The following is a 57,671-nucleotide window of genomic DNA, read 5'->3' on the forward strand; positions in this document are numbered from 1 at the left end:
CTGCATTTCCTTCCACCTTCAATCAGGCAAAAGAAACCCGCCCGCCAAAACGACGCCTCTGACTCTTGACAGTGATTCGTGGAAATGCGATTCTCTAGCTGCTAAACATCGAGAAGGGCTTCCACGACGCAAGTCGCTTGGGGGCCTTTTTCTTTTGCTGCTTCAGTTCTCCTGTTCAGTCTTCTCCGACTTCCGGAACGCCTCGTAGAGGCTGTCCAGATTGCTGGAAATCCATTGGCCAAACGGCCTCGCCTCTTTCTCCGTGAGATCGAGTGAAAAACCTTTTGCGCTGGGCCTTGCCGTGACGGAAACCGATTTGTCGCGTGGCGCCCAAGGCTTTGCGACCGTGTTACGTGCGACAGCTTTCTTCCTTGTCCGGTCGCCTTCCAGGCGACTGGTCAGGAGAGAGAGCCTTTCATCGCTGTCTGCATTCCGGAATTCGGCGGAAGACGTCACTTCGGCCGCTTTGGCGGCGGATACATTGTCACGGCACTTGATGGCCAGTCTGTACCAGCGATCCCGTCCGCTGTTCCTGGCTGGCCCCACTGCCTCGATGATACCTGCCGGAATATCGCTGGTGACCGAGATCATCTTGGAGACCACGCTCTTGTCGACGGCGAGCGCCTGCATGATGACGTCGCGGTCGTAACCGTTCCGTTCCAGACTGCTTGCAAAGACCGCCTTTTCGATAAAGGAGAGATCGGCACGCGCAGAATTTTCCTGCCCCTGCGCAATCACATGCTCCTGATCCGCCAGGTCCTTGACGACTGCCCTGACCTTCCGGCCCAGCGCCCTGGCGACCCGATGACGCCTGTGGCCGAAAACGATCATATAGCGCCCTTCAGCGCCTGGATGGGGCCGCACCAGTATCGGTGAATCCTGTCCTTGCTCACGAATGGCTTCCAGAAGTTCGTTGAAAGCCGCCTCGTCATCGCCCATCCGGTCCGCGACGAACGAGGCTTCAACCAGTTCCGGATCGAGCTCTATGATCGACGCGCCCTCGAGCAGCCGCGCTTCCATGGCCTTGGCGGCCTCCGCCTTCTCCGCAAGCTCGTCGATTGATCTTGTGATGGCGCCAAAAGCGCCCCGATTGCGGTTTCGCTCCAGAGCGGAAGTTGGCGAAACCGTATCGGTCGAACTCGGGTTGACTGCGGTCAACTTCCGCTCGGTCAGGGAAGCCAGGAGATTTTTTCTGGACATCAGCGACGCCTCCAGGCCTTGTGGATGAGCTCAGTGATTTCTCCGTTCACCCGGTGCAACGCCTCCATTGCCCTGTCATAGGTCGCCCGCGTGAACTGGGATCGCTCAACTTCATAGATTGTCTGCTTGGTGATGCCCGCGTCCGAGATCGCCGTCGATTTCAGCATCTCGCTGACAAGGACATGCTGCTTGAAGATGGCGCGCATGAAGGCGACCATCTGGCTCTGCGGGCCATCGATGGGTTCGTAACGCGTCACCAGATAGCGCAGCCAGTCGAGCCGCATATTGGCCCCTGCCCGCTTCAGCGTCCCCATCACCTCGCCCATCATGATAAGGAACTGACACATCGACATGACATCCAGCATCTGCGGATGCACGGTGATCAATATCCCCGTGGACGACGAGAGCGCCGTCAGGGTGAGGTAACCGAGTTGCGGTGGGCAATCAATGACGACGACGTCGTAATTATCGGCCACGTCCACGAGCGCCTCGTCCAGACGGCCAAAGAATATCCGCCCCATCGAGCCATCGTTGCGGGATAGCGCGAGCGGCGTATCGTACTCATATTCCTGCAGCTCGAGGTTGGCCGGAACGACGTCCAGTCCCGGAAAGTTCGTTTTCCTGACCAGTGCGGACAGCGGCTTGCGCTGATCGTCATAGCGCAACGCTTCGTAAAGCGACTCATTATGATCGATCTCTGGCTGGAAACCGTGAAGCGCGGACAGCGAGGCCTGAGGATCAAGATCGATCGCAAGGACACGATGTCCGGTCAATGCCAGATGTTGCGCCAGATGAGCGGCGCTGGTCGTCTTGGCGGACCCGCCCTTGAAATTGACTACCGCCACGACCTGCAGATGTTCATTGCCGCTTCGATGCGGAACATATCTGGCGGTGCGGCTATGCTTGTTCAGGAAGTGACGCATCTCCAGCATTTGCTCGGCCGTATAGGACCGGCGACCGGACGGGGTGACCATCGGCTGCGGCCCCTTCCCTTCAAGGGACAGATTTTTCAGATAGCCGCTGGTCACCCCGAGATACTGCGCCACTTCGGCAAGCTGGAAAGGACGCAACGTTTTTCGGGCATCGGGCGGAAACATCTCGAGCCGATGTTCATGGAGCATGGCGGACAGATCGTTGGCCTGCTGCGTCACCAGCAGGTCAACTTCCTCAACTTCGTCAGGAATGTCAGCTTTCAGATTCATCGAAATTTTCCGCACATGCGCTTCAAACGCCCCTACGGCATCAAAACCGCATTTATGCCCGATTCTCTCGATGCGGCAAGAAGTTTAATATTAACGAATGGTTAATGCCGCCCAATCAGTGAAAGTTGACCGCAGTCAACTTTTCGAAACTCGCCCTCCGGCACATTCTATTCCGATTCGCAAATGACCGCTTGGCCCTGTGGGGCAGCATGCGCCCGACATTACAGCAAGGTATTTTCGGGTGGCTACCCGACAGTCCAAACAAGACCTGCATCCGGAAACTCAGGGGGCATGTTCTGGCAGAAAGGCAGGAAGTTACGACGCTCGGCCACTTTCCTTGCGCCAGCAGCGCCAAAACCCGTGCCGGCTTCCCGTGCCCTGCGCCCCTCAGATCATGCAACTATCCGGAGCCATCGCCGAGTACCGGAGGCGTGAAATGGACGATCACAGCCCACTCCCGAAGGCGCACTTGAGCGGCCGCACCGGGCGTACCGGATTACAGTGCACTGCTACACCAGCCCATTCGACGAAAGGTGCTCACCGCATGAGGCGCGGATTCGCACGCGATGACCAATCAACCTGAAGCCTTCGGCCCTTCCGATGGTATCGCAGGATTCACGATTTGCGCCACACCTGCTTTTCTGCGCCATGTCGGTTGGATGGCAGCTTGTGTTCGCTCCCGCGCGGGCAGGCGCTCAGCCGCTCCCGTCTCGGGGGATCCGCTGAGCTTCGGCTTTGCTCTGGGAAATGGGGCATGGGCGAGCGAGGGTCCATTCAGTCCGTCATGCTGACGCTCCTCACCTTCCTCGCCCCTCATCACGGACCAGCCATGGACACCAACGCGCCGGCGGCAGCGCTTCTGGTAATGGGGGAGGGGAGGGGTTCGCTTTGACCAATGAACAGCGCGTCGGAGCACTTTATCCGGTTAGCGACAGCAGCTTCCCGCGAACCAGCCGTACACATGGACCTTCGCTACGGCAAGGATGCAGCCAGCGATCCATCCGAAGTCGTCTGCCCGGGCCAAAAACCAAGGTCAGCCTGCTTGCCGGCAAAGCCGGCGATGGCGCGGCATCAAAAAAAGGGCTCCCGAGGGAGCCCTTGTCGCGTGACTTAAACGGACAGGAAGCGTTCCGCCAGCCGCGCCCACATGGCGGCCCCGGTGGTCAGGCTGTCGTCGTTGAAGTCATATTTGGAGCTGTGCAGGATCGCCGAGTTCTCACCATTCCCAAGACGCAGGAAGCAGCCGGGCTTGTGTTCGAGAAAATAGGCGAAATCCTCGCTGCCGGGGATCATCGGGCAGACACCGACCTTTTCCTCGCCCACCAGTTCCCTGACCACGGCGGTGGCAAAAGCGGTCTCCTCCTCCGAGTTGATGACGACCGGATAACCGCGCTCATAATCGATGGAAACGCTGGCTCCATGCGCAGCGGCAATGGATGTCGCGATATCGCGAATACGGCTTTCGAGCAGACCGCGAACCTCGGTGGAAAAGGAACGGATGCTGACCGCGATCTCGGCGCTTTCGGGGATGACGTTCGACGCCGTGCCGCCATGGATGGTTCCCACCGTCACCACAGCCGTTTCCGTTGGGTTCACATTGCGGGCCACCACGGTCTGAAGCGTCATGACCAGATTGGCCGCGACCACGATCGGATCGACCGTGAGATGGGGGCGCGAGGCGTGGCCGCCACGGCCGGCAATGGTGATCACGGCGGTGTCGGCGGCCGCCATCAGCGGCCCAGCGCGCATCAGGAACGTCCCCGCCGGCGCGCCCGGATGGTTGTGCAGGCCGAAGATCGCATCGCAGGGAAAGCGTTCGAAAAGCCCGTCGGCGATCATCGCCTGTGCGCCGCTGACCTTGCCTGCTTCCTCGGCCGGCTGGAAGACGAGATTCACGACGCCGTTGAAGTGGCGGGTGCGCGCCAGATATTCGGCCGCGCCGAGCAGCATCGTCGTATGTCCGTCATGACCGCAGGCGTGCATCTTGCCATCGGTCGTGCTCGCATAGGGCAGGCCGGTCGCCTCCTGAATGGGCAGGGCGTCCATGTCTGCGCGGATCGCGATGCTGCGCCCGCCATCGCCCTGCTTCAGGCGGCCCACCACGCCGAGCCCGCCGACGTTGCGCGTCACCTCGTAGCCCCAGCGCTCCAGACGCTCCGCGACATAGGCGGCCGTCTCATGCTCTTCGAAAGACAGCTCCGGATGCGCGTGCAGATGCCTGCGCATGTCGATGAGCTCGGCTGCCCGGTCGTCGAAATCCTGAATACCGGCGAACTGGTTTGAAGCTTGGGACATTGCGGAATTCTTCCTTGGTCAGGCGGGGTCGCTCAGATGAAGCGGCTGAGGAAACTTCTGGTGCGCGGATGCTTCGGATCGGTCAGCACTTCGGAAGGCGGTCCCTGTTCGACCACCACGCCGCCGTCCATGAAGACGACGCGATCGGCGGCTTCCTTGGCAAAGCCGATCTCATGCGTGACGACGATCATGGTGAGGCCCTCGTTCGCAAGATCGCGCATGGTCGCCAGAACCTCGCCCACCAGTTCAGGATCGAGCGCGGAGGTGGGCTCGTCGAACAGCATCAGCCGCGGGCGAATGGCCAGCGCGCGGGCGATCGCCACGCGCTGCTGCTGGCCGCCGGACAGTTGCCTCGGATAAGCATCGACCTTCTCGGCCAGCCCCACCCGCGCAAGAAGCTCACGGGCATAGCGGACGGCTTCGCCCCTGTTTTGCCTGTGAACGCCAATCGGAGCCTCGATGACGTTCTGAAGCGCCGTCATATGGGGATAGAGGTTGAACTGCTGAAACACCATGCCGATCCTGGAGCGCTGCGTGGCTATCTCGCGGTTCGTCATCCTGTTCAGGCGGCCCTTCCTGAGATGGTAGCCGATCTGCTCGCCGGCCACCTCGATGAAGCCCTGATCGACGCTCTCAAGATGGTTGATGCAACGCAGGAAGGTCGATTTGCCCGAACCCGAAGGCCCGAGGATCACCACCACCTCGCCGGCGGCGACGTCGAGGTCGATGCCCTTGAGAACCTCGATATCCCCAAACGCCTTGTGGACGTTGCGGGCCCGCACCAGAATGTTGTCAGACGTGCTCATCGGCTGCTCCCGCTGCAGTCGTGGAATTTGCCTTTGCGCGATCCGGGGCTCCCCGGTCGCCGCGGTTGTAGTGGCGCTCTATGGCGCCCTGTCCGACATTCAGGATCGAGGTGATGAGCAGGTACCACAGCACCGCAACCATAAGCATCGGGATGATCTCGAACGTGCGATTGTAGATCGACTGGACGGAATAGAGCAGGTCGGCCATGGCGATGACGCTGACCAGCGACGTAGCCTTGATCATGCTGATCAGCTGATTGCCGGTCGGCGGAACGATGGACTTCATCGCCTGCGGAATGATGATGCGCCGCAGGGCGCGCGCCTTGGTCATGCCGAAGGCCTGCGCGGTCTCGGCCTGGCCCTTGTCCACCGACAGGAGGCCACCGCGAATGATCTCCGCCATATAGGCGGCCTCGTTCAGGGCGAGACCGATGATGGCGGCGGTCAGCGGGGTGATCAGGTCGTTCGTGTTCCAGCTCGTGATCCCGATTGAAATGCGCGGGAACAAGGTGGACATGTTGTACCAGAAGATGAGCTGGACCAACAGCGGCGTGCCACGGAAGAACCAGATGAAGAGACCGGCCAGCGAAGACGCCAGCCGGTCGTTGGACATACGAGCAATGGCCAGGATGAGGCCCAGCGCCACGCCGATGATCATTGCGACGACCGTCAGGCCCAGTGTGACCCACAGGCCCTGCATAACCGTCGGATCGAAGAAATACTCGGCGACGACCGGCCAGCCGAAGTTCGGATTGATCGCCACGATATAGGCGAATCCGAACGCAACGGCCAATGTGAAGGCCCAAAGGGCCAGCCGGGTGACAGGGAAGGGGACATGCGCGCGCTTCACATCGCGCAGCGCATCGTCGGAACGGATCGAAACGGTGCTGGACATTGAGCTTTACTGTCCCTGATTGATGCCCGGGGCGTCGGTCATGTTGTTTTCAAGACCCCATTTCTTCATGATCTCGCCATATGTGCCGTTGTCGATCAGGATTTTGAAGGAATCGAGCAGCACGCCGCCAAGCGGCGAGTCCTTTTTCACAACGGCGCCCTGATAAATATCCTTGAAGCCGTTGGCCTGCCCTATGCCTGAAAGCTCGAGGTCGCCTTTCGCCTGCTGGACGAAATAGGTGAGGGGGGCCTGAGAGGAGAAGAATGCATCCGAGCGTTTGGAGCGAACGGCCAGAATGGAACTCGGCTGGTCAGTGTAGGACTGGACTTCCACGGCTGGCTTGCCGTCCGCCGTGCACTTTTCCGACTGCTCCTTGATGACCTTTTCCGCCGAGCCGCCGGCCATCACGGCGATGCGCTTGCCACAGCTCGTGTCGAGCGAGGTGATACCCGAGGGATTGCCCTTCTCGACGGCGAAAACGACATATTCACGCGCCCAGTCGATGAAGTCGTTTGCCTTCTGGCGGTCGGGATAGTCGCCAACCGGCCCCATGGAAAACTGGTAGCGCCCGGAATTGATGCCGCTCAGCAAGGCCGGCAGGCCAGCAACCGAGGCGTGATCGATGGTGACGCCGAGGATTTCGCCAATGGCGTCCGAGATATCTTTGGTCGCTCCGCTCAGCTCCGTGCCGGTGACGATCTCATAGGGAGGGAACGAGCCGTTGTTGACGGCCACCATCTTGCCAGCGTCCAGAATTTCCTGCGGCAGCCGGGCGCGCAGTTCGTCGTTCAGGGTCTGTTTCTGAATGTCCTGCGACCAGGCGGCGCCCGCAGCGAGCGTCATCGTCAGCGAGGCAAGAATGCAAACTGATTTTCTCATGGTACTCTCCTCCTTGATCTGGATGAGTTGGTTCAGGCGTTGATCGAAAGTTCCGCCTCAAACGGAAAGAGCGATTGAGGCGTAAGATTGGACTGCATGATTCCCTGTTCGCGCAGTTCCGTGACAAAATCCGCGATCATTTTCGCATTGGCGACCAGACCGCTGGCATTCCAGTTCGCGGGCAGATCGCGCGCCGAACGCAGCAGCTCATCGAAGATCCATGGCGTTGTTTCCGCATATTTGCGGCGTCGGGATGTCCAGATCTGCTGGCTCGCGTCCACCAGCCGCGTCAGCTCTGACGGCAACCAGGGATGCTGCTCGGCAACTTCTGCCTTCAACGCCACTATATGCATGCCCGGCACATAGCCGACATCGTCTAAATAGGCTTTTTCCGCTTTTACGAAGTCCGGCAGCAACTGGCGAAAACCAGAGCCGTTCTCAAAATAGCCGTCCGGCATGAAGGGGGTGAAGACGGCGTCGAGCCCGCCTTCGGCAAGCAGTTCCATCATGGGTCGCTCGCCCGGTGCAGCCTCGATGCGACCCGGACGTCCAAAGCCATCCAGCCGGTCGACAATCGGGTGATTTGCGGTCAGGCGACCGGCAAACCAGTAGGCGTCCTCCACACCGACGCCCTCACGCCGCAGCGCGGCGCGCGTCCAAGTGTTGCCCGAGTCCCGCCAGCCGGTAACGCCGATGCGTTTTCCCGCGAGATCCGACAAGCGGGTCATGGGGCTTGCTTCGGTCGTGATGACGCATCTGTGGCGGAAGCCGCGCATGATAAAGCAGGGAATGCCGACAACGGCGTCGTCGCCTGCCGCCATCGCGGAAGTGTAGCGGCTGAACGACACTTCAGCGGCATCGTAGATGTCGCTGGTGGCGAGATCGGGAATCAGCGTTCCCACCCTGTCCACCTGAAGATCCAACCGGTCGGAGCTGACCTCGCCGAGGACCAGCGGCGTCAGATAATCCCAATCCCGAGTGGCGATTCTGATCGGAACCCGCATGCGCTTCCTCTTTACCCAAGTGGTTTGACGAAGGCTCCGTAAATGTTTAAGTCAGTTCTATCAAATGTTATTATGACATTAAACATTTAAAGTTGTCGGCGATGGCGAATACCTACGATGCTCAATGGTTTGCGGATCGCCTTGGCGATCGGACATCGCGCGGCATAGCGCTTGAAACGGGGGCGCTGATCCGCTCCGGTGTCCTGCCGGTGGGAACCAAGCTGCCTCCAGTCCGCGATCTCGCCTTTGCGCTGGGGATAAGCCCGGCGACTGTCTCCATAGCCTGGTCCGATCTTCGCCGGCACAAGATCATCGGGGGTCGAGGAAGAAACGGGGCCTGGGTCATGGGCAACCGTTTTGCGCCGCGGCCCACCCGGCTGGTAAGCGTCGGGAATTTCGGACAAGGGGTTCTCAATCTGGCCATCGCCTCTCCCGATCTTGCATTCCTGCCCGCCCTCGAAGGGGCGCTGGCGCATGGGGCGAAAGCCGCGCAACTGAACAGTTACGAGCGCGAGCGCATCCTGCCCGAGCTCGAAGCGGTGGTTAGGTCCACATGGCCTTACGATCCCGGTGCCTTTCTGGTCACGAACGGCGGATACAATGCCGTTTACACGCTGCTGCACGCGCTTGTGCCACCGGGAGCGCCGGTTGCGATCGAAGACCCGACCGCCCTTCGCCTTCTGGACATTCTGGAGGACCTCAACGTCCCGATCATACCTGTCGCGCGCGACAGGTCAGGCCCCATTCCGGAATCGCTGGCGGAGGCGATGAAATCGAAGCCTGTGGCGTTCCTGTTCCAGCCCCGGGTCCACTCGGTCGATGGCGGTTCGGTAACGGCTGAAAGGCTGGAGGCTCTGGGCGACGTATTTGAGGGCGCCGGCACGCTGATCATCGAGGATGATGGCATCGGAGACATTTCCGAAGCAAAACGGCATTCGCTGGGCAGGCGCTTTCCGGACCGTGTCATCCACATCCTTTCTTATTCCAAGACGCTCGGACCAGATCTGAGAATGGCGGTGCTGTCCAGTTCGGCCAGCCTTGTCGAACAGATCCAGTCCTACCGAAGCTTCAGCGCAGGCTGGACGAGCAGAGTTCTTCAGGGAGCGGTGTCGTGGCTGCTTCAGGACCCGGAAACGGATGGGATTGTCCGCCACGCGAGAGCCACCTATCGCGAACGCAGGCACGCGCTGGCCGCATCCCTGCAAAAGCGCGGGATAGAATTTGACACCGGCGATGGCCTGAGCGTGCTCATCCCCGTGATATCGGAAAGCTACGCACTGGTCACGCTGGCGGCGCATGGGATCGCCGTGCATCCTGGCTCGAAATTTTCGCTGAAACCCGCAAACACCATACGTGTGGCGACGAGCGTCATGCCGCTGGAAGAAACAGAGCGGGTCGCTGACGCTATACAGGCGGGTTGCGCCGTGCCCAGATAGCGCCCCGACCGAAAGCCCAGGCGTTCGGTTTCCGATCGGTGGACGCCGCATCCGTCGCGCGCGCCATGCGGAGGGAAAGCGCCCCGGCGGCAAGGCCGCACAGTGTCGGCGCGTGCAAAAACGTGAGGCTTCACGCCTTGTCCGCTGGGGAAAAATGGGAACGGATGATGGATAGCGCCGCTTTGGCCGCCAGGCTCATGGGAGCTCCGGAGGCATAGGCCGCCACCAGCCTCTGGCAAGGCGTCCGGTCACGGATGGGCAGGCAGGTCACCGGCTTTCCATCGTGGCTCATATCGTGACGCGGCCGCGTGAACAGCATCGATACGCCGAGCCCGTTCGCCGCCATGCTGCGCACCATTTCGACGGAGGCGGTTCTCAGCACCACATTGGGAGACAGACCCTGCTGCCAGAACGGAACCATGAGGAATTCCCGGCTCAGTGGCAGATCGACCAGTATGAACGGATATTGCGCAAGCTCGGCAAGCGACACGTCCGGCTGGCGTGCAAGCGGATGCTCTGTCGCCATCACGGCATGCGGCTGATATTCGGCAAGCACCTCGCGCGAGACGCTGGCGGGCAAGCCGACATCGTAGGTGAGCGCAAGGTCGACGATGCCCCTCTCAAGCGATCTGGACAAGGCGTCCAGATCGCACTCGCGCAAATCCACCTGCAAGCCGGGCATGTCGCGCAGAAGCTTCGCCAGCACCTGCGGAAGACAGGAAGGGCCGATCGTCGCGAAATAGGCAAGGCTGAGCCGGGGCGCCGGCTCAGCGCCGGAAGCCGAAGCGAAATGCTCGAGCCGGCCCACAACTGCGCGCGCTTCCGCCAGCTTTTCAACACCGAACTTCGTCAGTTCCAGACCGAGCGCCTGCCGCCGTTCGAACAGCGGCTGTCCGAATTGCCCTTCCAGTTCGCGTATCGCCGTGGAGACGGATGGCTGGGATACATTGAGGCGCTCCGCGGCGCGGGTGGCCGAACCCGCCTGCGCCGCCGCTATGAAATAATGAAGCTGCCGAAATGAAATCATTATAAGATTTTCCTATAACATCTAATCGAAATCAATTCTTTTTCTTCTGGCTTGACGCTCTACGCTGAAGCGGATCACTTCGGAGGTCCGTATGGCCAAGCCCTTCCTCGACGATATTCGAATCCTTGATTTCACGCGTGTTCTGGCCGGTCCGTTTTGCACGGCCCTGCTGGGGGACCTCGGCGCGGAGGTGATCAAGATCGAATCGTCCGATGGCGACGACTATCGACATGTTCCACCCATCGCCGACGGCACGGGCGGTCTTTTCCTGCTGCTCAACCGGGGCAAGAAAAGCCTGTCTGTCGACCTGCGATCCGATGAGGGACGCCATATCGTGCGTGAACTCGTGAAGCAGTGCGACGTGGTGGTCGAGAATTTCCGTCCCGGCGTCATGGAACGGATGGGGCTGGGCTATTCGGACCTTTCGGCCCTCAATCCCCGTCTCGTCCATGTTTCCATCTCGGGGTTCGGTCAGATGAGCCCGATGCGCGATCTGCCCGCTTATGACCTCATCATTCAGGCGATGACCGGCTTTCTGGATCTCAACGGGGAGCCCGGCGGCCCACCCATGATGACCAGCGAGTCAGTTGCGGACCTGACGACGGGCCTGTTCGCATCTTGGTCGGTGCTTGCAGCGCTGCTGGCCCGGGAACGCGGCGGGCAGGGGCAGTTTGTCGATGTCGCCATGTATGATTGCCTGTCCAGCTTTCTTCCGGCTGCGCTGGCGCAGCATGTTTATGGCGACACCTCGCCGACCCGCGTCGGGAACCGTCATCCTTTGGGCGCTCCTTTCGGAGTCTTTCGCGCCCGTGACGGGCATTACACCATCGCCATCCTCAATCCAAAACAGTTCGCGCGGCTCGCGGAGGCTATGGATCGACCGGATCTTCCACATGATGCGCGCTTCTCCGACAACAGCCGCCGCAATGAAAACCATGAACAGCTCAAGCAGCATATCGAGGCATGGAGCGGCACGCGCAGCGTCGAGGATGTTGTGACCACCCTGCAGCAGTTCGACGTTCCATGTTCGCCGATCCTGACGGCCAGCCAGGCCCTCGCGAGTCCTCAGGCATGTGAACGCGGGGTGCTTCACACCATCGACACGCCGGAGGGAAAGGGCGTTACGATCATGACCCAGCCGGTCAAATTCTCCGGCATGGCGATGCCCTGCTCGTCGCCGCCGCCAGGGCTCGGCGCGGATGGGCGCGACGTGCTGGCCAAGGTGCTTGGCATGGGCGCCGAACAGATAGACGCACTGGTGCGCCAGGGCGTGCTTTTGAGCGAACAATAGGGGAGGGCGCTATGCACGATTGCCTGCTGAACGACGACCAGCGAATGATCCGCGACAGCGCGCGCGCCTTTGCACGCGACATTCTTGCGGACGGAGCAGCCGAACGGGACAGGAACAAGGCGTTTCCGCGCGCCGAGATGGCCGCGCTTGGCGAACTCGGGTTCCTCGGCATGCTCGTTCCGGATGAATGGGGCGGGGTGGGCGCCGATCATGTCAGCTATGTGCTGGCGGTCGAGGAAATAACCGTGGCGGACGGCAGCATCGGCGCGATGATGGCGCTGCACAACGGTCTCGTCAGCGCGCCCATTCGCACGCATGGCACGCAGGATCAGAAGGAGCGCTTCCTGCGTCCGCTCGCACGCGGCGCGATGAACGGTGCGTTTGGCCTTACTGAACCGGAAGCCGGCTCGAACGCTTTCGCGATCCGTACCAGAGCGGTGAAATGTCCCGGCGGCTACCGTATTTCAGGCGCCAAGCAGTTCATGTCGAACGGCAAGTCCGCGGATGTGGCGATCGTGTTCGCCGCCACGGAAAGCGACGACCCGCGCCGCCGCATCACCGCCTTTCTGGTGTCGACGGCCGCGGAGGGATACCGCGCCACGCGTGTCGAGGAGAAGCTTGGCCTTTCCGCCTCGGAAACATGTCAGGTCCAGTTCGACGAGGTGTTCGTTGCCGACGAGGATGTTCTGGGCCAGCCCGGAGGTGGTTACGCACTGGCCATGAGCACGCTGGAACTGGGCAGGCTGGGCATCGCCGCGCAATCAGTGGGTTTGGCGCGGGCGGCGTTCGAGCAAGCCCATGCCTATGCGAAAGACCGGCAGACTTTCGGCAAGCCGATAATCCAGCATCAGGCAGTCGGCTTCCGGCTGGCCGATATGTGCATGCAGGTGGAGGTGGCGCGCAGCTTTCTCCATCAGGTCGCCCGGCTGCGCGACGCGGGAGCGTCCTGCAAGAGCGAGGCCGCCATGGCGAAGCTCTTCGCGTCGGAACTTGCGGAGAAGGCAGCCTCCGAAGCCATCCAGATTCATGGCGGCTACGGCTATCTCAAGGATTTTCCGGTCGAGCGCATTTATCGGGATGCACGCATCTGCCGGATTTATGAAGGCACGAGCGATATCCAGCGGATGATCATCGCCGCTGACCTGTCCAGATGACGTTGATCCGGCAGTCCCTTCCCGTCGGCTGAAGGGAAGGGGAGGGCGCAGTCCGACATCGCGACCTTGGCGTCCCGACCCCGGCACCTTGGCGTCGGGCCGGAAACGGACCGGGTTTCAGTTCACTGCCGCAAGCGCGGCGTCCACGGCCTCGCCGAGGCGCGAGACGATCTCTTCGATGTCCGCCGAAGTGACGATGTAGGGCGGGGCAAGCAGGATGTGGTCGCCGGCGCGGCCGTCGACGCAGCCCGCGCCCGGATAGATCATCAGGCCCCGCGAAAAGGCCTCGGCCTTGATGCGCTGATTTAGCTTTAGAGCCGGTTCGAAAGGCGACTTCCCGTCGCGGTCCCGAACCAGTTCGATCGCCTGAATGAGACCGCGCCCGCGAATGTCCCCGACATGGCGATGGTCATCGAAGCGGGAACGGAGCGCGCGGGCGAGGTCGTCGCCCCGCGCCCTCACATTGGCGAGCAGATTGTCGCGGGCGATCACCTCCTGCACGGCGAGCGAGGCCGCACAGGCGACCGGATGAGCGGAATAGGTCAGGCCGTGCTGGAAGACGCCGGAGCCGTTGTAGAAGCCTTCATAGATCTTGTCGGAACACACGACGGCGGCGATCGCCTGATAGCCGCCGCCCAGTCCCTTGGCGAGCGTGACGATATCGGCGCTGACGCCCTCGGCATGGGCGGCGAGGAAGGTCCCGGTGCGCCCCGCGCCGCACATCACCTCATCGAGAATGAGAAGCACGCCGTAGCGATCGCAGATTTCGCGAATGCGCTTCAGGTAACCGGGCGCCGGCGCGACCGCACCGATGGTCGCCCCCACCACCGTTTCGGCGACGAAGGCCATGACGGTTTCGGGGCCAAGCTCAAGAATCTGCTTTTCAAGCGCCGCAGCGGCGCGCTCGCCATAGGCCTTAGGCGTTTCGCCGGCCGTCGCATGCCGGTAGAAGAAACATGGCTCGATGAAGGAAACATCGACCAGCAGCGGCGAATAGGGCTCGCGCCGCCAGCGGTTGCCGCTCACCGAAAGCGCGCCCAGCGTATTGCCATGATAGCTGAAATGGCGGGAGATGACTTTTGCGCGCTGCGGCTGGCCGCGTTCCAGCCAGTATTGGCGGGCCATCTTGAGCGCGGTTTCCGTGGCCTCGGAACCGCTGTCGACGAAATAGACATGGTTGAGGTCGCCGCCGCAATTATCGGCCACGCACGCCGCGAGCTTCTCGGCCGCTTCCGAGGTGAAGAAACTGGTGTGGATATAGGCGGCCTGCCTGGCCTGCGCGGCCATGGCTTCCAGAACCTCCGGATGACCGTGGCCAAGGCAAGACACCGCAGCGCCGCCGCAGGCGTCGATATAGCTGCGCCCCTCCGCGTCCCGAAGCGTGACGCCGTCACCGCCCGCCACATAGGGCAGGGCGGACTTCAGGGCGCGGTGAAAGACATGCGTGGTCATGACTTGTTTCCAGTGATGGGAGGACCTGATTTCGGAGCGGAGCCGCGGGTGCGGGCATTGGCCGCCACATAGGTGTCGGCGGCGTAGAGGCTTTCCTCCACGCGCGTCAGATGCTCCGTCGCCCCGACGCCGAGGTGACGCATCATGCCTGCCGTCAGCGCTTCGACCAGCGCTGTGGCCGCGACGATGGTGGGGAAGAACGAGGGACTTGCCGTCTCGAACAACAGAACGTGCTCGGCCACATCGCTCAGAGGCGTTACACGGCTGTCGGCCAGCGAAATCAGCCCCGCGCCCGAGCGCTTCACCGCGCCTGCGACCAGCAGGGAGTTGCGGGAATAGGGGCTGAAATTGATCGACAGCACCACATCCTTTTCGTTGAGCGTGGCAAGCTCCGTGACCAGCGAGGAGCCCGACGCCTCGCTCAGATGCACCTCGTCGCGAAACAGGCGAGAGATATAGGTGAAGGTCAGCCCCGGCGCACGGCAGGACAGGAAGGCGGCCACGTAGATGCGTGGCGCTTCCGCCAGCCGGCGCACCGCCGCATCGAAGGTCGCCGCGTCATTGACAAGACCGAGACGCGTCATGTCCGCCGCCAGCGTGTTGGCTATCCGGGCGATCAGGCTTTCATCGCCATCACCCTCCACAAGCGCAGACGCGCCGCGCGCATAAAGCCCCGGCGTGCCGCGATAGGATGCGACGCAGATCTCGCGCAGCGACGACCAGTCCGGAAAACCGAGCGCCCGCGCCAGCCGAACCAGCGTCGCCGGGGCGACGCCGATCGACATGGCGATGTCGCGCATCGAGGACGTCACCACCAGGTCGGGATGATCGACGATGAAGCGGGCCCCGGCGGCAAGCTGCGCCGGCATGGCCGGTATCCGCTCGTGAATGGTCGCGGTCAGTTCGTCCATAGGCATGGCCGCTGACCGGTCGCGATCGTTATTGTCCCTTGCCATTTGCTGCTTGCTCCCGCGCTTCGGCATGTGGAGCCACGCCTCGATTTCAGGCGTTCGCCGGCTGGCCCAACACGGTCAGGCTCTGCTCACGCATGAACTGCGGCAGATACCAGCTTCCGAGCCCGCCCTTGCCGGTCGTGCCCGAGCCCTTCCAGCCGCAGAAGGTCTGGATGCCCGGCCATGCGCCGGTGGTGGCTCCTGTCGCGCGGTTGGCGTACAGCACGCCAGCCTGAATGGTGTCGAGGAAGGCGTCCAGCGTCGCCCTGCTTTGAGTGTAGATGCCGGAGGTCAGGCCATAGACGTCGCAATTGGCGTCGGCTATCGCCGCGTCGAGAGATTCGAACACCTGCAGGGACAGGAACGGCAGGAACAGTTCTTCGCGGTTGATCGCATGATCGGGGTCGAGACCCGCCACCAACGTCGGCTCTACAAACAGGCCGCGCGCCATGAAGCCTTCCGTCAGGCGCTTGCCGCCAGCCAGAACCTGCCCGTCGCGCGCTGCGTCAGTCACAGCCTTCTCAAATCGCGCCACCGCCTTCTCGTTGATGACCGGCCCCATATAGACATCCGCCCGGCGCGGATCGCCGATGACGATCGTCGACATCTGCTGGAGCAGCTTTTCCACGAAGGCGTCGCGCACCGAACTGGCGACATAAACCTTGGACAGCGCACTGCACTTCTGGCCCTGCAGGCCGAAGGCCGAACGCATGACGCCTGCGGCTGCGACGTCGAGATCGGCGTCGGCGGCGACGAAGGTCGAGTTCTTGCCTCCCATCTCCGCGAGAACAGGTTTGGCCGCGCGGCCCGACGTGTAACGGCGCAGCAGTTCCATGCCGACGGCGTTGGAACCGGTGAAGGCGATACCGTCCACACCCTCATGTTCAGCCAGCGCCCGACCGACTTCCGCCCCGCCATAGACGAGATTGAAAGCGCCCGCCGGCAGACCGGCCGCGAGGAAGCACTCGGCCAGCAGGCGACCCGTCAGCGCGCTCATTTCATTGGGCTTGAAGACCACGGCATTGCCGCCGAGCAGCGCCGCCGTCGACATGCCGATCGAGAGCGCCACCGGGAAATTGAACGGCGCGATGACGGCGAAGACGCCGTAGGGCCGCAGACGCGACCAGCTGCGCTCCTGCGGCAGGGCCTTGTCGCCCTCCGCCTCGTAACCGCCATTGCGCTCAAGTTCGCCACTGTAATAGCGGATCAGGTCGATGGCCTCCTCGACCTCGCCCACCGCTTCCATGCGCGACTTGCCAACCTCGACAAGGCAGGCGGCGGAGATTGGATATTTGCGTTCTTCCAGAATGTCGGCGACGCGGCGCAGCTTTGCGACACGCGCCGACCACGGCAGCCCCGCCCACTGCGTTACGCCCGCCCGCGCCGCCGCCACCGCGCGCTCGACGGTCATGGCGTCGCAAGAGGCGAAATTGCCCAGCACAATGTCGCTGTCGATTGGCGAAGATATCGGGAAGGTCGATGAGCCCGCCTCGTCCCTGCCGCCGATGGAAGCGGGATGAGCAAGGCCAAGCGTCCCGGCGGCGAGCTTTTCGAGTTCTGCGTCGAGGCGCGCATGCACGCCAGAGAAATCCTCGCCCAGATTGGTGTAGGTAACGCGCGGTAGCGACATCAGCGCCATTCTCCCTGCAGCTTCTTCCGGCAGCCGGCCAACTCCAGCAATATGGAACAATTGTTTTCTGAATAGCATTAACAAAACAGTTGTTCAATACCTGTTTTGTTCTGGATCACCCACAGAGATGAAAAGGGAGGAGAGGTCGCACATATGGCAGGCCCAGGCGCACCCTTGGCCTGACGAACACATCGGAGAAGCTGGTCCCGATCAGGCGCTGCGCCGGAAGCCCTCGCTGGCGACGAGCAGGCTGCGCGTATAGTCCTGGCTGACATTGCGGCTGGCGAGATCGGCGGCGGTCAGAAGCTCGACCTCGCTGCCGCTCTGCATCACCATCAGCCGGTCGCACATATGGGTGACGACGGCGAGGTCATGGCTGACCATGACGAAGGTGAGCTTGCGGGCGGCGCGCACCTCCTCCAGAAGGTTCAGCACCTCGGCCTGCACCGAAGCATCAAGGGCCGACGTCGGCTCGTCGAGCAGCAGGATCGACGGTTCGAGGATGAGCGCGCGCGCAATCGCCACGCGCTGGCGCTGACCGCCGGAGAGCTGGTGCGAATAGCGGAAGCGGAAGCCGGACCCCAGCCCCACTTCCTCCAGCGCCCGCACGATACGCTTTTCGGCATCGTCGAAGCCATGTATCGCCAGCGGTTCAAGCAACAGCCTGTCGACCGTCTGGCGCGGATGCAGCGACCCGTAGGGGTCCTGGAACACCATCTGCACCTGACGGTAGAATTCCTTGCTGCGCTTGCCGTCAAGCTGCCTGCCGTTGACCTTGATGGTTCCCCCGCTGACCGGCGCAAGACCGGCGACCGCGCGCAGAAGTGTGGACTTGCCGGAACCGGATTCGCCAACCAGGCCAAAGGATTCGCCGGGGGCGACCGTTAGGCTCACATCGTTCAGCGCCACGAAGTCGTCGAAGAGAACACCAAGCCTGTCGATATCGAGGGCGGGGGTCATAGCGCCCACTCCGGCTGGCGATCGAGAACAGGAAGCGGATGGCGATCGTTATCGATCCGGGGCATGCAGTTGAGCAGTCCCTGCGTGTAGGGATGTTTTGCATGCGCCAGTTCGCCCGCTTGCAGCTCTTCCACGATGCGGCCCGCATACATGACGATGACGCGGTCGCAGAAGGAGGACACCAGCCTCAGGTCATGCGAGATGAAGATGAGCCCCATGCCACGCTGCTCGACCAGCCGGTTGAGAATGCCCAGCACTTCGAGCTGCACGGTCACGTCAAGCGCCGAGGTCGGCTCATCCGCGATCAGAAGTTCGGGACCGGCCACCAGCATCATGGCGATCATGGCGCGCTGGCCCATACCGCCGGACACCTCATGCGGATAGAGGCCAAAGACGCGCTCCGGATCGCGGATCTGCACGGCGGCCAGCATGTCGAGCGCGCGCTTGCGCGCATCGGCGCCGGACACTTTTTCATGCGTTCGCAGCGTCTCCACGATCTGGCGGCCGATGGTCATCACCGGGTTGAGCGAATATTTCGGATCCTGCAGAATCATGGCGATACGGTTGCCGCGCAGCGCCCGCCGTTCCGCCTTCGAGGTCTTGAGCAGGTCGACGCCGCTGAATTCCAGCTTCTTCGCCGTGATCCGCCCATGCTCAGGCGTCAACCCCATGATAGCGCGCCCGGTCTGCGACTTTCCGGAGCCGGATTCGCCCACGATCCCCAATCGTTCGCGCCCCAGCGCGAAGGAGACGCCGCGCACCGCCTCCACCACGCCGGAACGGGTGGGGAAGGAAACGCGCAGGTCCTCGACTTCGAGAAGCGCGCTCATTGGCCGCTGCCCCGCGGATCGAGCGCATCGCGCAGACCATCGCCCAGGAGATTGAAGCCGAGGCTGACGATGAGGATGGCGAAACCCGGCATGGCGGCCACCCACCACTGGTCGAGGATGAAGCGGCGGCCGGATGCGATCATCGCGCCCCATTCCGGCAATGGCGGCTGTGCGCCGAGGCCGAGGAAGCCGAGACCGGCAGCGGTCAGGATAATCCCGGCCATATCCAGCGTCACGCGCACGATGAGCGAGGAAATGCAAAGCGGCATGATGTGGCGCAGCACGATGCGCCATGGCGAGGCCCCCATCAGCCGCACCGCCGAGATGTAGTCGGAATTGCGCACCGTCAGCGTCTCCGCCCGCGCGATGCGCGCATAGGGCGGCCATGAGGTGATGGCGATGGCGATGATGGCGTTGCCGATGCCGGGTCCGAGCGCCGCCACGAACGCCAGCGCCAGCACCAGTTTCGGAAAAGCGAGAAATATGTCGGTGATGCGCATCAGCACCGCATCCACCCAGCCGCCCGCATAGCCGGCGACCGTGCCGACCAGCAGTCCTATGGGCGCCGCGATGATCGCCACCAGCAGCACAACCTGCAAGGTCAGCCGCGAGCCGTAGATCAGGCGCGAGAGAATGTCGCGACCCTGATCGTCCGTGCCCAGCCAGTGCCCCGCTCCCGGCGACAGCAGGCGCTTGCCGGCCAGATCGCCCGTATAGGGTGAATAGGGCGCAAGAACCGGCGCGAAGATCGCCACCAAAACCAGCGCCAGTATGATGAACATGCCGACGACGGCGAGCCGGTTGGCGGCGAAGCGCCGCCAGGTGACATAGGCGCGACCGAGCCTTGCCTGGAGGCGCGATTGCGGCCTGTCCGTCAAAAGCCATTCGCGGCGGGTCATTGCGGTGTCGCTCATCCTCGTCAGTTCCTCGTGCGGGGATCGAGCATGCGATAGAGCACGTCGGATAACAGGTTGATGGCGATGAACACGGAGCCGATGACGATGGTGCCCCCAAGCACCGCGTTCATGTCGGCGTTCTGCAACGAGTTGGTGATGTAGAGCCCGAGCCCCGGCCACGCGAAGACCGTTTCGGTCAGCACCGAACCTTCAAGCAGGCCGGCATAGGAAAGCGCGATCACCGTCACCAGCGGCACCGCCGCATTGCGCAAAGCGTGACCCCAGATGATGCGCGTTTCCGAAAGGCCTTTGGCGCGCGCCGCGACGATATATTCCTGGCTCAGCTCGTTGAGCATAAAGGAGCGTGTCATGCGGCTGATATAGGCCAGCGAAAAATAACCCAGCAGCGAGGCCGGCAGGATGATGTGCGAGAAGATGTCCCGGAATGCGGCCCAGTCGCGATTGATGACGGCGTCGATCAGATAGAAACCGGTGACGGGCGTGAACGTGTATTCGAACACCACGTCCATGCGGCCCGGCCCGGAGGTCCAGCCGAGTTTGGCGTAAAACACCAGCAGCGCCAGCAGGCCGAGCCAGAAGATCGGCACGGAATAGCCGATCAGGCCGATGATGCGCACGATCTGGTCGGCGAGGCTGCCGCGCCTGACGGCCGCCAGAACGCCCAGCGGGATGCCGAAGGCCGCGCCGATGATCGTGCCGACGGTGGCCAGTTCCATGGTCGCCGGAAAGACGCGGCGGATGTCGGTCATCACCGGGTTTGTGGTCAGCACCGAGGTGCCGAAATCCCCCTGCAGCACGCCTTTCACGTACAGGATGAACTGCTGGTAGTAAGGCAGGTTGAGACCCATCTCCTGCCGCACGCGTTCCACCACATGAGCGGGCGCGCGGTCGCCGACGATGGCCAGCACCGGATCGATCGGCACGACGCGGCCTATGAAGAAGGTGACGGCCAGCAGACCGAGATAGGTGGTGAAGACGATCACCACGAAGCCGGCGACCGATTTGAAGAGAGCCCAGGCGCGCCGGTTGGCGCGCCTTGCCCGCATTGGCGTATCAGCTGTGCTCACCGGATTGACCCTGCCGGATCATTCCTTGGTGACGGGTGCGAGCGGGTTGGAATCGAAGCTCGGCCCGAGCCTGTAGCCCTTGACGTTGCCACGCACGCCCGCAACCTCGATCTGTTGGTAGATCATCACGAAGGGGCTCGAATCCAGCGCTTCCTGCTGCAGCTTCTGATAAAGCCCGGCGCGCTTGTCGTTGTCACGCTCCAGAAGCGCGGCCTTGACCTGCTCCGTCAGTTCCGGAATGTCCCAGGCGTTGCGCCATGCCAGCGACTTCACCGCCGCATCGTCGCCGTTGTCCGGGTTTGAGGTGAAGGCGTCGGCATTGGTGTTCGGGTCCCAATAGTCCATGCCCCACTGACCGATATACAGGTCGTGGTTGCGCGCACGGTACTTGGTCAGCGTCTGCTTGCCGTCGCCGGGGATGATCTCGATCTTCAGGCCGGCCTGCGCCGCCGTCTGCTGGAAGGATTCGGCGATGCCGGTCACGGGCTGGGTGTTGCGCACATCGAAAGTGACGGAGAAGCCGTCCTTCAGGCCAGCTTTTTCCAGCAGTTCCTTAGCCTTGGCGACGTCGAAGCTGTAGGGGTTGGAATCAAGCGCGCCGAGCACGCCCTTCACCTGATAGGTCTGGTGAATTTCGCCGATGCCCTTGATCAGCGTGGCGCCGATGGCATCGTAATCGACCAGATATTTGAACGCTTCGCGAACCTCGGGCTTCGCAAGGTTCTCGTTCTTCTGGTTGAGGCTGATGTAGTAGACCGTGCCCTTTGGCGCGCTGGTCGTCGTCAGGTCGGCATTCTTCTGGACGGCGTCGTAGTCGCCGGGCTCCAGATTGCGGGCGACATCCACGTCGCCGGCTTCCAGCATCAGGCGCTGCGTGGCGCTTTCCTTCACATGGCGATAGATGATGCGGGCCAGAGCCGGCTTCTCGCCGTAATAGTTGTCGTTGCGCTCAAGCACCAGAATCTCGTTGGCGCGCCAGTCGCGGATACTGAACGGACCGGAACCGGCATAGTTGGTCTTCATCCAGGCGTAGCCGAAGTCGGTGTCGTATTTGTAGTCGTCGCTCGGCGTCTTCGCCTCGGCGTGCTCCATGACCAGCTTCTGGTCGAGTATCGCGCCGACGGTGGCGGTCAGACAGTTGAGCACGAAGCTCGGCGCATAGGGCTGGTCGACTGTGAAGACGAAGGTGGTGTCGTCCACGGCCTTGGCCTTTTCGGTGACGTTGTCGCCGGTGAGGCCAAACTGGGTGAGAATGAAGGCCGGGCTCTTGTCGAGCTTGACGGCGCGCTCGAACGACCAGGCGACGTCCGCGGCGGTCAGCGGGTTGCCGGAGGCGAACTTGATGCCCGGCTTCAGCTTGAAGGTGTAGGTAAGGCCGTCATCGGAAATTTCCCAGCTTTCGGCTGCGCCGGGCTTGACCTTGGTGGTGTCGTCGATGTCGAGGCGCACCAGCATGTCATAGGCGTTGCCGATGAATTCGGCCGGGCTCAGCTCGAAGGATTCGGCCGGATCGAGCGTGATGGTGTCATCGAATGCCCACGCCTGGACCAATGTGTCGGCCGGTGTCGCCGCGAAGGCAGGGGCCGTTCCACCTGCCGCGAGCAGCAGCGACATCGCCGCTCCTGCGAGAAGCGGGCGGAAACGCATGTTGATTTTCCCCATTGTCATGTTCAACTCCCCGTTTGTTGATGCCGCGATCCGACGAAAGAAGGCGTCTGCCAACTGTATCGATCGCCATTGGGGAAATACAATCCGTTCTTGCACATAAAGACAATCCCCCTCCTGTCCAATCCTTCTGGCTTGCCGGCCGCTCCTTCGCCGCCGGACTATACCGCGGCTGGTTTGAGAGCGCTCAGGATGAAGCGGCGGTAGACGCGGGTGCGCAGACGGTTGCGCAAACAGGCGGTTTTGCGCTGCGCCCTGGCGATGCCGTCATGCGGAATATGGCGGATTGCCTCAAAACCTGTTTCCGCCAGCAAGGGGCCAAGCCGCTCGCAGGTGAGCCCCTCGCCGAAGGGCAGCGCGCGCATGATCATCTCGTGCTTCTCGCTCATGGCCCCGTCATAGTAGGGGTCGGCCCCCTGAATGCGGTCGATCAGCGAAACCAGATATGCGAACAGGCGACCCGTCGGGCTCGGCTTCGTCCAGTCGCCGTCATAAACGAGCAGTCGGCCGCCGGGCTTCAGCAGACGCAGCCATTCGCGAAACGTCGCTTGCGGAGCGGTCAGCGTCCACACCAGATGGCGGCAGACGATGGCGTCATAGGCAGCGTCCGGCTCCATCGGGTTTTCGGCATCGGCAAGGATGAAACGCAGCCTCTCCTTGCCCTCGTGCTTGGCGCGCGCCACCCCCAGCATCGCCTCGGAGAAGTCGAGCGCGGTGACGTCGTGGCCGAGATCGTGGATCAGCCGCGTGACCTCCCCCGTGCCGCAGGCGAGTTCCAGAACCTTGAGCGGACGGTCGCCCAACGTTTCCCGCATTGGCTGCTGCCATGCACGCGCTTCCGGCCCCGGCGCAATGAAGTGGCCAAAGGCCAGATCGAAGGTCTGCGAACGCTTCGACCAGTAGGAGCGAATTTCTTCCTTCAGGTCGAAATTGCCGCGGGGAGACGGACGCGCATTCATTTCCCGTATCCGTTGCGTTCCAGGATTTCGTCAAAGCGCTTCTTCGCCCGCTCAGGTACGTCGGAAGCCGGGAACGATGCCGGCAGGTCCGCGTCACCGACGCGGATGATCATCACCATGCCCATGCCGTAGTGCGGCGAGCATTTGACGCCGTAGAAACCTTGCCTGTCGAGCGTGACCTCGATCTCCTCGTTGATCTTGCCGAGAAAGCCTTCATATCCTTCCGGGGCCATGCCCTCGACCGTCGCCGCATTGTGGCCGCTGGTCGTCCCGAGGAATTTCACCGTGTCGCCGGGAGCTATTTCGAGGAAATCCGGCTCATAGACCATCGGGCCGGTTTCATTGCGGTTCAGCATCTTCACCTCATGCGTCTCGGCGAACACCGGCGCGGAAACGACAAGCGAGGCGAACATGATAGCGGACGTGGCGATGCGCATGGCGTTCCTTTCATTCTATGTGGTCGAGACGGAAAAACCGGGCGCCGTCGGCAGGATCGGTGACGATGCTGGCGCGCACGCCGAACACCTCGGCGATACGCTCCACGTTCAGCACCTGTTCAGGCGCGCCGAGCGCCACAAGCCGTCCGCCCGCCATCACGCCGACGCGGTCGCAGGCCAGCGCCTGATTGAGATCGTGAAGCGCGACGATGGAGGTGACCGGCAGGGCGGCCACCAGCTTCAGAATGGAAAGCTGGTGGCGCACGTCCAGATGGTTGGTGGGCTCGTCGAGCAGGAGGATGCGGGGGCGCTGCGCCAGCGCGCGGGCGAGATGCACACGCTGCTTCTCGCCGCCGGAAAGCGTGGCCCAGTAACGTGTTCCGAAACCGTGCAGATCGGCGCCGGCCATTGCTTCGGCGACGATGCGGTCATCCTTGGCCGACCATGGTTGCAGTGGCGTCAGCCACGGCGTGCGTCCAAGCTCCACCGCATCACGCACGGTGATCGCCTCGCCGGTGTCCGCCTGCTGTTCGAGATAGGCGATCTTCTGCGCCGCCAACCGGCGCGGCAGATGGCCAAGCGGCTGGCCTTCCACGAGGACATCGCCGGTGGTCGGCTTGAGGATACCGGAAAGCAGCCGCAGAAGCGTGGACTTGCCCGAACCATTGGGCCCGACCAGCCCCAGCGTCTCCCCCTCGCGCACGGCGAGACTCACGTCGCGGACGATCTGCGTGCGCCGCACGCTCCAGCCAAGATCATGCGCTTCAAGGATCATGCTCTGCGCCGACCCCTGAGCAGAATAAGAGCGAAGGCAGGCGCACCGACCAGCGCGGTGATGACGCCGATGGGCAGCACCTGTCCGGGGATCATGGTGCGCGACAGCACGTCGGCGGCGATGAGGAAGGCTGCGCCTGTCAGCGCGGTAGCCGGCACCAGCCTGCCATGTCGCACACCAACCACGAAACGCGCCGCATGCGGAATGACGAGGCCGACGAAACCGATGGAGCCGACGATGGAAACCATGACGGCGGTGACGAGCGCGGTGAGCCCGATTAGCACGATCTGTACCCTGCGCACCGGAATGCCCAGGGAAGCAGCGGATTCCGCCCCGAAGGCGAATGCATCGAGGGCGCGCGCATACCACACGCAGGCGATGAGCCCGGCCGCAGCCACAGGCACGGCCAGCGTCACATCCGGCCAGCGCACGCCGCTCAGATTGCCGAGCAGCCAGAACATGATGCCCCGCGCCTGTTCGGCATTGGCCGATTTGGTGATGATGAAGGAGGTGAGCGCGTTGAAAAGCTGCGAACCGGCGATGCCGGCCAGGATGATCTGCCCCGCGCCGCGCGCCGATACGCCGCCGCCGGCCGCCCGCGCCAGCAGTGCGACGAGCAGGAAGGCCGTGACTGCGCCCGCGAACGCACCGAGCGACATCGACACCGCCCCGCCGCCGAGGCCGGCGATCGTCACGGTCACCGCTCCGGTCGACGCCCCCGCCGATATGCCAAGCAGATAGGGATCGGCCAGAGCGTTGCGCAGCAGCGATTGCAGCACGAGACCGGACAGCGCCAGCCCCGCGCCGCAGGAAGCGGCCACCAGCGCGCGCGGCAGGCGATAATTCCAGACGATGCCCATGTCGATCGGATCGAGCGGATAGGCAGCGCCCAGAACCTTGTTGGCCAGCGTCTGCACCACGATGGAGAGCGGAATGGGCGTCTCGCCGATACAGGTTCCGGCAAAGACCGCCGCCGCCAGGGCGACGAGGCTTGCCGGCCAGCGCCACCACAGCCGCGCCATGGAATGCTGGCCCGCAGAAACTATCGTCACCTGGCGACGCCCAGATCCACCAGCGCGTCGGCCAGCACCTCGATGCCGGCCACTGTGCGCATGGTGGCGTCCATGGCATGGCCGTCCATCACCACAATGCGGTTGTTCTTCACAGCCTCCATCTGGCTGGCGACCGGATCAGTCTTGAGGAATTCGAGCTTCTTTTCATGGTCGTCGGCGGGAAAGCGGCGGCGATCCATCCTGGCGATGATGATGATCGTCGGATTGGCCTTGGCGATGGTCTCCCAGCCAACCACCGGCCATTCCTCATCGGATTCCACGATGTTTCGAATGCCGAGCTTGTTCAGCATGTAGGCCGGCCCGCCCTTGCGGCCGGCGACATAGGGGTCGATGTTCATGTCGGCGCTGGAGAACCAGAACACGGCCGACACGTCCTCGATGTCGAGAGCCTTCGCGCGCTCGACGGCGTCATCCTCGCGCTTCACCAGATCTGCGACGACTTCCTCCCCCTTGTCCTGCACGTCGAAGATTTCAGCAAGCTCGCGCACGCCCTGATGAATGGTCTCAGTCGAGAAGGCGGCGGTGCGGGTGCCGTCGACGCCGACGCTGTTGTCCTTGGCCACGCAATCGGCGGGCATCACATAGGTCGGGACGCCGACCTCGTGGAACTGCTCGCGGGTCGCGACAATGCCCTCCGGCCCGACGTGCCAGATGAACTGCACCGCGACGAGATCGGGTTTCCTGGCCACCACGCTCTCGAAGCTGGGATCGTTGTCGGCCAGCCGCTCGACATTGTCGTTGATGGACTTGTGCTCGGGCAGCACATCGGTGAACCAGACGGAGGTGCCGGTCACCTTGTCGCCGAGACCCAGCGCATAGAGCGCCTCGGTGGAGGCCTGGCCGACGGTGACGGCGGTGGCCGGCGCCTTGTCGAAGGTGATCGTCTCGCCGCAGTTTTCCAGCGTGAGCGGATATTCCGTAGGCTCGGCGGCCGCATGGACCGTGAGCAGCGCAAGGCTAGCGGCGGCAAGTGCCAGACGCGGGAAGGTCATGACGCGAAGTTCTCCGATTGGTTTGCAGCGGGGACCGGAGGCTTCGGACGGGGAACGCAATGAAAAGCCACGCATCCGCAGGCATACGGCAGACGGCCTGATCAGGCAGGGAAGGCTTCATCGACAACCTCTCCCGGGCGCCCCGCCCGGCACGTTCAGTTCCAGTTGTCGGCAGGTCTCCTGACTGACGGATCGACGCCCTTCCCCGCCTTCCCGGGCCGAAGCCCAGTGGCATTTCCGGGGAGCGGACTCACCGCCTACAGTTGCGGGGGCAGTTTCGTTTCGCAGGTCTTTGGCCAACCTGCGGCGAATTCCCTCTTCGTTCCTTTCGGAAACCGACACCATGCTCGTATCGCATGTGCGGTGACCTTTTCAAGTCGGACAAACCGTCGTCCCCAGCAGCCTGCCGGCCCGAGCGGCCAATCGGGAACCGCTGAACCCCCGGGGCATTGCTTCGGGGCCTGCGTTCTTCAGCCTGCCAGCGCCTGCTCCAGATCCGCGGTCAGGTCCGCGCCATCCTCGATGCCCGCCGACAGGCGCACCAGCGAATCCGATATGCCGATGGCGGCGCGTTGCGCTGCGGGAATGGAGCCGTGCGTCATCGTCGCCGGATGCTCGATCAGGCTTTCCACGCCGCCAAGGCTTTCGGCCAGCGTGAACAGACGGGTCCGCTCCAGAAAGCGCTTCGTGCCCGCCAGATCGCGGTCGAGCTCCACGGAGAGCATGCCGCCGAAGGCCTGCATCTGACGTGCGGCGACAGCATGCTGGGGGTGACTTTCGAGGCCCGGATAGATCACCCTGCGCACGTCCGCGCGAGCTTCCAGCCAGCGGGCTATGGTGAGGCCGTTCTGCGAATGCCGCTCCATCCTGAGCGCCAGCGTCTTGATTCCGCGCAGGGCGAGGAAGCTGTCGAAGGGGCCGGAAATGGCGCCGACGGCGTTCTGCAGGAACCTCAGCCGGTCGCGCAATTCACCTTCCTCGCGCACCACGGCGACGCCTCCGATCATGTCCGAATGACCATTGAGGTATTTGGTGGTGGAGTGAACGACGATATCGATGCCGAGTTCCAGAGGCCGCTGGATGTAGGGGCTGCAAAACGTGTTGTCGACGATCGTCACCAGCCCCTTGCGGCCGGCGAGAGCCACCATCGCCTCCAGATCGACGATCTTCAGGAGCGGGTTTGTCGGCGTCTCGATCCATAAAAGCTTCGTCTCCGGCCGGATCGCGGCCTCGACCGCAGCAAGATCGGTGAAGTCGGCGAAATCCACGGCCAGCGAAGCCGTGCGCCGCCGCACCTTGTCGATGAGCCGGAACGTGCCGCCATAGATGTCGTCCGTCGCCAGGACATGCGTGCCGGCGTCGAACAGTTCCAGCACCGTCGCGATCGCCGCCAGTCCCGAAGCGAAGGCGAAGGCGGCAGCGCCGCTTTCGAGATCGGCCACGGCGCGTTCGAAGGCGAAGCGCGTCGGGTTCTGGCTGCGGGCATATTCGAAACCCTTGTGCACGCCCGGGCTTTCCTGCGCATAGGTCGAGGTGGCGTAGATCGGCACCATGACCGCGCCGGTCGTCGGGTCATGGCTCTGGCCGCCATGAATGGTGCGCGTCGAGAAAGCGAGCCGGTTCTTGCGGTCTGTGGTCATTTGCTGGTCCGCCTCAGATGGTTGATCAGGTCGATGCGGGTGATGAGCCCGATGAATTCGTCGCCGTCGAAGATGATGGCTACCTCGTTGCGGTCGAACACCGGCAGCAGCGCATCGAGCGTCTGGCTGGCCTGCAGCGTGTGCAGGTCGCGCGTCATGGCCGTGCGTACGTCCCCGTTGAAGCGCTCCCAGCGGCTGTCGTAGGGTCCCTCGACCCTGGCCAGGATATCGCTTTCGTCGATGATGCCGACCAGCCTGCCCTCTTCCAGCACCGGAAGCTGGGATACGTCTGCGCGCCGCATGCGGCCATAGGCGTTGAGCAGGCTTTCCTCCGGCCCCACCCAGACTGTGCCGCCCTCGCGGTGCGTGCGGGCGACAAGGTCGCGCAGATCGCCATGCTGTTCGCGCTCCGACAGGCCTTGCTCGGCCAGCCAGAAATCGTCGAACACCTTGGACAGATATTTGTTGCCGGAATCGCAGACCAGCGTCACCACCCGCTTGGGCGTCCGTTGCTCGCGGCAGTAGCGAAGCGCCGCCGCCAGCAGCGTGCCCGACGACGAGCCGGCGAGAATGCCTTCTTTCGACAGGAGTTCGCGCGCCGCCGCCATGCTCTGGCGGTCCGGAACCGAATAGGCCTTCGCCACAAGCGACAGATCGGCATTGGGCGGAATGAAGTCCTCGCCGATGCCTTCCACAGTCCAGCTTCCGGCCTCGCCCAGCTCGCCCGTCTTGATATAGGGTGCGAGCACGGACCCAGCCGGATCGGCCAGGATGATCTCGGTCTTCGGCGACACCTTCGCAAAGAAGCGGCCGAGACCGGTGAGCGTGCCCCCGGAGCCGACGCCCACCACCACCGCATCGACGTCGCCGTCGAGCTGCCGCCAGATTTCCGGCCCGGTCGTGGTTTCATGCGCCAGCGGATTCGCCGGATTGGCGAACTGGTTGGCGTAGAAGGCGCCAGGCGTCCCGGCGGCAATGCGCTCGGCCATGTCCTGATAATATTCGGGATGCCCCTTGAGCACGTCCGAACGGGTCAGCCGCACTTCCGCACCGAGCGCGCGCAAATGCTGCACCTTCTCGCGCGACATCTTGTCGGGCACCACCAGTATGATGCGATAACCCTTGGGAATGCCGACCTGCGCCAACCCGAGACCGGTGTTGCCGGCAGTCGCTTCCACGATCGTGCCGCCCGGCGCGAGCACGCCGCGCCGCTCGGCGTCGGCGACCATGGACAGCGCGATGCGATCCTTGATCGAACCGCCGGGGTTCTGGCTCTCCAGCTTGACGAACAGGCGGCACGGGCCGGTGTCGAACTTTTTCAGTTCCACCACCGGTGTCTGGCCGACGAGGTCGAGAACCGAACCATAAGGGGATTGCAGGCGTGAAGCCTGCAATGGAGCCGTATCGGGCGGGCGGGTGGCCATGGGAGCGCCTCTCCATGCTGTCTGACAACCAGAGCAGAAACAGGATTGCGTCTTAACGATATTGATCGACCAATAAAGGCAGATGCAAGTCATTAATTCCGGATTTTTAGAATTAAATTCTCACACGACTGTTTCACCATGGCTGCAAACTCAGCCAGACAGGTTGCATGGGACCTCCCGGCCGAACCCCTCATGCCCGAGGCCAGGTTCAGGCGCGGCTGTCAAATCGCTGCGGGAGCCGGACGATATCTCGCCCGGCTCCCGCAATCTGTTTGGATGGCTCAGAACTTGTAGCTGACGCCGAACCTCAGATCGTGCGAGCTGTCGATCCTGACATTGCGGCCCAGCCCGGCAGAAGAGAAGTCGGCGCTGCCATAGTCTGAATACCGGTATTCGGCCCTGACAATCGCCTTGTCGGTGATGGCATGCTCGATGCCGGTTCCAATGGTGAAGCCGGCATGGGTTTTCGAACCGGACACCGGATCCTGACTGGCGGTCAGCGAGCCACTGGCGAAGGAGGCCTCATGATCGTAGTTGGCGAAAGCGACACCGGCCGCGACATAGGGCAGATATCGCCCATAGGCATAGCCGACACGGCCCCTGACCGCGCCGGACCAGTTCTGCTTCGACTTGAGCCTCGCTTCGAGATAGTCGGAGGAGCTCAGGCGATAAATTGTGAAAGCGTCCGTTCCGCCCTGGCTGTCGGCGATATTGAGGTCGGCGTCGACGCCGGCCACAAAACCGTTGCCGAAGGCATGATTGTAGCCGGCATAGACGCCACCGAGGAACCCTTCGAGGCGCTGCCTGTAGGAGGAGGCGTAGGAGAGGCCGGCCGCATCCACCCCATATTCATTGTCGGTGCGCGACCAGTCGTGCCCGGCGCTGACACCGGCATAGAAGCCGTTCCAGTCATAGGCAGCCGGCCCCGCCATCCCGCCCTTCTGGGCGGCGATCGCCGCCATCACGCCGGCATTCGGGTCGGCCGGCTGCGACGACATGCCGGGAACGCCGATCTTGGTGCTGAAGCCGGCGATGAAGGTGCGACCCTTGCCGGCAAGCTGCACGCCGTCGCCGCTCAGGGGAACGGCGTAGACCTTGTTGCCGACGTTCTCGACCGAGAAGAACAGCCGGCTCGCCTCGTTGAAGTCGTAGGAGCCATAGATGTCGAAGAGGGTGTGGGAGGGAACATCCGTGAAGGTCGCTTCCGGACCGCTGAAGTTGATGGTGGCATAGGTGCCTTTGCCGACATAACGGGCCTTGCCGCCGACGGCGAGCTTCTCATCGAAGAAGCGCAGCCCCACGTCGATCATGCCGTAGTCTTCCGGCAGGATGTCGATGTCGGCATTGCCGCCGGCCCCGACCATGCCGCCGACGGGAGTTCTTGTCTTCGCGTTGGTGTAGGAGAAGTTGGCGTAGGCGAAGCCGGCGTCATAGCCGCCTTCGATTTCCACGCCGCGCATGCGGGTTTTGCCCGGCACGTTGATCCACATGGCCGTGTCATACCAGCACTCGGCGGTGCCCGCGCAGCGCTCCATGCTGATGGTGCCGTTGGTGATGTAGTTCTTGATGCGATTGTCGAAGTAGCCGACCTTCAGCCGCGCGGCGTCCTTGGCGAAGAACAGGTCGTTCCTGGCGATGTTGAAGCCCAGATCCCAGCCTTTGCTGGTTTCCGGCTCGAGATCCATATTGTTGTAGATGCCGCTGCCGACCTGTGCGCCGATGCCGACCAGCCCCCAGAAGGATTCCTGGGCGGTGGGCGGACGATAGGTGTGCGAATAGGTTGTATAGAGCTGCAGCCAGTTGGTCGGGTTGGCGGCCAGCGTGACCTTCGGATTGACCTTGCCGCCATTGCGCGAAACATGCTCGGCCGGACAGTTTTCCGGGCCTACCGGGCATTCCGCGGAGCCACCGGCACCCGTGCCCTGCGTTCTGGCCTGCCTGATGCCGGAAAGGCGCCAGTGGTCGTAGCGCAGGCCCGTGGTGAAATCGAACATGCCGTAGGACAGGGTAGCGTCTGTGAAGGCGCTTGCCTTGGCCAGCTTTCCCGGCTGGTTCACGCCCCGCCTTTCGGAAACCTGATAGTCGTCCATGTGATAGGACGCGCCATAATCGAGCTTCAGGCCGAGACCGTTCGACAGGTCGAAGGTGCTGGTGTTGGTGATGTCGCCACCGAAGGAGACAGCATCCGTTTCGCGACCCGCATAGCTGCCGCCACCGGCGCCCGGATCGTACAGCATGTTCGCCTTGTTGTAGTAGAGGTTGACCTTGGCGTCGAAGAGGTTGCTGTCGGGCGTGAAGGCGTAGTTCAGCGAATAGGTGTTGTTCCTGACGCCCCACATATAGCCGGAATTGCGGAAATCATTGTCGTAATGGACCCAGCCCAACTTCAGCGCATGGGTGTCGTTCGGCTTGATCTCGATCTTGCCGAGGCCGCCGAGCGGCCGGCTCCGCTCGTAGAAGGCCGTGCCGTCGCCGTTGCGGTAATCCTTGCTCTGGCTGTCGGCCCAGGCGCCCATGACGCTCATCTCGCCCTGCCCGCCATTGATGGCGGTGCGCATGCCGGCCGCCGTCATTCCGCTCCAGTCATAACCGTTGGAGCCAGCCTTCCACTTGGTCATCACGCCGGCGTTGGAGCCGGGAAGCAGGATGTCGTCGATACCGATGGAGCGGAAGTTGGCGGCGCCCGACAGCGTACCCGATCCGGCTGCGCCCGACACCGCGCCGCGCGTGATGTCGACGCCGGCGATAAAGTCCGGCTGGAGGTAAAGATAGGTGCCGCCATAAGCGCCGTGGCCAGCGCCGTTACGGAAGGTCTGTGGCACCCCGTCGATCATGGAATTGACGCGGCCATAACCGCTCATGCCGCGAATGTTGACGGAAAGGCCCGGCTGGTTGGAGCCCGGACGCGAGAAGGTTCCCGGCGTGTTGCGCAACGCCTGATTGACATCGCCGCCATAGCGACCCTGCAAATTGTCGCTGCTGGTCGTGCTGACCGGCGCGGCGGTGCGGAACGGCGTATCGCCAGCCCCCTGCGCTGTGACGTCGATCGTATCGAGAACCACGGAGTCCCCGGCATTGGCCGCGCCGGAAGCCGGTACGGCCGAGATCGCCACCGTTTTGGCGGCGGTGAAGGAATAGGTCAGCCCCGTGCCGGACAGAAGCCGCGAAAGCGCCCCCTCGGGCGTCGCCGATCCGCTGAAGCCGCCAGTGCTCTTGCCGGCGGCCACGGAGGCCAGATAAGTCACCTGCAAGCCGGCCTGCCGGCCATATGCGGTAAGCGCCCGGCCTAGCGGACCGGAAGGAATGTTGAAACTGAGCTGTGCGGATTGCGCCCCTGCAGGGCGTGTGGTGCATGGGATGACGACAGCTACCGCCGTGGCGCCAAGCAATGCAGCCAGCACCGCCTGCCGCCCAGTCCTGAACACAGCGCAATTGCTGAATGAATTTCCCATTTGCAGACAGCTCCGATTGAATACGAACGAAACGGAGGCGTCTGCCTGGATGCTGGGTAATACGGTCTCCTGATGCTGTTACAATCGGCGACCGAAAATATTCGGCTCCCTGTCGAAATTTTTTCAAAAGTATCAGATCGGGGAAATGACGGTCAGCCCGGACGGCAGCCGGCGCACCCGCGCACCCGTGGGATGCACCACGGCCTGGAGCGCCGCGAAAGGATCCTGCAGATCGAAAAGGCCGCTGACCCGTTGTGCGCCGATCGCCGGGTTCGCCGTGACCACTTTCCCCGGCAGCCAGCGGCTTATACGAGCGACCAGCGTGGAAACCTGTTCCCTGTCGGCGACGATCGCCAGATCCCGCCAGGACGCGACCTGCCCGTCGCGGCGCACACCCCGGCTGAGGCTGCCGCTGGAGATGTCGCAGGCCGCCCACTCGCTTGCCTCCAGACGCAAGGCGGCGACGCCGCTCCGCCCCGGAACGGCAAGGCCGACAGCGCCATCGGCAACCGTCATGGTGACGACGCCAGCGTCGCTCGACATGTCGAACGACGCGCCGAACGCCGTGGCGGAAACGCCTTCACAAGCGACGGTGAGGACACGGTTCTGGTCACGCGTCACATCGAAAAAGCACATGCCCGTGAGCAGATCGATGCGATGCTCGTCCCGGCTCATCGTCAGCGCAAGGGCCGACCGGGGACCCAGCGTCGCGACGCTGCCGTCGGGCAGGTCTATGCGTCTGATCTCGCCCACGCCTGTCGTATGATCAGCATGCGCCCGCATCAGTGCGCCCGGCACGAATATCGAGCCCGCGACGGCAACGCCTCCCGCGGCCATCATAGCGCCCAGAACATTGCGCCGGGTCACGCGTTTTCGCGCTGTGCGCCGCTGCGCAAGAAGCTGGCCGGAAGCGCCATGGATCCGGGACACCCTGAGCCAGATTTCCTCATGGCGACCGCTCCGGGCCCGCCAGGCGCGCGCCATCTCAAACGGCACCGGATTGGCGGGATCGTTCTGCATGCGCATGACGATATCGATCGCTTCCGACACCAGCCGGTCAGGTTCTCCGGGATTCTCGTCCATCAAAGGCCTTCAAGTCAGGTCGGAACGGCCCGCCGCCAGCCGGGCGCCTGCCAGGGAATACAAACCGGAGCGAAGAATATTCGCTCCCGACGCCGGAAAAATTGAAGTCTGCTCCTGTGTCAGTCCACGCGCATCAGCAAATGCTTGTACGCACGATGAACCAATTCCCAGGCGCGTGTGCTCGACAGCCCCAATTTCCTCCCGACCTCGGCGACAGTCATGCCATCGATACGATGCAGGATGAAGGCCTCGCGTGTGTTTTGCGGCAATTCGTCAAGCGCTTCCGCTACCTGTTTCAGCATCTGCCTTGAGTAGACCGCAGTTTCCACCGAAGGTGACGGATCAGCGATCCTGAGCATGGTGTCGCCGTCGACATCAATTGTCGGATCTTTGACCTGCCGACGGTAATGATTGATGCTGAGATTGCGGGAAACCTCAAACAAATAGGCTCGCGGATTGTGGTTCTGCACGGTGTCGGCCGGTGGGTTGGCCAGCACCCGCAAGAAAGTATCCTGCGTCAGGTCCGCCGCAACATCCTCGGACAATCCCCGGCGACGCAAGGCCCTGGCGATTTCACATGCATGCCGGCGGAACAGCTCCTGAACATTCCAGGTCATGTTCACAACCTTCCACGTCAACGAATGGCAGCGGCCTAGCTGAAACAAAAAAACCACGCAACGGCAACAGTTTAGAGAGTTTCCAAGCTGTCTGTTCCCACCTCTGTCCCGACCCGCGTAAACTTGTGTCATTTTATCATGTTTTATGTTGTTTCGATGCTGCCCGGCAAATTTTTCAAGCCGGCCGGCGCCGTCCTTCACCGCTCAGCTGAGCCAGTACTTTTTCTCAACTGGACCAATCCGGGGACGCCTTTCGTTTCTGCACTCCGGACGAAAAACGGCCCGGGATTGTTCCCGGGCCGTTTGGCTTTGTGTTTTGTCAGTGGTTCATGGGTCGATGCCGGCATGGCCGGGGCCGGCCCAGCGGCTCCACGGTCATCTTAATGTCAGGCCGACAAGCCGCTTCACTGTCGGAAGACCGCCCCGGCACGTATTTCGTAGGCGAGCTCCGGGGATGAAACCAATCATGGCGCTGACGGGACGATCTCCGCCGTTTCGATGACGGCATGGAGGAGGACGTCGGCTCCGGCGGCGGCCCATTCCTTCGAGATGTCCTCGGCCTCGTTGTGCGACAGCCCGTCCACGCATGGGCACATGATCATCGTCGCCGGCGCCACCTTGGCGATCCAGCACGCATCGTGGCCCGCGCCCGAGACGATGTCCATGTGCGAGTAGCCGAGCTTGTCGGCGGAAGCCCGCACCCGTTCCACCAGTTCGGGCGCGAAGCTCACCGGATCGAAATGCCCCACCGCCTCCACCGCGCAGCCGACGCCCAGTTCTTTTGCGATCTCATGCGCCCCCGCCTCGATCCGCGCCCGCATGGCGTCGAGCTTGGCCTGGTCGGGCGAGCGGATGTCGACCGTGAACACCACCGTGCCCGGCAGCACGTTGCGCGAGTTGGGCGAGAACGTCACCTGCCCCACGCCGCCCACCGCGCCCGGCTGGTTCTCCATCGCCACCGCCTGCACCAGTTCAAGGATGCGGCCCATCGCCAGCCCGGCGTTGACCCGCATCGCCATCGGCGTCGAGCCCGTATGCGCCTCCTTGCCAATCAGCGTGAATTCAAGCCACCACAGCCCCTGGCCATGGGTGACGACGCCTATCTGCCGGTTTTCCGCCTCGAGGATCGGACCCTGCTCGATGTGGTATTCGAAATAGGCGTGCATCCTGCGCGCCCCCACCTCTTCCTCGCCCACCCAGCCAATGCGCTGCAACTCGTCGCCGAAGCGCAGCCCCTCCTGATCGGTGCGCGCATAGGCGTAGTCGAGGGAAAGCTCGCCCGCGAACACCCCCGACGCCAGCATGGCCGGCGCAAAGCGCGCCCCTTCCTCGTTGGTCCAGTTGGCGACGACGATCGGATGCTTCGTCCGGATGCCGAGGTCGTTGAGCGAGCGCACCACCTCCAGCCCCGCCAGCACGCCCAGAACCCCGTCGAACTTGCCGCCGGTCGGCTGGGTGTCGAGATGCGAGCCGATATAGACCGGCAGCGCATCCGGGTCAGCGCCCGCCCGCGTCATGAACATCGTGCCCATGCGGTCGACGCCTATCTCAAGCCCCGCATCCGCGCACCAGCGCCGGAACAGATGGCGGCCCTCATTGTCGGCGTCGCTCAGCGTCTGGCGGTTGTTGCCGCCCGCAACCCCCGGCCCAATCTGCGCCATCTCCATAAGCGACGACCACAAACGATCAGGATCAATGCGAAGGTTCTCGCCAGAGGTCGACATGGCATGTTCCTTTCAAATGCAATCTGCGGCGCAAGCGCCGGTTGGCGGCCAGCCGGGCGCGATGCAGGCGACCGATTCCGATCGCCTGCATCGCACGGCCAGCCAGTTTCGGCAGGATCAGGCGCCGGCGAAGGCCGGAATGACCTCGCGGCCATAGCGCGCGATGATTTCCTCTTCCTCGCCGCTGTCCAGATAGATGTTGAACTGCGTCACGCCGGCAGCCTCCAGCTCCCGGATCTTGGCGATATGCTGCTCCGGCTCGCCAAGCACGCAGAAGCTCTCGACAATGTCGGGCGTGATGAAGTCCAGATACGGATTGTCGCTCTGGCCGTGCTTGGAATAATCGTAGCCCCTGCGCTTCTCGATGTAGCTGGTCAGGCTCTTCGGCACGAGACCAGACTCCGAGCCGTACTTCTCGACGATATCCGCAACGTGGTTGCCGACCATCGCCGGGAACCATTTGGTGGCCTCTATGGCCTTGTCCATTGGCCCGAAATAGGCCGGAGCCGCGGCCATGGAGCGGAATTTCGACATATCGCGGCCGGCCGCCTTGCCGGCATCGAGGCACTGGTCGGTAAACCACTTGCACAGGCTGGGCTCGGCGATCTGCAACACCACGCCGTCTGCGGCTTCACCAGCCGCCTTGAGCGCCAGCGGGCCATAAGCGCCGATCCAGGCCGGCATTTCATGGCCGACGGCCCAGGGGAATTTCACCGGCTCGGGGCATTCCGGGTAGGTGACCTCCTCGCCGCGCACCATGGCTTTCATCTTCTCGACGAACTCGGTGACGCGCGACAGCGGCGCAGGCTTCTTACCCATCACCCGGCGCGAGGAGTCGCCGCGCCCTACCGCGATTTCGAGCCGGCCATTGCTTTGCTTGTTGAGCGAAGCGAACAGCGAGCCGGCCACCGACCAGTCGCGCACGTCGGGATTGGTCACCAGCGGGCCGAAATGCATGTCGCGCGTATGCTCCATGCACATGGCGATAGCCGGATAGCATTCACGCCACAGGATGTGCGAGTCATAGAACCAGCAATGGCTGAAGCCGGCATATTCAGCGGCGCGAACCAGATAGCGGGCGCGATCCGGCTCCACGAATCCCTTGAAGGTGATTCCAAATTCCATTCTTTCCTCCATTTTACAACGACGCGGACTTGACCGGGCGCCGCGCTGCAAACCCCTTGGTGGTCAGTATCCTGGCAGTCAGTGTCCGGGCGCCCAGATGCGGATGCCCGCATGCGAGAAGGGAACCTTTTTCGAGATGTTGAGGCGGATGAGCAAAGGCGTGATGGCCTCGACGCAACGCGCGCTTTTGGCGGGCCCCGCGTCATAGGTCTGAACGCCGATGCCTTCGATCAGCGCCTGCACTTCCTCCTTGGCGGCGAGATCGTCTCCACAGACGAACACGTCGCAATTGATGGGGCTTCCGAGATCGTTCAGCGAATGGGCGGAGACATTGTGCAATGCGCCGACGACCTTCACCCCCTCGCCGAGCAGCTTCTGCGCGGCCTCGGTGGCGGAGCCCTCAGGGGGCGGGCCATAGCCGCGCGGATTTCCCTGCTCCAGCGGCACAACGACATCGACGAGGATCTTGGCGTCGAGCGTGGCGCGCACTTCCTCCAGCGTGGCGTCATGGGCGGCGAAGGGCACCGCCAGCATCACGATGCGTTCCGCCGACTGCGCGGCCGCCACATTGTCCGAGCCGGTGATCCGGGCGAACGATCCGCCGGCCTGCGCCAGCCTGGCGTTGAGGTCCTCCGCAACAGCGCGGCCGCGTTCGGCGTCGCGCGAGCCGAGGGCGACGGCCACGCCGCTGCGCGCAAACCGCAGCGCCAGCCCCTGCCCCTGCGGGCCGGTCCCTCCGAGAATTGCAATGGTCATAGAAACAGCTCCTGTGAAAGCGGTCGAAGAAAGTCGCCAGCGCTGGCCGAGGGCGTGTCGCTCCATGGCAGGCCGCGTATGATCACCACGGGCAGCCCCGCGTCCTTCTGCATGAGCAGGCCGGAAGCGGCCGCGAGTTCATCGGCGAAGGCCGGCAAGGTCGCCTTGAGGCCCCGGCCATAGGCATCGGCGCGCACGGTCCAGTCGACCACGGCGGGAACGCCGGCGACGCCGATCGCGACGTTGACCAGACCATGCCGCCAGGGCCTGCCGAAAGTGTCGGTGACGACTACGCCGATCGGTCCGCCATAGCGCGTCTCCAGCCCCGCCTTGATGCGGGCGGCGCTTGCATCGGGGTCCTCTGGCAGGAGCAGCAACATATCGTCCTTGCCCTCGCCAAGATTGGACTGATCGATGCCGGCGTTGGCGCAGATCCAGCCCTGACGGTGGCGAGTGATCAAAAGCCCGTCCGGCTCCTGCCGCCGTGCGCGGAGTATGTCGGTGGATTCCGACAGGATCGCCTCGACCTTGCGCGCGTCCTTGCCGATTTCGGCTGCGATTTCCCGTGCCCGGTCCGAGGGCGCGAAGGCGTCGAGCGGGAACATTCGCGCCTCGCTCTTGGAGACGATCTTCTGGGCGACGATCACGATGTCGCGCGGCTTCAGCTCGCCGCCCATATCCGAAAGCGCCTGCGCGATCGCCGCCGACAGATCGTCGCCGGCCCCGATCTCCGGAATGCCGGCCACGGCGAACAGGCTCACCCCTTGCCTGCGAATGCAGCCTGCGGTGGAAGCCGACAACAGGTCGCGCGGCGTGTCGATGTCGCGGCGAAGGTTCGGCAGGGCAAGCCGCAGGCATTCCTTGCCGGCGCTTCTCGCCGCCGCCTCATGCGCCCCGGCGGAGCCTGGTCCGAACCGGAACGGAATGGCGTCCGGCGGCGACAGCAGGATGGCGTTGCTGCCGCCGTCGTATGATTCCGCGACGACGACGGGAACCTCGCAGCCAGCCTCGATCAGACTGGCGATTTCGGCCGCTTCGAGCGTCGGGATGTCGGCGTGGATGACGAGCAGCCTTTCGGCCCCGATGGAAGCCGCCCATTCGGCGGCGCGGTCAGCGGCGCCGTTGATCCCCGGCTTGCCATTCTGGCCGAGGGTGACGGCCTCATGGGCGCGCGCAATCTCGGCCACGCGCTCCGAAGGCGTGACCACCGCCAGCGGCTTGTCGCCATGAAAGCGACGAAAGAAGCCCAGGGTGTTCTCGAACAGAAGCAGCGCCAGCGTCTCGCGCGCATCGTTGCCAAGCGCGGACTTCAGGCGCGTCTTGGCCTCGGCCGGGTCCTTCATCAATATGGCGATGGCGACCGTCATTCCGCCACTCCGAGACCGGCGGCGAAGCCGAGCAGTTCGCGGGCAAGCCGTTCCGCGCCGACCGGGTCGCGCATCAATATGTCGGTGGCATGGACCTTCACGCCATCAGCCTCGATTGCGACGATGTCGTTGACGTCGCCGCTGTCGACCAGAAAACCGTCGATCAGGCCCTTGTAGCGGGCGGCGACGCCGGCAGCGCCCGCGGGTTGCCCGAGGTCGGCAAGCAGCTTGTCGAGCGGACCCTTCACGGCCTTGCCACCGATGAGCGGCGACACGCCGATGCGTGGCGCGCGACTTGCGGCGACCGTCTCGCGCAACGCCCTCACCGACAGGATCGGCTCCAGCGACAGGAGCGGATTGGAGGGAGCGAACACGATCAGGTCCGCATCCTTTATGGCTGTGAGCGCCGCCGCGCTCGCGGCGGCGGCTTCAGCGCCGACATAGCGGATCTCGCGAACGGCCGGCTGGCAGCGTTCGCCGACGAACCAGTTCTGGAAATCGAGCAGGCCCTTTTCGGTGATCAGCTTGGTGCGCAGCGGATCATCCGTGGCCGGCAGGATGCGTGCCTTGACGCCGAAACGGGCCGCGCATTCCTCCGTCACCTCGCTCAGCGAAGCGCCTTGCGACATGCGCCAGTTACGCCAGATGTGCAGGCCGAAATCGGCGTCGCCCAGCTTCATCCAGACCGGCGCGCCGAGATCGCGCAGGACATTGAGCCCGTTCACCGTGTCGTTGGCGACGCCCCACCCCTGTCCGCGGTCGATACGATCGGAAAGCGTGTAGGTGATGGTGTCGATGTCGGGGCAGACAAGCAGGCCGTAGAAGGTGTCGTCGTCGCCGATATTGGCGATGACCGTGAGCGCGCCTTCAGGCAGGACGCGCACGAGCCCTTCCGCCATACGCGCACCGCCGACGCCGCCTGCAAGCAAGACCACTTTTTTCTGTAAAGGTTCCATGCCCTAGCCCCGCGCCGCCGCCTGCCCGAGTTCGGCCTTGGTGAGGAATGCGATCGGGCTCGCGCCGCAGGCGCGCTCAACCAGCGGCGCGATCTCGGGCGGGTCGTGATCGGTAAAATCCTCGATGGTCTGGTACAATGTGTTGCGCTGCACCGGGATGCGGCCGGCGGCGCGGATGATGCTCACCATCTCCAGCGGCGTGATTTCCTGCCCGTATCTGGAGCCGGCCGCACGCGAGATGCTTTCATTCATCAGCGTGCCGCCGAGGTCGTTGACGCCGCAGGCGAGCATGGTCTGGGCCATCTCCGGGCCGAGCTTCACCCATGACGCCTGGATGTTGTCGATGTAGCCCTGAAGCATGATACGCGCCACGGCGTGCATCTTCAGATTCTCGGTCATCGACGGCCCCGGCCGCACGCCCGGCACGTTGCGGTAAAGGCGGGTGTTTTCGTGGATGAAGCCGAGCGGCACCAGCTCGGTGAAGCCGCCGGTGTCCTTCTGGATCGAGCGCAGGCGGTCGATATGGGCGGCCCAGTGCGCCGGCCCGTCAATATGGCCATACATGATGGTCGAGGTGGTCGGGATCTTCTGCCGGTGCGCGGCGCGGATGATCTTTTCCCACTCATCGGCGGAGAGCTTGTTGCGGGTGAGCTGGAGGCGGATTTCAGTGTCGAGGATTTCGGCTGCCGTGCCCGGCATGGACCCCAGCCCCTCGTCACGCAGCATCGCGAGAAAATCGTCGAGCGGCATGCGGCTCTTGCGTACGCCGTACCAGATCTCGAACGGCGAGAAGGCATGGACATGCATGTTCGGCACGCGCTTTTTCACGGCCCGGAGCAATTGCACATAGTAGTCGCCGGGAATATCGGGATGGAGCCCGCCCTGGATGCAGACTTCAGTGCCGCCCCGGTTCCATGCTTCCTCGGCGCGCGCCGCCACCTGATCGGGCGTCAGAAGCTCGGCGTTACGGGCCTCCTTGCGCACGCCGAAATTGCAGAACTGGCAGGCCATGTAGCAGACATTGGTGAAGTTGATGTTGCGCACGGTGACGAAGGTGACGCGCTCGCCAACCCGCTCGCGCCGCACCGTGTCCGCCACCTTCAGCACTGCGGAAAGGTCTGCACCCTCGGCGTTGAACAGCGTTTCGCCCGCTTCGCGGGAGACCTCGCCCCCTGCCAGCGCCCGCTCAAGAATGGCGCGCACCGGGGCCGATACCCGCGACAGAACCTCGTCCGGGCGACTTTCAACCTGTCTCATGACTTCCAGATCGATGTTCATGGCTCAGCTCGTGAATTGTTCGCGCGCCAGGCCGTCGGCGCGGGCAAGACGGGACAGCGGACCGGCAAGCGCTTCGCGGCACTCGGCCAGATAGCGGGGGTAGACGGTCAGCCTTTCGGCGAGGCGATAACCCTTGGCGGCCGTACGGCGCGAAAGTTCGCCCAGCGCCGGCCACGCCCGCTCCGGATTGATGTGATCCCTGGTGAGCGGCGAGATGCCGCCCCAGTCGTTGATGCCGGATTCGATATAATCCTCGAACTCCTCGTCGAGATTGGGCGGCGCCTGCAGGCTGATCGAGGGATCCAGAACAATGCGCGCCGCCGCCAGTGTCTTCAGCATTTCGTGGCGGGACGGCTCGATCCATTCGGCCATGGCCGTGCCGGCCTTGGCGCGGAAATTCTGGACGATGACCTCCTGCACATTGCCGTGGCGCAGATGGATGTCGTTGATGGCGACGAGGCTGTCGATACGCTCCGCCCATGTTTCGCCGATGCCGATCAGGATGCCGGTGGTGAAGGGCACGCCCAGACGCCCTGCCGCCTCGATGGTGCGCAGCCGCAGCAGCGGCGCCTTGTCCGGGCAGGCATGATGCGGCATGCCGGGCTTCGACAGGCGCTTGCTGACATTCTCCAGCATCATGCCCATGGAGGCCGAGACCTCGCCAAGCCGCTGGACTTCAGCCTCGGTGAGCGTACCTGCATTGACGTGCGGGATCAGCGAGGTGTGCTCCAGAACCAGCCGGCAGGCGTCGACCAGATAGTCGACCGTGGTGGCGTGGCCGAGCTCCTTCAGAATGGCGGCGGCTTCGGGATAGCGGCGCTCCGGGCGCTCGCCCAGCGAGAACAGCGCTTCCTTGCAGCCGAGGCGTTCGCCCCGGCGGGCGATGTCGAGCACCTCGTCAGGCGTCAGATAGTTCGCGGCCGGATCGCCCGGATGCTTGACGAAGACGCAGTAGCCGCAGGTGTTGCGGCACATGTTGGTGAGGGGGATGAAGACCTTGCGGGAGTAAGTGATCTCCCGGCCCCAGTGCTGGTCGCGGATTTCGCAAGCCCGCTGGCGCAGCAGCGCAAGCCCGGCGTCGCTCACCCGGTCCGCCGCGTAGACGTCGCCGATCGTGATCATGGCGCGGGCCGTCAAACGGTCACGAGAAGAAAGTGCAGGAGAATGCCGTGTCCGAAGCTGGCGCGGACGTCGATCCCGCCCCTCCTCCCCGGCAAGCCTGCACCTGTAGCGAGCGCCTGCATCATGGGTTCCTCCTCCCATTTTTTATCATATGATCAAAAATTGACTGCATGATAAAAAAATGTCAAGTGGGTGATTACGAAACGTCATCCGGAAAATGCCGGGATAGGGCAAGCGTTTGATGTTTCATGGTTTTTGGGTGTCGTTTTTGTGGCCTTCATCGGCGCAAGCTCCGTCACCGGATGCTGGAAATCCGCTTTACCGGATCTCAGAATCCGGAAAACGGGTCTCCGAAGCCAGACATGGGAGAGAATTCGACATGGCGCGTCGCAGCGCAATTCTCGATCTGGCAGGCCGCGCGTCGATTGCGCAGCCGGCTTCATTTCGCGTGGATCGCGCCGCCTGCCGCACGACGCCAGCATTGACCTGTCTCCCTATCGCAGGGGAGCCGATCATCAGCACCGCATGAACACCGGAGCATCCGGCCGCGACAAAAGGAGGTGTCGGGCGGGATACGACGTCAACGCGACCATTTTGGGAGGAGTTTAATGCAGCACAGGCATGCAAATAAATCATCTCGACTGTTCAATGTCGAGCTGTCGCCGGAGACCGCGACAGGAACATGGAAGACATGGAACCTGTTCGCCTGGTGGATGTCGGGCTGGCACAGCCTCGGCGGCTACACCATGGCGGTCGGCCTGTTCGCGCTCGGCCTCAGCGGCTGGCAGATGATCGTCGCCTTCACGGCGGGCATAATCATTCTCTATTTCACCAACAACATGAGCGGTGTGGCCGGCCAGCGCGTCAAGGTGCCGTTCCCGGTCTTCGCCCGCGCCAGCTTCGGCGTCTACGGCGCGAATATCCCGGCCATTCTGCGCGCCATCGTCGCCGTGGCGTGGTACGGCATCCAGACCTATCTCGCCTCGGCCGCGATGATGCTGCTTGTCATCAAGATCTTCCCCTCCAGCGAAGTGATGACGCAGGATTCCATCCTTGGCCTGTCGAGCCTCGGCTGGATCTGCTTCCTCATCCTGTCCGCCGCCCAGCTCGTTGTTCTGTCGCGCGGCATGGAAGCGGTGCGACGTCTCTCCGACTTCGCGGGCCCGGCCATCTGGATCGCGATGATCGCGCTAGCCGTGTGGGTGCTCGCTCGCGCCGGCTGGACAGTCGACTTCAGCTACCGCACCGTGGAGCACAACAGCGGCCTGTTCGGCATGATGTCGGCGATGTTCATCGTCGTCGCCTATCTCGCCGGCCCGACCCTCAACTTCGCCGACTTCACCCGCAACGCGCCTGACGAGGCTTCGGTGCGCCGCGGCAATGCGTGGGGGCTACTGCTGAACGCGACAGCCTTCGGCGCCATCTCTATCGTCATCGCGCTGGCGTCGGTGAAGGTCTATGGCGAGGCGATCCATGATCCGATCGCGCTGATGAAGGATATCGACAGCATCGCCATCCTGCTCGTCGCCATCATCGCCATCGGCACGGCCACGGCCGGCATCAACATCATCATGAACTTCGTCGCGCCGGTCTATGACATCATCAATGTGTGGCCGCGCCACTTCACCTTCCGCAAGGCGGGCGTGGTCGTGGCCATACTCTCGGTGATCGTCACGCCGTGGAACCTGTTCTCCAGCCCGGTGATCGTCAACCACTTCATCGGCAGCGTCGGCGCCTTGATGGGCCCGCTCTACGGCGTCGTGATGGCGGATTACTACATCATCAGGCGTCAGATGATCGATTCCGACGCTCTGTTCGACGATACGCCGGGCGGAAAATACTACTACAATGGCGGCTACAACACGAACGCCATCATTGCCCTTGTCATCTCCGGCGGCGTCGCCATCGGCATTTCGGTCATCCCGGCCATCAGCGAATGGACACCATTCTCCTGGCCGGTCGGCGTCGCGTTGTCAGCGATCATCTATTGCCAGCTCAGCGCCGGAAAGCGCCGCGCCCTCGGCGCAGTGAGCACGGACTGACAGGAACAGAGATGGGCGGGGAGCGCGTTTCCCGCCCGCCCATCCGCACGATTGTTCGCACGGCCGGCGAAGAGGTCCCTGCAACAACCACATTGCATCAAAATGAAAGGCTCTGGAATGTCGAAGGTAATCAAGGGAGGCGTCATCGTAGCCGCCGACCGCAGCTATGAGGCGGACGTGCTGATCGAGGGCGAGACCATCGCCGCAATCGGGCCGAACCTGAGTGGCGACCAGATCATCGACGCAGAAGGCGCATTGATCATCCCCGGCGGCATCGACCCGCACACTCATTTCGAAATGCCCTTCATGGGCACCACCACGGCCGAGACCTGGGAAAGCGGCACCCGCGCCGCCGTTTCCGGCGGAACGACGATGGTCGTGGATTTCGTCATCCCCGGCCAGGCCGGGCTTGTGGCCGCCCTCGACGAGTGGGAGGCGCGGGCGGCGCGGCAGGCGTGCAGCGACTATTCCTTCCACGTCTCGATCACCGGCTGGTCAAAGAAGATCTTCGACGAGATGGAAACCGTCGTCGGGCGCGGCGTGAACACCTTCAAGCACTTCATGGCCTACAAGGGCGCGCTCATGGTCAACGATGACGAGATGTTCGCCTCGTTCCAGCGTTGCGCGGCGCTCGGCGCCATTCCTTTCGTCCATGCCGAGAACGGCGACCTGGTGGCCGCCATGCAGCAGAAGCTGATGAGCTCCGGTCTGAGCGGCCCCGAGGCGCATGCCTATTCGCGGCCGCCGGATGTCGAGGGTGAGGCGGTCAACCGCGCCATCACCATTGCCGACGCAGCCGGCGTTCCGGTTTACATTGTGCACGTCTCCTGCGAGCAGGCGCATGAAGCCATCCGCCGCGCCCAGCACAAGGGCATCCGCGTCTATGGCGAGCCGCTGATCCAGCATCTCACGCTGGACGCCAGCGAATACGCCAACCCGGACTGGGCTCATGCGGCGCAACGCGTGATGTCACCGCCCTTCCGCGACGCCGGGCATCAGGCGTCGCTGTGGGCGGGCCTTCAGTCGGGTTCGCTGCATACGGTGGCCACCGACCACGCCGCCTTCACCATGGAGCAGAAGCGCCTTGGCCTGAACGATTTCACCAAAATCCCCAACGGCACCGGCGGCGTCGAGGACCGCCTCTCGGTTCTGTGGACCAAAGGAGTCGAGACAGGGCGGCTGACGCCGAACGAATTCGTGGCCGTGACCTCCACCAATATCGCCAGGATCCTGAATATTTACCCGCGCAAGGGCGCCATCGTGCCGGGCGCCGACGCCGACCTTGTGGTGTGGGACCCGAAGGCGACCAGAACGATCTCGGCCGCGACCCAGAAGTCGATCATCGACTACAACGTCTTCGAGGGCATGCAGGTGTCCGGCATGCCGCGCTACACGCTTTCGCGCGGGGATATCGTTTGGGGCGACGGCGTCGCCACGCCGCAGCCCGGCCGCGGCAAGTTCATCAGGCGTCAGCCCTTCCAGGCCGTCAACAAGGCGCTGTCGACTTGGAAGGAACTGACCGCGCCGCGCGCCGTCAACCGCTCATCCGAGCACATGCCGATCGGCGTGTGAACGGCATCCGCGCTTGAACGACCGGGCCGGCCGCGTGAAGGTTTGCGCGGCCGGTTACTTTCCGCCCTGGCGCGGGGCCAGCCCGTCGAGATAGAGCTGCTCGAGGAAACGCGCGGCATCCTCGAAACGACCCTCCCCGTCACGCTCCGGCCCAAGCACCGCCCGCACCTGCACGTCGAAATCCGCATAATGCTGGGTGGTCGCCCACAGCGAGAAAATCAGATGATAGGGATCGGTACGCACGATGTGTCCGGCCTTCATCCAGCCTTCGATCACCTTCACCTTTTCATCGACAAGCGGCTTCAGCACATCCCGCAGCATGCCGAGCGTATGGGGCGCACCCTGCAGGATCTCGTTGGTGAACAGGCGTCCTTCGCGGGGAAAGTCCCGCGACATTTCGATCTTGCGCCTTATATAGGCGCGCAGCTCCGACATCGGATCGCCAGCGGGATCGAGATCGCGCAGCGGCTGCAGCCAGTCGTCCAGCAGTCGCTGGATCAGCTCATGGTGGATGGCTTCCTTGCTGCGGAAGTAATAGAGCAGATTGGGCTTCGACATGTCCGCCGCCTCGGCGATCTGGTCGATGGTCGCCCCGCGAAAGCCATGCGTCGAAAAGACGTCAAGCGCCGCTTCAAGTATCCTGCCGCGCCTCTTGGCCTGTATGCGCGTCCGCGGGTGAGATGTCCTCGCCGCGCTCAAATCCCGCCTGCTCCCGGATTCACATCGCTCACGCGCAAGTCACATCCTTCATATGCCGCGCGTGCCGTTTTCGGCATCTGGCGGGCTGTTCCCCTTGCATTTGTTAAGCCAGCCCGGCGGGGCCTTGTCAACTTGGCGTTTCGGGCGACCGGCCATGCACGAACGCCCCGCTCCAATGAGGGACGGCGAAGCGCCTTACGCGGCCCTGCGTCTCTGGAACGGACCGTGCGGGATTTCAGGAGGCGCGAAGCTCTCGGCGTTGGCGCGGTCCCAGCGGCTGTGCCAGTCCGCAAGCTCGGGTATCTCCTTGCCGGCGAGCAGAAAGCCCTCCGGCAGGTAAGGATAGGCCTCGTTGCCGTCGAGGAACTCGTTGTCCTTCTGCCGGAACATGAAATGATAAGGCATGAAGTCGCTGGGGTGGCCAAGGCCGGCGGCGCCCGCGATTTCACCAAGCGCTTTCATGGTGTTGCGGTGGAAACGGGCGACACGCTCGCTCTTGTCGCCGACATCTATGGCGCGCTGCCTGACCGGATCCTGCGTCGCGATGCCCACCGGACAGCAATTCGTGTGGCAGGACTGCGCCTGTATGCAGCCGATGGCGAACATGAAACCGCGCGCGGCGTTGCACCAGTCCGCGCCCAGCGCCAGCGTACGCGCGATATCGAAAGCCGACACGATCTTGCCGGCCGCGCCGATGCGCACCTGATCGCGGATGCCTGCGCCGCGCAGCGTGTTGTGGACGAAGGTCAGCCCCTCCAGCATGGGCATGCCCACGCGGTTGGCGAACTCCACCGGCGCGGCCCCGGTTCCGCCCTCGGCGCCGTCGACAACGATGAAATCGGGGACAATGCCCGTCTTCAGCATGGCCTTGACCATGCTCATGAACTCGCGCCGGTGGCCGATGCACAGCTTGAAGCCGACCGGCTTGCCCCCGGAAAGCTCGCGCAACTGGCCGACAAACCGCATCAGCCCCACAGGTGTCGAAAACGTGCCGTGGGCCGCCGGCGAAATACAGTCCACGCCCATCGGAATGCCACGGGCTTCGGCGATCTCCGGCGATATCTTCGATGCGGGCAGCATGCCGCCATGACCGGGCTTTGCGCCCTGGCTAAGTTTTATCTCGATCATCCGGATCTGCGGATCGGAGGACAATTCCGCAAATTTCTCCGCAGAAAAGCTGCCATCGTCATTGCGGCAGCCGAAATAACCGGAAGCGACCTGGTAGATGAGATCGCCGCCGCCTTGCCGGTGATGGCGACTGATGCTGCCCTCGCCGGTGTCATGGGCGAAGCCGCCCTTGCGTGCGCCGGTGTTGAGCGCGAGGATCGCGTTCGCCGACAGCGAGCCGAAGCTCATCGCCGAAATATTGAACAGGCTGGCGTTATATGGCTGTTTGCAGGCCGGCCCTCCAATGCGGACGCGAAAGTCCGTATCGGCGATGCTCACCGGCGATGCCGAATGGGTAAGCCAGGCGTAACCGGAGCCATAGACATTCTCGATCGTGCCAAACGGGCGCTTGTCCTCCACGCCTTTGGCGCGCTGGTAGACAAGGCCGCGATCCTCCCGGCTGAACGGAACCTGATCATTGTCGCTCTCGATCAGATACTGGCGTATTTCGGGCCTGACGCTCTCCAGCACAAAACGCAGATGCCCGACGATCGGATAGTTGCGCAGGATCGAATGCTTGTGCTGGCGCAGATCATGCAGCCCCAGCAGGAACAGGGCGCCCGAAACCACGACCAGCAAAAACAGCCAGGGGCTGTAGATGAGCCCTCCCGCCAGAGCGGCCACGCTGATCAGCCCTGTGGCGACGAACACAAGGTAGCGCTGGTGTGAAATTATGGTCTTGATCATTTTGGAATCTGATCCGAAAGGCGCGTGGATGCGGCCGGGACTATAGGGATCGTTGACTACCGAAAAATGTCGCCGTCAACCGTGCGTCATCCAGCCGGAAGAGAGCCGGGAAAAGGCGCGACCCTCCTGTGAGGTCGCGGCGACGTAAGACAGCAATGGCGTTCTGTTGCATCACGGCGTCTTGACTTCCAGCCATAGCGCAGCCACGCAATCGGCAAGCCGACCACCTGGACAGTCCGCTCTCAATAGCCTTACGCAGGAAAGTATCAAGACTTCTTTTAGGGGCTGCCCTTTTGAACGCGGCCCTGGGCAGCCCGGATAAAGACTTCCGGGATCAGAAGCGCAGCGTCATGCCGCCGATCACCGTGCGTCCGCGGCCAAGCTTGCGGGTATCCATGTAGTGGGCAGGCTTGTAGGCTGTATTGGTGATATTCTCGATATTGACGAAGAAGGTGGCGTTCTCGCTGTATTTGTAGGTGGCGAAGGCATCGCCCAGCATATAGCCATCCACGTCGATCAGATCCGGCCCGAATGGCGGCTTCACTGCCTTGGTCTTGCCGACCTTGCGCACCACGCCGCCGATGGTCAGCTTTTCTTCGAGAACGCGGAAACCGGCGCTGACGCTCAAAGCATAATCCGGCAGGCCGTTAACTGCGCCGACGCCATAGTCGCCCGACCACATGCCATAGGGCAGATCGGTCGAAGTCTTCGAATATTCGAGGCCGGTGAAGAAGAAGCCGGTATCGTAGCCCGCTTCCAGCTCGAACCCCCGGATGCGGGTGCTGCCCGGAATGTTCACGAATTTCAGCATCGGCATATTCGCCATCGAATAGGGGCCGGAGGTGATGTAGTTCTCCACGTCATTGTCGAAGTAACTTGCTTTCAGGCGCAGCGCGTCGCCCTCCAGCAGCAGGCCCTTTTCCAGAACGTTGACGCCAAATTCCCACCCCTTGCTGGTCTCGGGCAGCAGATCGGGATTGGGGCTGGTGGGGCTGGGCGTGGCGCTGTGCGCGCCGGGGAAGAAGGTTTCCGTCACCGTGGGCGGGCGGAAGGTCTTGGCGTAGGTGGTGTAAAGCTGGACGCCCTCGATCGGCGTCATGGCCAGAGTCATGCGGGGGTTGAAGCTGCTGTCTGAGCGATCGACGCTCTCATAGACAAGCTGTCCGCTCACATCTTTAACGACGTCGCCCTTGAGGCGGAAGCTGTCATAGTGGAAGCCGGCGGTGAGGTCGAACATGCCATAGGAGAAGGTGGCGTCGGTGAACAGGGAACCGAGCCCGATCGTGCCGTCCCCCGGTCCGCCCGTACCCCAGGCCTGTCCGGTGGTGACGTCGTCGTAATAATAGGCGCCGCCATAGGTGAGTTTCACTCCTATGTCGTCACCCAGCGCAAACTGGCTGCGGTTGGTGACATCGACGCCCATGCCCTTGTCGCGATTGAACTGGCCCTTGTAGTTGCCCTCGATGAAACGCACGCGCGCATCATTGTAGAAGGCGTTGACGGTCAGGTCGATCAGATCGCTTCCGGGACTGTAGTCATAGCGCGCCGTATAGGTCTGGTTGCGATAGTCCTGCGGCTCGCTGCGGATCGTCGAGATATTGTCGTACCATACGCCGCCGAGCAGCAGCTTGTGGTCTTCGCCGTCCCCGAGCTCCAGTTTGGCGAGACCGGATTTCAGGTCCTCCGCCATATTGGGGTTCAGCAGGCGCTTGCCGTTGTCGTCGACGCCGCTCATCGGCGCGCCGGAATCGCGGCGGCTGAAAGCGCCCATGACGCCGATGTTCTGCACCCGCATGCCGGCGGCCGCCATGGCCGACCAGTCATAGGCGTTATTGCCATATTTCACGGTGCTCATGGCTCCATAGCTGTTGCCGGGCAGGATCACGTCGTCGGTGCCGATCGTGCGGAAATTGGCCGCCCCGCCCAACGCGCCGACACCGGCCACCCCGCCCAGAGAACCACGCCCCATATCGAGCCCGGCAAGCAGATCGCTGTCGACGAAGGTGGAGCCGCCGGAAACGCCGTGCCCCATGACGCGGATGTTCTGCCTTGCGCCGTCGATCATCATGTTGACGCGGCCGTAACCTTCCATGCCGCGAATGTTGACGGCCACGCCCGCGCCCGACATGGCCTTGCGGGTGAAGGTGCCGGCCGATGAACGCAGCGCATTGTCGATATTGCCGGCGTGCCTGTCGCGCAGCGTCTGCGCGTCCATGGTCGTGACGGCGGCGCTGGTCTGGTAGACGGAGTCGAGGTCGGACACGAGACCGGACACGCTTCCGTCACGGCCGTTCCCCTCAACGAGGATGGTGTCGAGCGTCACACCTTCGACATCCGCGGCGTCCGCCACTCCGCCCTGGGCCGCCAGCGTGTAAAGACGTTCGCCATTCCGGCGATAGGCGTAGCCGGTGTCCTTCAGCATCAGCGAGAGCGCCTGCTGGGGCGTGTATCGTCCCTGCACCGCCGACACCTTCACCGAAGCAGGCAGCGCGCCATTCGCCACCAGATTGATGCCGCTTTGCGCTGCGAACTTCACGATCGCCGAAGACAGAGGCTGCGCGGCGATGGAAAAGCCCATGGCCGCTTCGGTTGCGGCGGGCTGGATCGTCGCTTGCTGTGACTGCGCCGGCATGGCGCACAGGGCCAGCGCTGCTACAGAACCGGCCAGAACATGAGGGCGCAACAGGCGGCGTGCAGTCATTCCGTGTCTCCAGATCGAAAAATGCTTTCGCAGACAAGACGGAATGGCAGGACCATTGTCTGATAAAAAAACTCAAGTTTTTAAAAAGTTGCCCGGAAAGCGTCCCGCGCGCCCTTGCGGCGTGGTCATGCGCGATAGATCAGCGTTCCGAAAAGCGGCACATGACGCGTCCTGATCGGCAAGGCGTCGTGCAATCGCGGCAATACGTCAGCCACATCCGCAATGTTGATGATCAGGGTCACGGGATGGGCAGCCAGAGAGCCATCGACCAGAGTGAGACGCTCGGCGCTCCATCGGTTCAGCACCTCGAGAACCTCCCCCAGCGGACGGGCCATGAACACCAGCTTGCCCTCGCGCCATGCCAGGTCGATCTGTGGGTCGGCATCTTGAGGGGCGCCGAGGTCACGGTCCCGATAGACGAGTTTCTCGCCCTGCCGCAGGGTGACGGATCTGTCGGCATACCCGACACGCACTGTGTGTTCCGTCACCAGAACCTGTGTCCGCTCGCCGGTTATGGCGATGTCAAACTGCGTGCCAAGCGCCTCCACAGTCCCCGCCGCCGCAGTCACCGTAAACGGTGTGCGTCCACGGGCGACCGTGAAATAGGCTTCGCCGCGATGCAAATCGATCTTGCGGGCAGCGGCGCTGATCTTCACCGACAGTTCCGTAGCGCCGCTCATCTGTATCCGGGATCCGTCCTCCAGCGCCACAAGACGCTGTTCCCCGGGAGCGGTGGCGATGCGGCCGGCCCTGAAGTTCATCCATGTCAGTCCGGCTCCGGCGCCGACCGCCGCCAGCAGGGCAAGCTGTCCAAACCGCCGGCGATTCATCCGTCGCGCGGCGTCACGAGCCCGCTTCTCGCCCGAAAGGCGGACAGTTCCTGTCCACATCGCCTCGACATCACGATAGGCGGCCTGATGCGCCGGCGAAGCCGCCAGCCAGCGGCGAGCCGCCGCCTGCGCATCGGCGTGCGCCTGGCCGTCGCTCAAAACCGTGAACCAGCCAATCGCCTCGCGCATGACCGGATCGGTAGCTTCCTCGGCTTCAGCGCACCAGTCGCCGGAACGACTGTCCGCCTGCCTGCCCTGCGGTGGGTCGTGCGTCATGACCTGTTCTCCGCCATCCCTTTTGTGCCTGTTCAAGGCGATATCGCAAATGCATCAAGACCCTGCCAAGCTGGCTGTAGACGGTCTGCTTCGGGATACGCAGTTCCTGCCCGATTTCCGCAAAGGTCTTGCCATCCAGTCTCATCATGTAAACCTGACGCGGCCCATCGGGAACCTCCTCCAAGGCCTGCGCCAGTATGCGCATCGCCTCGGCGGTGATGATGATTTCATCCGCCAGCGGCGAGGGATCGGCAATTGTTTCGCGCAACGCCATATCGTCGCCGGTCAGGGGCAGAACCTTGTGGCGTCTTGCATGATCGATCTGCAGATTGGCCGCGATGCGAAAAAGATAGGCCCTGTTGTTGTCAGGGGGTGGGGAGCCTGCGCGCCTCTTCGCCGCCGTCATCAGGCGAAGAAAGGCTTCCTGTGTGAGGTCAGCCGCCAGATCCTGCGCAGCGCCACGCCGCTGGAGGAAGCGTTGCAGGTCTGCGCTATAGCTCCGAAACAGTGATGCGATGTCCCGCATGGAAGGCCAGAAATTGCGATTGAACGACAGGTGCGTCGCATCTTGGGTGTGCGTCACAGTCCTTACAAAACATGAGTATGATAATCAAATTATATTGAAGGCCCTGGCGCTCAACGGCATATTATCCGGTGATCAGGGGGCCAGAGCCTCTGCGCAGCCCCGGAATGCACGGCGCTGCCGTGCATTTTTGCCGTGCAAAGTAAAACTCGCTTGAGGTGGCAAACAGGAGCGGCTTCTTCCCTGCGGAGAAATTACAGAGAAAGCGTGACGCCGTTTTGCACCCCGAACGGCGTCAAAAAAAGCTGGAACGTTTCCGCTATTCAGGGAAAAGCGGAAATACTCGAAGGCCCGCGGTCACGCCCTTTCGGCTATTCTGAGTACCGCGAGGGCCAGCGTCTGCGCGCGGGTAATCAAGGTGTCGATTTCTATGTATTCTTCAACGGTATGCGCCCCGCCTCCAACCGGTCCTGTGCCGCAGATGGTCGGCACCCCGAGGCTGCATGGAATTCCGGCGTCGGAGCAGCCGCCGGAAAATTCTTCGCCGAAGTGAACCCCCAAAGTGGAGGCCGCCGCGTCATAGACTTCGTATATCGCCTTTGAAGCCGCCGTCTGGATGAGCGGCAGGAATTCGCCTGTAATCGTTAGTCGCGCACTGGACCCGGGCACATGTTCGGTTGCGATGATGCGCTCTATGCGGGCCATGTAGTCGTCACGATGCCGGTCATCGACATAGCGCAACTCGAACTCGGCTCTGGCGGACGGCGCTACGGTGTTCAATGTCAGCCCTCCTTCCACGACGCCGACATTGACCGTCACGCCGGTTTCCAGATCGGTCAGCGCATGCAACTCGATCGTCTTGCGCGCCAGAGCCTCGATCGCGCTTATGCCGTGGGTGAAATGTGAGCCGGAATGCGCCCCGCGTCCCTCGACATCCATACGCATGAAGATGCCGCCCTTGCGTCCCACGGTGACGTTGCCGCTCGGCCTGCCAGGTTCCGCATTGAACACCACCCTGGCATGCCGTGTTGTCTTCGCGATCTCGTGTCTTGAAACCGGAGAGGCGATTTCCTCGTCCGAAGTGAAGAGCGCGCAGACAGGCAGGCCTTCGGGAACATGAGCTTTCAACGCGGCGAGGACAAAGGCGTTGATGACGAGACCGCCTTTCATATCAGCGACGCCCGGTCCGTAGGCACGCCCGTCCGCGATATGGAATGGCCGTCTGGCGGCCTCTCCTTTGGGAAACACCGTGTCGCAGTGTCCCATCAGCAATACCGGTGCGACGTTGGAGCCGGACGGGCGCAGGTCTGCATGGAGGAAATTGCCAGCCACTTCCTGTTCGACCAGCCGGGTCTCCATCCCGCAAGAGTCGAGGAAGTGCTGTATCTGACCGGTGACGGCGTCGACGCCCTGCTTGTCGTGGGTATGGCTATCGGTGTTGACGAGGTCCCGCAGGAGTTCGATCATCGCCATCCGCCGGGTGTCGAACCACCCGGCGAGCATCTTTTCTGACGTCATATGCTTGTCTCCGCTCAATACCGTCAGGAGGCGACGAGGCGTACCGTTACATCCGCCGCCGCCCGGCGCTGCTCACCGAGAGCCTGTACCTGCGGACTGGAATACCAGGCGAAGGCGGATTCGCGATCCGGGAACTCGATGACCGAAACCCGATCCATCGGCGTCCGCCCTTCCAGAACTTCCGCAAACCCGCGCACGATCGGAACTCCCCCGAAGGGAGTCATGGTCGGCGGCAGCTTGTGCCGATAATCCTCATAGAGGCCGGCATCCTTGACCTGAACTTCGATGATGACATGTGCGGGCATTTTCTTCTCCTGGGACCGCTCAAGGGCAGGCATTGCAAAGGCCCGGACATTCCGGTCCCTGGCTCTACTTCGATTTCATCTGCGCGATCGCCTTTTCGATCACCTGACCGATGCAGTTGATGTGGGCGCGCATGGCGGCGTCGGCGGCGTCCGGATCGCGGTCCTGCAGCGCTTTCAGAACGGCGCGATGCTGCCCGGCATGGTTTGTCGTGTCCGCCTTGCTGTAGTAGACCAGCATTTCCTCGGTGATCGCATATTCATAGAAGTCGGAGATCATCTTGATGAGGCGTTCGTTATGAGACGCACGCGCGACTGCTTCATGGAATGCATCATTCAGCGAGGCCCGGTTTTCTATCGATGACGACCTGTCCACCAGGATGCTGGAATTGCAGTATTCCGTGATGACCTGCAAATCCTCCTCAGTCGCATTTTCCGCCGCGAGCCGCGCGGCATAGCTTTCAAGAACTCCGCGAATGCCCATGATCTCGCTCATGCTGACCGAGATGTCGGCCACGATCTTGGCGCTGCCCTGCTCCCTGATGAAGCCCTGGGCGATAAGCCGGGAAATCGCTTCCCGCACCGGTGTGCGGCTGACCCCGAAAGCCTCGGCGATGTTAACTTCGACGACGCGATATCCCGTCGGCAATTCGCCGCGCAGGATACTGCGCTTCAATTGCTGATATACATGTAACACGACGGTGTTACGCGCTTCTATCTTATCGAACTTCAACATTGCGTAAGCCTATCTGACGAACAGTTTTCTTTCTGTTTTCGTCAGCCTTTCCGAGCCTGAGCGAGTAATAAGGACGGTATCGCTGAATGCGATGCCGGCAGCATAGGTATACATGTGAAATACCATGCCTTCCTCAAGGAGCCAATCTGAGCCGGGAAGGAATGCTCGGGTGAAATCGCTGGTCTTGGGCAAACCGATGAAGCCCAAAGTATATCCTGTAAAATTCTCGTATGTCTTACGCAGACCCGCCTCTACAATGCTGTCGCGGACAATGGCATCGACATCCGAAGCCCTGCGCCCCGGACGCATCGCCGCGAACTGAGCCTCCTGAGCCGCAAGCATGATCTCCGCCGCCCGGGCAAGGTCGGGTGGCGGCCCTCCTATGACGCTGGAGCGCATGAGACGCGCGCCGTAACCGCGGTAGAGAGGAATGGATTCGACATGCAGAACGTCCCCGCGCCGCAGGAGGTGAGCGCCAAGCCTGCCATGCAGGGAGTCGCTGCGGGCCCCGGCCGAGATCAGGGCGCTTCGCATGGAATCCGCACCTTCACGGATGACGCTCGCGTAAAGCGCGGCGGCGCAATCGCGCTCGCTCACGCCTTCGCCGGCGGCTTCCACCGCCGCCATCATGCCGGCATCCGCGATCCGGGACACTTCCCGCATCATCGAGATCTCCCGCTCCGACTTGATCAGCCGCATTTCCCAAAGGACCTGCGAAAAGTCGATGAAGCTGACGTCGGGCAGCGCCGCCTGCAATTGCATGAAACGTCTGACCGGAAGAAAATGGGAATCGAGTTCGATCGCAAATTGCGCCTTGCTCCACCCGCGCCTTTTCACTTCGGCGGACAGCACGGCAACCGGATCTTCATGATCCGCGAAAAGAACGACGTCGCGGACCCAGGATTGCTCCCGGAACATGCTCGCGTCCAGCGCCCGCACGACGCCCACAGGTTCACCGTCCAGCGGCAGCAGCACGGCCTGATAGATGGCGGCAGGCGGCGCGTAGCCAAAGAGATAGACCATATGCTCGACGCAATCGATCAAAAGGACGTCGGCGTTCGACTCCGCCATCTTCATTCGCGTCTTCCCGATACGGTCTCGGTACTCGTCAGCCGGGAACATCGCATCCGAAGGCGCTATTTCATTCACAGCAATCACCACATTCCCCCTTCAGT

At 62.9% G+C, this 57,671-nt stretch carries 50 protein-coding genes and 1 riboswitch (1 of these 51 running past the window's edge); of the genes, 7 read left to right on the forward strand and 43 right to left on the reverse strand.

Features of this window, described 5'->3' with window-relative positions; genetic code table 11:
* Positions 1-162 precede the first annotated feature (162 nt).
* On the reverse strand, positions 163-1,203 hold the full coding sequence (gene repB / locus ABID44_RS13450; protein WP_354152324.1) for a plasmid partitioning protein RepB: 1,041 nt from the start codon (positions 1,201-1,203) through the stop codon (positions 163-165).
* Positions 1,200-2,402: a plasmid partitioning protein RepA gene (gene repA, locus ABID44_RS13455; protein WP_354152229.1), complete on the reverse strand. Its 1,203-nt coding sequence runs from the start codon at positions 2,400-2,402 to the stop codon at positions 1,200-1,202. Before repA ends, repB begins: the two co-directional genes overlap by 4 nt.
* Before the next feature lie 754 nt (positions 2,403-3,156).
* Here repA and ABID44_RS13460 point away from each other — a divergent pair.
* On the forward strand, positions 3,157-3,294 hold the full coding sequence (locus tag ABID44_RS13460) for a hypothetical protein (RefSeq protein ID WP_354152230.1): 138 nt from the start codon (positions 3,157-3,159) through the stop codon (positions 3,292-3,294).
* Between the two features lie 218 nt (positions 3,295-3,512).
* Here ABID44_RS13460 and ABID44_RS13465 read toward each other — a convergent pair whose 3' ends face one another.
* The 5 genes from ABID44_RS13465 to ABID44_RS13485 all read right to left on the reverse strand — a co-directional run bounded on the left by ABID44_RS13465 (position 3,513) and on the right by ABID44_RS13485 (position 8,281).
* Complete coding sequence (locus tag ABID44_RS13465) at positions 3,513-4,697, reverse strand: M20 aminoacylase family protein (RefSeq protein ID WP_354152231.1); 1,185 nt, start codon at positions 4,695-4,697, stop codon at positions 3,513-3,515.
* Between the two features lie 32 nt (positions 4,698-4,729).
* The gene (locus tag ABID44_RS13470) at positions 4,730-5,503 is read right to left on the reverse strand and encodes an amino acid ABC transporter ATP-binding protein (protein ID WP_354152232.1); all 774 of its coding nucleotides are present in this window, start codon (positions 5,501-5,503) and stop codon (positions 4,730-4,732) included.
* Complete coding sequence (locus ABID44_RS13475; RefSeq protein WP_354152233.1) at positions 5,490-6,398, reverse strand: amino acid ABC transporter permease; 909 nt, start codon at positions 6,396-6,398, stop codon at positions 5,490-5,492. The genes ABID44_RS13470 and ABID44_RS13475 overlap by 14 nt, the downstream gene beginning before the upstream one ends.
* Positions 6,399-6,404: 6 nt before the next feature.
* Positions 6,405-7,241 (reverse strand): ABC transporter substrate-binding protein, encoded by an 837-nt coding sequence (locus ABID44_RS13480; protein ID WP_378226835.1) that lies wholly within the window; start codon positions 7,239-7,241, stop codon positions 6,405-6,407.
* A gap of 68 nt (positions 7,242-7,309) precedes the next feature.
* Positions 7,310-8,281, reverse strand: a complete 972-nt coding sequence (locus ABID44_RS13485; RefSeq protein ID WP_354152235.1) for a substrate-binding domain-containing protein — start codon at positions 8,279-8,281, stop codon at positions 7,310-7,312.
* 101 nt (positions 8,282-8,382) lie between these two features.
* On the opposite strand from ABID44_RS13485, the gene ABID44_RS13490 reads away from it, so the two are divergent.
* Positions 8,383-9,717: an aminotransferase-like domain-containing protein gene (locus ABID44_RS13490; RefSeq protein ID WP_354152236.1), complete on the forward strand. Its 1,335-nt coding sequence runs from the start codon at positions 8,383-8,385 to the stop codon at positions 9,715-9,717.
* A gap of 130 nt (positions 9,718-9,847) precedes the next feature.
* On the opposite strand, the gene ABID44_RS13495 is transcribed toward ABID44_RS13490, so the two are convergent.
* A complete protein-coding gene (locus ABID44_RS13495) occupies positions 9,848-10,744 on the reverse strand; it encodes a LysR family transcriptional regulator (protein WP_354152237.1) in 897 nt (298 codons plus the stop codon).
* 91 nt (positions 10,745-10,835) lie between these two features.
* Here ABID44_RS13495 and ABID44_RS13500 point away from each other — a divergent pair, with 91 nt between their 5' ends.
* Entirely contained in the window at positions 10,836-12,035 is a 1,200-nt protein-coding gene (locus ABID44_RS13500) for a CaiB/BaiF CoA transferase family protein (RefSeq protein ID WP_354152238.1), read from the forward strand.
* Positions 12,036-12,046: 11 nt separating this feature from the next.
* On the forward strand, positions 12,047-13,189 hold the full coding sequence (locus tag ABID44_RS13505; RefSeq protein ID WP_354152239.1) for an acyl-CoA dehydrogenase family protein: 1,143 nt from the start codon (positions 12,047-12,049) through the stop codon (positions 13,187-13,189).
* A gap of 117 nt (positions 13,190-13,306) precedes the next feature.
* On the opposite strand, the gene ABID44_RS13510 is transcribed toward ABID44_RS13505, so the two are convergent.
* From ABID44_RS13510 to cofG, 25 genes are all read right to left on the reverse strand, one after another.
* The gene (locus ABID44_RS13510) at positions 13,307-14,641 is read right to left on the reverse strand and encodes an aspartate aminotransferase family protein (protein ID WP_354152240.1); all 1,335 of its coding nucleotides are present in this window, start codon (positions 14,639-14,641) and stop codon (positions 13,307-13,309) included.
* Positions 14,638-15,597 carry a MurR/RpiR family transcriptional regulator gene (locus ABID44_RS13515; RefSeq protein ID WP_354152241.1) on the reverse strand — a complete coding sequence of 320 codons (960 nt, stop codon included), beginning with the start codon at positions 15,595-15,597 and terminating at the stop codon, positions 14,638-14,640. Before ABID44_RS13515 ends, ABID44_RS13510 begins: the two co-directional genes overlap by 4 nt.
* Positions 15,598-15,643: 46 nt before the next feature.
* Complete coding sequence (locus tag ABID44_RS13520; RefSeq protein ID WP_354152242.1) at positions 15,644-17,224, reverse strand: aldehyde dehydrogenase family protein; 1,581 nt, start codon at positions 17,222-17,224, stop codon at positions 15,644-15,646.
* Between the two features lie 210 nt (positions 17,225-17,434).
* The gene (locus tag ABID44_RS13525) at positions 17,435-18,184 is read right to left on the reverse strand and encodes an ABC transporter ATP-binding protein (protein WP_354152243.1); all 750 of its coding nucleotides are present in this window, start codon (positions 18,182-18,184) and stop codon (positions 17,435-17,437) included.
* Positions 18,181-19,014, reverse strand: coding sequence for an ABC transporter ATP-binding protein (locus ABID44_RS13530; protein ID WP_354152244.1), 834 nt, complete (start codon positions 19,012-19,014; stop codon positions 18,181-18,183). Before ABID44_RS13530 ends, ABID44_RS13525 begins: the two co-directional genes overlap by 4 nt.
* On the reverse strand, positions 19,011-19,928 hold the full coding sequence (gene nikC, locus ABID44_RS13535; RefSeq protein WP_378226834.1) for a nickel transporter permease: 918 nt from the start codon (positions 19,926-19,928) through the stop codon (positions 19,011-19,013). Before nikC ends, ABID44_RS13530 begins: the two co-directional genes overlap by 4 nt.
* A gap of 5 nt (positions 19,929-19,933) precedes the next feature.
* On the reverse strand, positions 19,934-20,977 hold the full coding sequence (locus ABID44_RS13540; RefSeq protein WP_378226836.1) for an ABC transporter permease: 1,044 nt from the start codon (positions 20,975-20,977) through the stop codon (positions 19,934-19,936).
* A 39-nt stretch (positions 20,978-21,016) separates the two neighbouring features.
* Positions 21,017-22,666, reverse strand: a complete 1,650-nt coding sequence (locus ABID44_RS13545) for an ABC transporter substrate-binding protein (protein ID WP_354152246.1) — start codon at positions 22,664-22,666, stop codon at positions 21,017-21,019.
* 158 nt (positions 22,667-22,824) lie between these two features.
* The gene (locus ABID44_RS13550) at positions 22,825-23,622 is read right to left on the reverse strand and encodes a class I SAM-dependent methyltransferase (RefSeq protein ID WP_354152247.1); all 798 of its coding nucleotides are present in this window, start codon (positions 23,620-23,622) and stop codon (positions 22,825-22,827) included.
* Positions 23,619-24,059, reverse strand: coding sequence for a pseudoazurin (locus ABID44_RS13555; protein WP_354152248.1), 441 nt, complete (start codon positions 24,057-24,059; stop codon positions 23,619-23,621). Before ABID44_RS13555 ends, ABID44_RS13550 begins: the two co-directional genes overlap by 4 nt.
* A gap of 10 nt (positions 24,060-24,069) precedes the next feature.
* On the reverse strand, positions 24,070-24,834 hold the full coding sequence (locus ABID44_RS13560; RefSeq protein ID WP_354152249.1) for an ABC transporter ATP-binding protein: 765 nt from the start codon (positions 24,832-24,834) through the stop codon (positions 24,070-24,072).
* Complete coding sequence (locus ABID44_RS13565; protein ID WP_354152326.1) at positions 24,831-25,856, reverse strand: FecCD family ABC transporter permease; 1,026 nt, start codon at positions 25,854-25,856, stop codon at positions 24,831-24,833. The genes ABID44_RS13560 and ABID44_RS13565 overlap by 4 nt, the downstream gene beginning before the upstream one ends.
* Positions 25,857-25,882: 26 nt before the next feature.
* Positions 25,883-26,899 (reverse strand): ABC transporter substrate-binding protein, encoded by a 1,017-nt coding sequence (locus ABID44_RS13570; RefSeq protein ID WP_354152250.1) that lies wholly within the window; start codon positions 26,897-26,899, stop codon positions 25,883-25,885.
* Positions 26,900-27,052: 153 nt separating this feature from the next.
* Positions 27,053-27,254, reverse strand: a riboswitch (cobalamin riboswitch).
* 115 nt (positions 27,255-27,369) lie between these two features.
* Positions 27,370-28,539, reverse strand: a complete 1,170-nt coding sequence (locus tag ABID44_RS13575; protein WP_354152251.1) for a trans-sulfuration enzyme family protein — start codon at positions 28,537-28,539, stop codon at positions 27,370-27,372.
* Positions 28,536-29,963: a pyridoxal-phosphate dependent enzyme gene (locus ABID44_RS13580; RefSeq protein ID WP_354152252.1), complete on the reverse strand. Its 1,428-nt coding sequence runs from the start codon at positions 29,961-29,963 to the stop codon at positions 28,536-28,538. Before ABID44_RS13580 ends, ABID44_RS13575 begins: the two co-directional genes overlap by 4 nt.
* 281 nt (positions 29,964-30,244) lie before the next feature.
* Positions 30,245-33,415: a TonB-dependent receptor domain-containing protein gene (locus tag ABID44_RS13585; protein WP_354152253.1), complete on the reverse strand. Its 3,171-nt coding sequence runs from the start codon at positions 33,413-33,415 to the stop codon at positions 30,245-30,247.
* Between the two features lie 132 nt (positions 33,416-33,547).
* Positions 33,548-34,498, reverse strand: coding sequence for a FecR family protein (locus ABID44_RS13590; protein WP_354152254.1), 951 nt, complete (start codon positions 34,496-34,498; stop codon positions 33,548-33,550).
* 119 nt (positions 34,499-34,617) lie between these two features.
* On the reverse strand, positions 34,618-35,115 hold the full coding sequence (locus ABID44_RS13595; protein ID WP_354152255.1) for an RNA polymerase sigma factor: 498 nt from the start codon (positions 35,113-35,115) through the stop codon (positions 34,618-34,620).
* Between the two features lie 464 nt (positions 35,116-35,579).
* Entirely contained in the window at positions 35,580-36,839 is a 1,260-nt protein-coding gene (locus ABID44_RS13600) for a Zn-dependent hydrolase (RefSeq protein ID WP_354152256.1), read from the reverse strand.
* A gap of 117 nt (positions 36,840-36,956) precedes the next feature.
* The gene (locus tag ABID44_RS13605) at positions 36,957-37,964 is read right to left on the reverse strand and encodes a TIGR03842 family LLM class F420-dependent oxidoreductase (protein WP_354152257.1); all 1,008 of its coding nucleotides are present in this window, start codon (positions 37,962-37,964) and stop codon (positions 36,957-36,959) included.
* A 78-nt stretch (positions 37,965-38,042) separates the two neighbouring features.
* The gene (gene npdG, locus ABID44_RS13610) at positions 38,043-38,720 is read right to left on the reverse strand and encodes an NADPH-dependent F420 reductase (RefSeq protein WP_354152258.1); all 678 of its coding nucleotides are present in this window, start codon (positions 38,718-38,720) and stop codon (positions 38,043-38,045) included.
* Positions 38,717-40,087 (reverse strand): coenzyme F420-0:L-glutamate ligase, encoded by a 1,371-nt coding sequence (gene cofE, locus ABID44_RS13615; RefSeq protein ID WP_354152259.1) that lies wholly within the window; start codon positions 40,085-40,087, stop codon positions 38,717-38,719. Before cofE ends, npdG begins: the two co-directional genes overlap by 4 nt.
* A complete protein-coding gene (gene cofD, locus ABID44_RS13620; protein WP_354152260.1) occupies positions 40,084-41,022 on the reverse strand; it encodes a 2-phospho-L-lactate transferase in 939 nt (312 codons plus the stop codon). The genes cofE and cofD overlap by 4 nt, the downstream gene beginning before the upstream one ends.
* 24 nt (positions 41,023-41,046) lie before the next feature.
* Complete coding sequence (gene cofH / locus ABID44_RS13625) at positions 41,047-42,321, reverse strand: 5-amino-6-(D-ribitylamino)uracil--L-tyrosine 4-hydroxyphenyl transferase CofH (RefSeq protein WP_354152261.1); 1,275 nt, start codon at positions 42,319-42,321, stop codon at positions 41,047-41,049.
* 3 nt (positions 42,322-42,324) lie between these two features.
* Entirely contained in the window at positions 42,325-43,443 is a 1,119-nt protein-coding gene (gene cofG / locus ABID44_RS13630) for a 7,8-didemethyl-8-hydroxy-5-deazariboflavin synthase CofG (RefSeq protein ID WP_354152262.1), read from the reverse strand.
* Positions 43,444-43,822: 379 nt separating this feature from the next.
* Here cofG and ABID44_RS13635 point away from each other — a divergent pair, with 379 nt between their 5' ends.
* The 3 genes from ABID44_RS13635 (at position 43,823) to hydA (ending at position 47,057) form a co-directional block, all read left to right on the forward strand.
* Positions 43,823-43,972 (forward strand): hypothetical protein, encoded by a 150-nt coding sequence (locus ABID44_RS13635; RefSeq protein WP_354152263.1) that lies wholly within the window; start codon positions 43,823-43,825, stop codon positions 43,970-43,972.
* A 79-nt stretch (positions 43,973-44,051) separates the two neighbouring features.
* Positions 44,052-45,485 (forward strand): NCS1 family nucleobase:cation symporter-1, encoded by a 1,434-nt coding sequence (locus ABID44_RS13640; RefSeq protein WP_354152264.1) that lies wholly within the window; start codon positions 44,052-44,054, stop codon positions 45,483-45,485.
* Positions 45,486-45,587: 102 nt separating this feature from the next.
* A complete protein-coding gene (hydA, locus tag ABID44_RS13645) occupies positions 45,588-47,057 on the forward strand; it encodes a dihydropyrimidinase (protein ID WP_354152265.1) in 1,470 nt (489 codons plus the stop codon).
* A 54-nt stretch (positions 47,058-47,111) separates the two neighbouring features.
* Here the strand turns inward: hydA and ABID44_RS13650 are convergent, their stop codons facing one another.
* The 10 genes from ABID44_RS13650 to ABID44_RS13695 form a co-directional block, all read right to left on the reverse strand.
* Positions 47,112-47,756, reverse strand: a complete 645-nt coding sequence (locus tag ABID44_RS13650; protein WP_354152266.1) for a TetR family transcriptional regulator C-terminal domain-containing protein — start codon at positions 47,754-47,756, stop codon at positions 47,112-47,114.
* Between the two features lie 195 nt (positions 47,757-47,951).
* Entirely contained in the window at positions 47,952-49,610 is a 1,659-nt protein-coding gene (locus tag ABID44_RS13655; protein WP_354152267.1) for an FMN-binding glutamate synthase family protein, read from the reverse strand.
* Between the two features lie 334 nt (positions 49,611-49,944).
* Entirely contained in the window at positions 49,945-52,311 is a 2,367-nt protein-coding gene (locus tag ABID44_RS13660; RefSeq protein ID WP_354152268.1) for a TonB-dependent receptor, read from the reverse strand.
* A 125-nt stretch (positions 52,312-52,436) separates the two neighbouring features.
* A complete protein-coding gene (locus ABID44_RS13665) occupies positions 52,437-53,417 on the reverse strand; it encodes a FecR family protein (RefSeq protein WP_354152269.1) in 981 nt (326 codons plus the stop codon).
* Entirely contained in the window at positions 53,356-54,000 is a 645-nt protein-coding gene (locus ABID44_RS13670) for an RNA polymerase sigma factor (protein WP_354152270.1), read from the reverse strand. Before ABID44_RS13670 ends, ABID44_RS13665 begins: the two co-directional genes overlap by 62 nt.
* 297 nt (positions 54,001-54,297) lie before the next feature.
* Positions 54,298-55,458, reverse strand: a complete 1,161-nt coding sequence (locus ABID44_RS13675) for a M20 family metallopeptidase (protein WP_354152271.1) — start codon at positions 55,456-55,458, stop codon at positions 54,298-54,300.
* A 23-nt stretch (positions 55,459-55,481) separates the two neighbouring features.
* Positions 55,482-55,763 carry a DUF1330 domain-containing protein gene (locus tag ABID44_RS13680; RefSeq protein WP_354152272.1) on the reverse strand — a complete coding sequence of 94 codons (282 nt, stop codon included), beginning with the start codon at positions 55,761-55,763 and terminating at the stop codon, positions 55,482-55,484.
* A 64-nt stretch (positions 55,764-55,827) separates the two neighbouring features.
* Positions 55,828-56,496, reverse strand: a complete 669-nt coding sequence (locus ABID44_RS13685) for a GntR family transcriptional regulator (protein WP_354152273.1) — start codon at positions 56,494-56,496, stop codon at positions 55,828-55,830.
* A 9-nt stretch (positions 56,497-56,505) separates the two neighbouring features.
* Positions 56,506-57,657 (reverse strand): M24 family metallopeptidase, encoded by a 1,152-nt coding sequence (locus tag ABID44_RS13690; protein ID WP_354152274.1) that lies wholly within the window; start codon positions 57,655-57,657, stop codon positions 56,506-56,508.
* Between the two features lie 9 nt (positions 57,658-57,666).
* Positions 57,667-57,671: the final stretch of a M24 family metallopeptidase gene (locus ABID44_RS13695; RefSeq protein WP_354152275.1), read on the reverse strand. It continues 1,108 nt past the right edge of the window; only the last 5 of its 1,113 coding nucleotides appear in the window; its start codon lies beyond the right edge, outside the window; the stop codon is at positions 57,667-57,669.

This window comes from Aquamicrobium ahrensii (assembly GCF_040545755.1).
Taxonomy (GTDB): Bacteria; Pseudomonadota; Alphaproteobacteria; order Rhizobiales; family Rhizobiaceae; genus Mesorhizobium; species Mesorhizobium ahrensii.

What these genes read in the sequence shown, in the direction of transcription:
- ABID44_RS13560 (WP_354152249.1), bottom strand. Translation starts at nt 24,834, where the DNA reads ATGATCCTTGAAGCGCATGATCTTGGCTGGAGCGTGCGGCGCACGCAG.
- ABID44_RS13500 (WP_354152238.1), top strand. Translation starts at nt 10,836, where the DNA reads ATGGCCAAGCCCTTCCTCGACGATATTCGAATCCTTGATTTCACGCGT.
- ABID44_RS13635 (WP_354152263.1), top strand. Translation starts at nt 43,823, where the DNA reads ATGGCGCGTCGCAGCGCAATTCTCGATCTGGCAGGCCGCGCGTCGATT.
- ABID44_RS13495 (WP_354152237.1), bottom strand. Translation starts at nt 10,744, where the DNA reads ATGATTTCATTTCGGCAGCTTCATTATTTCATAGCGGCGGCGCAGGCG.
- npdG (WP_354152258.1), bottom strand. Translation starts at nt 38,720, where the DNA reads ATGACCATTGCAATTCTCGGAGGGACCGGCCCGCAGGGGCAGGGGCTG.
- ABID44_RS13550 (WP_354152247.1), bottom strand. Translation starts at nt 23,622, where the DNA reads ATGAATGCGCGTCCGTCTCCCCGCGGCAATTTCGACCTGAAGGAAGAA.
- repA (WP_354152229.1), bottom strand. Translation starts at nt 2,402, where the DNA reads ATGAATCTGAAAGCTGACATTCCTGACGAAGTTGAGGAAGTTGACCTG.
- hydA (WP_354152265.1), top strand. Translation starts at nt 45,588, where the DNA reads ATGAAAGGCTCTGGAATGTCGAAGGTAATCAAGGGAGGCGTCATCGTA.
- ABID44_RS13570 (WP_354152250.1), bottom strand. Translation starts at nt 26,899, where the DNA reads ATGACCTTCCCGCGTCTGGCACTTGCCGCCGCTAGCCTTGCGCTGCTC.
- ABID44_RS13680 (WP_354152272.1), bottom strand. Translation starts at nt 55,763, where the DNA reads ATGCCCGCACATGTCATCATCGAAGTTCAGGTCAAGGATGCCGGCCTC.
- ABID44_RS13585 (WP_354152253.1), bottom strand. Translation starts at nt 33,415, where the DNA reads ATGGGAAATTCATTCAGCAATTGCGCTGTGTTCAGGACTGGGCGGCAG.
- nikC (WP_378226834.1), bottom strand. Translation starts at nt 19,928, where the DNA reads ATGAGCGACACCGCAATGACCCGCCGCGAATGGCTTTTGACGGACAGG.
- ABID44_RS13530 (WP_354152244.1), bottom strand. Translation starts at nt 19,014, where the DNA reads ATGAGCGCGCTTCTCGAAGTCGAGGACCTGCGCGTTTCCTTCCCCACC.
- ABID44_RS13605 (WP_354152257.1), bottom strand. Translation starts at nt 37,964, where the DNA reads ATGGAATTTGGAATCACCTTCAAGGGATTCGTGGAGCCGGATCGCGCC.
- ABID44_RS13525 (WP_354152243.1), bottom strand. Translation starts at nt 18,184, where the DNA reads ATGACCCCCGCCCTCGATATCGACAGGCTTGGTGTTCTCTTCGACGAC.
- ABID44_RS13660 (WP_354152268.1), bottom strand. Translation starts at nt 52,311, where the DNA reads ATGACTGCACGCCGCCTGTTGCGCCCTCATGTTCTGGCCGGTTCTGTA.
- ABID44_RS13555 (WP_354152248.1), bottom strand. Translation starts at nt 24,059, where the DNA reads ATGCGCATCGCCACGTCCGCTATCATGTTCGCCTCGCTTGTCGTTTCC.
- ABID44_RS13640 (WP_354152264.1), top strand. Translation starts at nt 44,052, where the DNA reads ATGCAGCACAGGCATGCAAATAAATCATCTCGACTGTTCAATGTCGAG.
- cofE (WP_354152259.1), bottom strand. Translation starts at nt 40,087, where the DNA reads ATGACGGTCGCCATCGCCATATTGATGAAGGACCCGGCCGAGGCCAAG.
- ABID44_RS13685 (WP_354152273.1), bottom strand. Translation starts at nt 56,496, where the DNA reads ATGTTGAAGTTCGATAAGATAGAAGCGCGTAACACCGTCGTGTTACAT.
- cofH (WP_354152261.1), bottom strand. Translation starts at nt 42,321, where the DNA reads ATGAACATCGATCTGGAAGTCATGAGACAGGTTGAAAGTCGCCCGGAC.
- ABID44_RS13580 (WP_354152252.1), bottom strand. Translation starts at nt 29,963, where the DNA reads ATGGCCACCCGCCCGCCCGATACGGCTCCATTGCAGGCTTCACGCCTG.
- ABID44_RS13490 (WP_354152236.1), top strand. Translation starts at nt 8,383, where the DNA reads ATGGCGAATACCTACGATGCTCAATGGTTTGCGGATCGCCTTGGCGAT.
- ABID44_RS13520 (WP_354152242.1), bottom strand. Translation starts at nt 17,224, where the DNA reads ATGTCGCTACCGCGCGTTACCTACACCAATCTGGGCGAGGATTTCTCT.
- ABID44_RS13470 (WP_354152232.1), bottom strand. Translation starts at nt 5,503, where the DNA reads ATGAGCACGTCTGACAACATTCTGGTGCGGGCCCGCAACGTCCACAAG.
- ABID44_RS13590 (WP_354152254.1), bottom strand. Translation starts at nt 34,498, where the DNA reads ATGGACGAGAATCCCGGAGAACCTGACCGGCTGGTGTCGGAAGCGATC.
- ABID44_RS13665 (WP_354152269.1), bottom strand. Translation starts at nt 53,417, where the DNA reads ATGACGCACGACCCACCGCAGGGCAGGCAGGCGGACAGTCGTTCCGGC.
- ABID44_RS13600 (WP_354152256.1), bottom strand. Translation starts at nt 36,839, where the DNA reads ATGTCGACCTCTGGCGAGAACCTTCGCATTGATCCTGATCGTTTGTGG.
- ABID44_RS13675 (WP_354152271.1), bottom strand. Translation starts at nt 55,458, where the DNA reads ATGACGTCAGAAAAGATGCTCGCCGGGTGGTTCGACACCCGGCGGATG.
- ABID44_RS13595 (WP_354152255.1), bottom strand. Translation starts at nt 35,115, where the DNA reads ATGACCTGGAATGTTCAGGAGCTGTTCCGCCGGCATGCATGTGAAATC.
- ABID44_RS13475 (WP_354152233.1), bottom strand. Translation starts at nt 6,398, where the DNA reads ATGTCCAGCACCGTTTCGATCCGTTCCGACGATGCGCTGCGCGATGTG.
- ABID44_RS13510 (WP_354152240.1), bottom strand. Translation starts at nt 14,641, where the DNA reads ATGACCACGCATGTCTTTCACCGCGCCCTGAAGTCCGCCCTGCCCTAT.
- ABID44_RS13655 (WP_354152267.1), bottom strand. Translation starts at nt 49,610, where the DNA reads ATGATCAAGACCATAATTTCACACCAGCGCTACCTTGTGTTCGTCGCC.
- ABID44_RS13480 (WP_378226835.1), bottom strand. Translation starts at nt 7,241, where the DNA reads ATGACGCTCGCTGCGGGCGCCGCCTGGTCGCAGGACATTCAGAAACAG.
- ABID44_RS13545 (WP_354152246.1), bottom strand. Translation starts at nt 22,666, where the DNA reads ATGACAATGGGGAAAATCAACATGCGTTTCCGCCCGCTTCTCGCAGGA.
- ABID44_RS13465 (WP_354152231.1), bottom strand. Translation starts at nt 4,697, where the DNA reads ATGTCCCAAGCTTCAAACCAGTTCGCCGGTATTCAGGATTTCGACGAC.
- cofG (WP_354152262.1), bottom strand. Translation starts at nt 43,443, where the DNA reads ATGATCACGATCGGCGACGTCTACGCGGCGGACCGGGTGAGCGACGCC.
- ABID44_RS13540 (WP_378226836.1), bottom strand. Translation starts at nt 20,977, where the DNA reads ATGCGGGCAAGGCGCGCCAACCGGCGCGCCTGGGCTCTCTTCAAATCG.
- ABID44_RS13575 (WP_354152251.1), bottom strand. Translation starts at nt 28,539, where the DNA reads ATGACCACAGACCGCAAGAACCGGCTCGCTTTCTCGACGCGCACCATT.
- ABID44_RS13460 (WP_354152230.1), top strand. Translation starts at nt 3,157, where the DNA reads ATGGGCGAGCGAGGGTCCATTCAGTCCGTCATGCTGACGCTCCTCACC.
- ABID44_RS13515 (WP_354152241.1), bottom strand. Translation starts at nt 15,597, where the DNA reads ATGGCAAGGGACAATAACGATCGCGACCGGTCAGCGGCCATGCCTATG.
- ABID44_RS13485 (WP_354152235.1), bottom strand. Translation starts at nt 8,281, where the DNA reads ATGCGGGTTCCGATCAGAATCGCCACTCGGGATTGGGATTATCTGACG.
- ABID44_RS13505 (WP_354152239.1), top strand. Translation starts at nt 12,047, where the DNA reads ATGCACGATTGCCTGCTGAACGACGACCAGCGAATGATCCGCGACAGC.
- ABID44_RS13565 (WP_354152326.1), bottom strand. Translation starts at nt 25,856, where the DNA reads ATGGCGCGGCTGTGGTGGCGCTGGCCGGCAAGCCTCGTCGCCCTGGCG.